This is a genomic window from Ruminococcus sp. (assembly GCF_016283395.1).
Window position 1 is genome coordinate 52,681 of sequence record NZ_JAEEMU010000039.1, and the last position, 57,671, is coordinate 110,351.

General features: G+C 45.1%; 53 protein-coding genes, 1 pseudogene and 1 riboswitch (2 of these 55 only partly in view). Of the genes and pseudogenes, 37 read left to right on the forward strand and 17 right to left on the reverse strand.

The features are described 5' to 3' along the window. From infC to QZZ41_RS07920, 30 genes and pseudogenes are all read left to right on the forward strand, one after another. Positions 1–411 carry the 3' portion of a translation initiation factor IF-3 gene (gene infC, locus QZZ41_RS07775; protein ID WP_295070102.1) on the forward strand. The gene continues 114 nt to the left of window position 1, outside the view, so the window shows 411 of its 525 coding nt (coding positions 115–525); its start codon lies beyond the left edge, outside the window; its stop codon occupies positions 409–411. Between the two features lie 13 nt (positions 412–424). After that, entirely contained in the window at positions 425–628 is a 204-nt protein-coding gene (gene rpmI / locus QZZ41_RS07780; protein ID WP_019678115.1) for a 50S ribosomal protein L35, read from the forward strand. Between the two features lie 70 nt (positions 629–698). Beyond that, positions 699–1,052, forward strand: coding sequence for a 50S ribosomal protein L20 (rplT, locus tag QZZ41_RS07785; RefSeq protein WP_019678114.1), 354 nt, complete (start codon positions 699–701; stop codon positions 1,050–1,052). Between the two features lie 141 nt (positions 1,053–1,193). Continuing rightward, a complete protein-coding gene (locus QZZ41_RS07790; protein ID WP_295070104.1) occupies positions 1,194–1,976 on the forward strand; it encodes an RNA methyltransferase in 783 nt (260 codons plus the stop codon). A 38-nt stretch (positions 1,977–2,014) separates the two neighbouring features. Next, a complete protein-coding gene (dprA, locus tag QZZ41_RS07795) occupies positions 2,015–3,235 on the forward strand; it encodes a DNA-processing protein DprA (RefSeq protein WP_295070106.1) in 1,221 nt (406 codons plus the stop codon). A gap of 12 nt (positions 3,236–3,247) precedes the next feature. Further along, positions 3,248–5,329 carry a type I DNA topoisomerase gene (gene topA, locus QZZ41_RS07800; RefSeq protein ID WP_295070108.1) on the forward strand — a complete coding sequence of 694 codons (2,082 nt, stop codon included), beginning with the start codon at positions 3,248–3,250 and terminating at the stop codon, positions 5,327–5,329. Further along, positions 5,326–6,654: a methylenetetrahydrofolate--tRNA-(uracil(54)-C(5))-methyltransferase (FADH(2)-oxidizing) TrmFO gene (trmFO, locus tag QZZ41_RS07805; RefSeq protein ID WP_295070110.1), complete on the forward strand. Its 1,329-nt coding sequence runs from the start codon at positions 5,326–5,328 to the stop codon at positions 6,652–6,654. The genes topA and trmFO overlap by 4 nt, the downstream gene beginning before the upstream one ends. Next, positions 6,632–7,639, forward strand: a complete 1,008-nt coding sequence (gene plsX / locus QZZ41_RS07810) for a phosphate acyltransferase PlsX (protein WP_295070111.1) — start codon at positions 6,632–6,634, stop codon at positions 7,637–7,639. The genes trmFO and plsX overlap by 23 nt, the downstream gene beginning before the upstream one ends. A 4-nt stretch (positions 7,640–7,643) precedes the next feature. Continuing rightward, positions 7,644–8,333, forward strand: a complete 690-nt coding sequence (gene rnc / locus QZZ41_RS07815; protein ID WP_295070113.1) for a ribonuclease III — start codon at positions 7,644–7,646, stop codon at positions 8,331–8,333. Further along, positions 8,287–9,303, forward strand: coding sequence for an elongator complex protein 3 (locus tag QZZ41_RS07820; RefSeq protein ID WP_295070115.1), 1,017 nt, complete (start codon positions 8,287–8,289; stop codon positions 9,301–9,303). Before rnc ends, QZZ41_RS07820 begins: the two co-directional genes overlap by 47 nt. Positions 9,304–9,307: 4 nt before the next feature. Continuing rightward, entirely contained in the window at positions 9,308–12,880 is a 3,573-nt protein-coding gene (gene smc, locus QZZ41_RS07825) for a chromosome segregation protein SMC (protein WP_295070117.1), read from the forward strand. A 59-nt stretch (positions 12,881–12,939) separates the two neighbouring features. Beyond that, positions 12,940–13,839: pseudogene (gene ftsY / locus QZZ41_RS07830) on the forward strand (signal recognition particle-docking protein FtsY); the annotation flags it as partial. A gap of 454 nt (positions 13,840–14,293) precedes the next feature. Beyond that, a complete protein-coding gene (gene rdgB / locus QZZ41_RS07835) occupies positions 14,294–14,875 on the forward strand; it encodes an RdgB/HAM1 family non-canonical purine NTP pyrophosphatase (RefSeq protein ID WP_295070119.1) in 582 nt (193 codons plus the stop codon). Then, a complete protein-coding gene (yhbY, locus tag QZZ41_RS07840; RefSeq protein WP_028518740.1) occupies positions 14,876–15,178 on the forward strand; it encodes a ribosome assembly RNA-binding protein YhbY in 303 nt (100 codons plus the stop codon). It begins immediately after the preceding gene. A 3-nt stretch (positions 15,179–15,181) separates the two neighbouring features. Continuing rightward, positions 15,182–15,877 (forward strand): NAD(P)H-dependent oxidoreductase, encoded by a 696-nt coding sequence (locus tag QZZ41_RS07845; protein ID WP_295070121.1) that lies wholly within the window; start codon positions 15,182–15,184, stop codon positions 15,875–15,877. A 13-nt stretch (positions 15,878–15,890) separates the two neighbouring features. After that, positions 15,891–16,235, forward strand: coding sequence for a hypothetical protein (locus QZZ41_RS07850; RefSeq protein WP_295070123.1), 345 nt, complete (start codon positions 15,891–15,893; stop codon positions 16,233–16,235). A gap of 26 nt (positions 16,236–16,261) precedes the next feature. Further along, positions 16,262–17,482, forward strand: a complete 1,221-nt coding sequence (locus tag QZZ41_RS07855) for a nicotinate-nucleotide adenylyltransferase (protein ID WP_295070125.1) — start codon at positions 16,262–16,264, stop codon at positions 17,480–17,482. Continuing rightward, positions 17,479–18,984, forward strand: coding sequence for an LCP family protein (locus QZZ41_RS07860; RefSeq protein ID WP_295070127.1), 1,506 nt, complete (start codon positions 17,479–17,481; stop codon positions 18,982–18,984). The genes QZZ41_RS07855 and QZZ41_RS07860 overlap by 4 nt, the downstream gene beginning before the upstream one ends. 3 nt (positions 18,985–18,987) lie before the next feature. After that, positions 18,988–19,347: a ribosome silencing factor gene (gene rsfS, locus QZZ41_RS07865; protein WP_072952373.1), complete on the forward strand. Its 360-nt coding sequence runs from the start codon at positions 18,988–18,990 to the stop codon at positions 19,345–19,347. A 4-nt stretch (positions 19,348–19,351) separates the two neighbouring features. Then, positions 19,352–19,702 carry a hypothetical protein gene (locus QZZ41_RS07870; RefSeq protein WP_295070130.1) on the forward strand — a complete coding sequence of 117 codons (351 nt, stop codon included), beginning with the start codon at positions 19,352–19,354 and terminating at the stop codon, positions 19,700–19,702. A gap of 19 nt (positions 19,703–19,721) precedes the next feature. After that, positions 19,722–22,154: a leucine--tRNA ligase gene (gene leuS, locus QZZ41_RS07875; RefSeq protein WP_295070132.1), complete on the forward strand. Its 2,433-nt coding sequence runs from the start codon at positions 19,722–19,724 to the stop codon at positions 22,152–22,154. Between the two features lie 195 nt (positions 22,155–22,349). Further along, positions 22,350–22,523, forward strand: a complete 174-nt coding sequence (rpsU, locus tag QZZ41_RS07880; protein ID WP_009984057.1) for a 30S ribosomal protein S21 — start codon at positions 22,350–22,352, stop codon at positions 22,521–22,523. Positions 22,524–22,601: 78 nt separating this feature from the next. Then, positions 22,602–23,129, forward strand: a complete 528-nt coding sequence (locus tag QZZ41_RS07885) for a YqeG family HAD IIIA-type phosphatase (protein ID WP_295070134.1) — start codon at positions 22,602–22,604, stop codon at positions 23,127–23,129. A 2-nt stretch (positions 23,130–23,131) separates the two neighbouring features. Next, entirely contained in the window at positions 23,132–23,563 is a 432-nt protein-coding gene (gene aroQ, locus QZZ41_RS07890) for a type II 3-dehydroquinate dehydratase (RefSeq protein ID WP_037272550.1), read from the forward strand. A 10-nt stretch (positions 23,564–23,573) separates the two neighbouring features. Next, complete coding sequence (locus tag QZZ41_RS07895; protein WP_295070137.1) at positions 23,574–24,638, forward strand: aminopeptidase P family protein; 1,065 nt, start codon at positions 23,574–23,576, stop codon at positions 24,636–24,638. 87 nt (positions 24,639–24,725) lie between these two features. Further along, positions 24,726–25,283, forward strand: coding sequence for an elongation factor P (gene efp / locus QZZ41_RS07900; protein WP_072952370.1), 558 nt, complete (start codon positions 24,726–24,728; stop codon positions 25,281–25,283). 45 nt (positions 25,284–25,328) lie between these two features. Next, entirely contained in the window at positions 25,329–25,799 is a 471-nt protein-coding gene (locus QZZ41_RS07905; RefSeq protein WP_295070141.1) for a CD1247 N-terminal domain-containing protein, read from the forward strand. Positions 25,800–25,927: 128 nt separating this feature from the next. After that, the gene (locus QZZ41_RS07910) at positions 25,928–26,416 is read left to right on the forward strand and encodes a sigma-70 family RNA polymerase sigma factor (RefSeq protein WP_074714190.1); all 489 of its coding nucleotides are present in this window, start codon (positions 25,928–25,930) and stop codon (positions 26,414–26,416) included. Further along, positions 26,413–27,069 (forward strand): anti-sigma factor, encoded by a 657-nt coding sequence (locus QZZ41_RS07915; RefSeq protein ID WP_295070144.1) that lies wholly within the window; start codon positions 26,413–26,415, stop codon positions 27,067–27,069. The genes QZZ41_RS07910 and QZZ41_RS07915 overlap by 4 nt, the downstream gene beginning before the upstream one ends. Further along, positions 27,062–27,343, forward strand: a complete 282-nt coding sequence (locus tag QZZ41_RS07920) for a hypothetical protein (RefSeq protein WP_295070146.1) — start codon at positions 27,062–27,064, stop codon at positions 27,341–27,343. The genes QZZ41_RS07915 and QZZ41_RS07920 overlap by 8 nt, the downstream gene beginning before the upstream one ends. Positions 27,344–27,702: 359 nt before the next feature. On the opposite strand, the gene QZZ41_RS07925 is transcribed toward QZZ41_RS07920, so the two are convergent. From QZZ41_RS07925 to QZZ41_RS07990, 14 genes are all read right to left on the reverse strand, one after another. Next, a complete protein-coding gene (locus QZZ41_RS07925; protein ID WP_295070148.1) occupies positions 27,703–28,272 on the reverse strand; it encodes an ANTAR domain-containing response regulator in 570 nt (189 codons plus the stop codon). 8 nt (positions 28,273–28,280) lie between these two features. Continuing rightward, a complete protein-coding gene (locus QZZ41_RS07930; protein ID WP_295070150.1) occupies positions 28,281–29,573 on the reverse strand; it encodes a glutamine synthetase family protein in 1,293 nt (430 codons plus the stop codon). A 101-nt stretch (positions 29,574–29,674) separates the two neighbouring features. Further along, on the reverse strand, positions 29,675–30,133 hold the full coding sequence (locus tag QZZ41_RS07935) for a GNAT family N-acetyltransferase (protein WP_295070152.1): 459 nt from the start codon (positions 30,131–30,133) through the stop codon (positions 29,675–29,677). 80 nt (positions 30,134–30,213) lie between these two features. Then, positions 30,214–30,741 (reverse strand): GNAT family N-acetyltransferase, encoded by a 528-nt coding sequence (locus tag QZZ41_RS07940; RefSeq protein ID WP_295070153.1) that lies wholly within the window; start codon positions 30,739–30,741, stop codon positions 30,214–30,216. Positions 30,742–30,783: 42 nt separating this feature from the next. Then, positions 30,784–31,878 (reverse strand): redox-regulated ATPase YchF, encoded by a 1,095-nt coding sequence (gene ychF / locus QZZ41_RS07945; protein ID WP_074714184.1) that lies wholly within the window; start codon positions 31,876–31,878, stop codon positions 30,784–30,786. Positions 31,879–31,939: 61 nt separating this feature from the next. After that, positions 31,940–34,678, reverse strand: coding sequence for an EAL domain-containing protein (locus QZZ41_RS07950; protein ID WP_295070155.1), 2,739 nt, complete (start codon positions 34,676–34,678; stop codon positions 31,940–31,942). A 189-nt stretch (positions 34,679–34,867) separates the two neighbouring features. Then, positions 34,868–35,947, reverse strand: a complete 1,080-nt coding sequence (gene rpoD, locus QZZ41_RS07955) for an RNA polymerase sigma factor RpoD (RefSeq protein WP_074714182.1) — start codon at positions 35,945–35,947, stop codon at positions 34,868–34,870. Positions 35,948–35,960: 13 nt separating this feature from the next. Then, positions 35,961–37,697, reverse strand: a complete 1,737-nt coding sequence (dnaG, locus tag QZZ41_RS07960) for a DNA primase (protein ID WP_295070158.1) — start codon at positions 37,695–37,697, stop codon at positions 35,961–35,963. A gap of 8 nt (positions 37,698–37,705) precedes the next feature. Beyond that, on the reverse strand, positions 37,706–38,701 hold the full coding sequence (locus QZZ41_RS07965) for a deoxyguanosinetriphosphate triphosphohydrolase (RefSeq protein WP_295070160.1): 996 nt from the start codon (positions 38,699–38,701) through the stop codon (positions 37,706–37,708). A gap of 159 nt (positions 38,702–38,860) precedes the next feature. Beyond that, entirely contained in the window at positions 38,861–39,499 is a 639-nt protein-coding gene (locus tag QZZ41_RS07970; protein WP_295070162.1) for a YigZ family protein, read from the reverse strand. A gap of 51 nt (positions 39,500–39,550) precedes the next feature. Next, on the reverse strand, positions 39,551–39,754 hold the full coding sequence (gene rpmE / locus QZZ41_RS07975) for a 50S ribosomal protein L31 (RefSeq protein WP_019678077.1): 204 nt from the start codon (positions 39,752–39,754) through the stop codon (positions 39,551–39,553). 251 nt (positions 39,755–40,005) lie between these two features. Next, positions 40,006–41,721 carry a phospho-sugar mutase gene (locus tag QZZ41_RS07980; RefSeq protein WP_295070164.1) on the reverse strand — a complete coding sequence of 572 codons (1,716 nt, stop codon included), beginning with the start codon at positions 41,719–41,721 and terminating at the stop codon, positions 40,006–40,008. A gap of 247 nt (positions 41,722–41,968) precedes the next feature. After that, on the reverse strand, positions 41,969–43,051 hold the full coding sequence (locus tag QZZ41_RS07985) for a 6-phosphofructokinase (RefSeq protein ID WP_074714176.1): 1,083 nt from the start codon (positions 43,049–43,051) through the stop codon (positions 41,969–41,971). A 62-nt stretch (positions 43,052–43,113) separates the two neighbouring features. Further along, the gene (locus tag QZZ41_RS07990) at positions 43,114–45,375 is read right to left on the reverse strand and encodes a bifunctional diguanylate cyclase/phosphodiesterase (RefSeq protein ID WP_295070167.1); all 2,262 of its coding nucleotides are present in this window, start codon (positions 45,373–45,375) and stop codon (positions 43,114–43,116) included. 238 nt (positions 45,376–45,613) lie between these two features. On the opposite strand from QZZ41_RS07990, the gene QZZ41_RS07995 reads away from it, so the two are divergent. From QZZ41_RS07995 to QZZ41_RS08015, 5 genes are all read left to right on the forward strand, one after another. Continuing rightward, positions 45,614–46,291 carry a response regulator transcription factor gene (locus tag QZZ41_RS07995; RefSeq protein WP_295070169.1) on the forward strand — a complete coding sequence of 226 codons (678 nt, stop codon included), beginning with the start codon at positions 45,614–45,616 and terminating at the stop codon, positions 46,289–46,291. Next, on the forward strand, positions 46,278–47,711 hold the full coding sequence (locus QZZ41_RS08000) for a cell wall metabolism sensor histidine kinase WalK (protein ID WP_295070170.1): 1,434 nt from the start codon (positions 46,278–46,280) through the stop codon (positions 47,709–47,711). The genes QZZ41_RS07995 and QZZ41_RS08000 overlap by 14 nt, the downstream gene beginning before the upstream one ends. 655 nt (positions 47,712–48,366) lie before the next feature. After that, positions 48,367–48,470, forward strand: a riboswitch (SAM riboswitch). Between the two features lie 63 nt (positions 48,471–48,533). Further along, positions 48,534–49,718 carry a methionine adenosyltransferase gene (gene metK, locus QZZ41_RS08005; RefSeq protein WP_295070173.1) on the forward strand — a complete coding sequence of 395 codons (1,185 nt, stop codon included), beginning with the start codon at positions 48,534–48,536 and terminating at the stop codon, positions 49,716–49,718. 11 nt (positions 49,719–49,729) lie between these two features. Further along, entirely contained in the window at positions 49,730–50,164 is a 435-nt protein-coding gene (locus QZZ41_RS08010; protein ID WP_295070176.1) for a hypothetical protein, read from the forward strand. A gap of 212 nt (positions 50,165–50,376) precedes the next feature. After that, positions 50,377–53,562: a GDSL-type esterase/lipase family protein gene (locus tag QZZ41_RS08015; protein ID WP_295070179.1), complete on the forward strand. Its 3,186-nt coding sequence runs from the start codon at positions 50,377–50,379 to the stop codon at positions 53,560–53,562. Positions 53,563–53,678: 116 nt separating this feature from the next. On the opposite strand, the gene QZZ41_RS08020 is transcribed toward QZZ41_RS08015, so the two are convergent. The 3 genes from QZZ41_RS08020 to QZZ41_RS08030 form a co-directional block, all read right to left on the reverse strand. Further along, a complete protein-coding gene (locus tag QZZ41_RS08020; protein ID WP_072949511.1) occupies positions 53,679–54,149 on the reverse strand; it encodes a peptidylprolyl isomerase in 471 nt (156 codons plus the stop codon). 25 nt (positions 54,150–54,174) lie between these two features. After that, entirely contained in the window at positions 54,175–54,606 is a 432-nt protein-coding gene (locus QZZ41_RS08025) for a hypothetical protein (protein WP_295070184.1), read from the reverse strand. 162 nt (positions 54,607–54,768) lie between these two features. After that, complete coding sequence (locus tag QZZ41_RS08030; RefSeq protein WP_295070187.1) at positions 54,769–56,394, reverse strand: spermidine synthase; 1,626 nt, start codon at positions 56,392–56,394, stop codon at positions 54,769–54,771. Between the two features lie 142 nt (positions 56,395–56,536). Here QZZ41_RS08030 and QZZ41_RS08035 point away from each other — a divergent pair, with 142 nt between their 5' ends. Next, the gene (locus QZZ41_RS08035) at positions 56,537–57,268 is read left to right on the forward strand and encodes a carboxypeptidase regulatory-like domain-containing protein (protein ID WP_295070190.1); all 732 of its coding nucleotides are present in this window, start codon (positions 56,537–56,539) and stop codon (positions 57,266–57,268) included. Positions 57,269–57,271: 3 nt separating this feature from the next. After that, positions 57,272–57,671, forward strand: the 5' portion of a protein-coding gene (locus tag QZZ41_RS08040) for a peptidoglycan-binding protein (protein WP_295070193.1). It continues 992 nt past the right edge of the window; the window shows 400 of its 1,392 coding nt (coding positions 1–400); it begins with the start codon at positions 57,272–57,274; its stop codon lies beyond the right edge, outside the window.

Below are 57,671 nucleotides of genomic sequence, written 5' to 3' on the forward strand. Positions count from 1 at the left end.
CAGATGGCTTTCGAACAGGATCTTGATCTCGTAAAGATCGCTCCGCAGGCAACACCGCCCGTATGCCGTATCATGGATTACGGAAAGTATTGCTTCGAGCAGGCTAAACGTGAGAAGGAAGCAAGAAAAAATCAGAAGGTAGTTTCTATCAAGGAGATCAGAATGTTCTCTACAATAGATACCCATGACTTTGAAACGAAGGTAAATCAGGCTGTCAAATTTTTAGAGGGCGGCGACAAGCTCAAGGTATCAGTAAGATTCCGTAAAAGAGCTATTGCACATCCCGAACTTGGAAACGAACTGCTTGATCGTTTCAAGGAAGCAGTTTCTGCGGCAGGCACTGTGGATAAGCCGGCTAAAATGGAGGGACGCAGCATAGTAATGTTCGTTTCCCCAAAGGCCGCTAAGTAAGGAGGATCATATAATGGCAAAGGTAAAGGTTAAAACTCACTCGGGCGCAAAGAAGCGTTTTAAGATTACAGGAAGCGGTAAGGTAAAGTACCAGCACACAAACAAGAGACACAGACTTACTCAGAAGGATACTAAGCGCAAGAGAATCGCTCGTAACGCAGGTGTAGCTGACTGCACAAATGCACCTACAATTAAGAAGCTCGTTCCTTATATGTAATTGGAAGCGGATATCGTATCCGCATGGTACTGGGCTATTCCCGTAATTTTAATTTTGGAGGTAAAAGACTATGGCACGTATTAAAGGTGCAATGATGACTCGTAAGAGAAGAAACAAGACTTTAAAGCTTGCTAAGGGCTACTGGGGTTCTAAGAGCAAGCACTTCAAGATGGCTAAGCAGGCCGTAATGAAGTCAGGCAACTATGCATACATCGGAAGAAAGCAGAAGAAGAGACAGTTCAGACAGCTCTGGATCACAAGAATTTCAGCTGCTGCTAAGCTCAACGGCATGAACTACTCTACATTCATGAACGGCTGCAAGAAGGCTGGTATCTCTCTTAACAGAAAGATGCTCTCTGAGATCGCTATCAACGATGCAGCTGGTTTCACAGCAATTGCTGACAAGGCAAAGGCTGCTCTTTAATTGATATAATAAACACGCTTCTTAATTAATTTAAGAGCGTGTTTTTGTTAATAAAGAATCCATTGTACACAGTGCATGACGGTGGCTGAGATACAGTCCGTCATGCCGTGTATATGAGTTCTGTAAGGCGGTGTTGTACTATTGGAAAACATCATCACTTCAAAAGATAATCCTACTGTCAAGCTGTATCAGAAGCTTTCTTCCTCAAAAAAAGAAAGACTTCAGTACGGCTTATTCGTGTTGGAGGGGCAAAGGATAGTTGAGGACGCTCTCAAAGAGGAAAGCGGCATAACTCAGCTAATACTCACTCAAAAGGCGTATGAACGCTTCGGTGAAGAACTTTTACAGGCTGATTTGAGAAACACAAGGACAATTGTCATTTCAAATGAGCTTGGAAACAGGATAGCTTCTACCGACAGTACACAGGGCGTTTTTGCAATGTGCAGGATACCTGTGCAGCGCAGCGTCAGCAGCATTATCACCGAAAACGGCAAGTATCTCGTGCTCTTCGGATTACAGGATCCCGGAAACGTTGGTATGATGATCAGAACTGCCGATGCACTTGGTATCAGCGGTGTTATAATGTCGGGAAGCTGTGACCTTTACAGCCCGAAGGTGATACGTTCAACTATGGGTTCGGTGTTCAGAATGAAGATAGCCATAGAAAATGATGCGGATAAGCTTTTTGAGGAACTTGCGGGCATTACGACTTCTGCCGCTGTCATAGACAAGGACGCTCAGCCTGTGACAGAGTGTAAATTTGAGGGCGCACATGCCGTGTTCATCGGCAATGAGGGGAACGGACTTCCTGCTGATATCGCACAGCGTTGCAGCAGAAAAGTAATTATCCCTATGCACGGAAATATCAATTCACTTAATGCTGCAATGGCAGCAGGAATACTTATGTGGGAGCTCAGCAGGTAACACTGCTCGGCTCGGACTGATACATTAATAAAGGAGGCATGACTGTGGACGATACAAAATACTGGCTTTGGCTCAATATGGTATTCGGTACTGGAAATCACCGTATATGGGAGATAATGAGCTTCTTCCAGACAGCTGAGGAAGCATATGCTTCACTCACTTCTGATGAGAACATAGTCAGCCTTAACGAAAAGGAACTGAAAAATTCTGCGGAGATACCTCTTTCAAATGCCGAGAGCTTTATTGCAAACTGCAATAGGCGCGGTATAGGAGTTATCGCCTGCACAAGTCCCGAATATCCCAAACAGCTTGAGCATATATATAATCCGCCGTCTGTACTTTATTATAAGGGCAATATATCATGCCTAAAGACCGAGCTTACGGTCACGGCTGTAGGTACGCGAAAAGCTACAGCTTACAGCCTTAAAGCCGCAAAGGAGATATGCTCTGAGCTTTCAGCCCGCGGAGCTGTTATAATCAGCGGCTTTGCAATGGGCATAGACCTTGCCTGCAGTATGGCTGCGGCTGAGATAGGCAGACCAACGGTATGCGTAATGGGCTGCGGAGTAGATGTGGATTATCCAAAGCAGAATTTTGCTTACAGAGATCCCATACTTGCGGCAGGCGGTGTATTCGTGTCGGAATTCCCACCAGGGACACCTCCGATCTCGCCTAATTTTCCAAAGAGAAACAGGATACTTGCTGCGCTCGGAAGAGCAGTGGTAGTCTTTGAAGCAGGAACAAGGAGCGGTTCACTTATTACAGCAAACCTTGCAGCAGGACAGGGACGGGAAGTTCTGTGTCTGCCGCCTGCTGATATATTCAGCGAAGCCTTTGTGGGCAACATAAAGCTGCTGCGGGACGGTGCGATACCAATGTACAGTGCTTCCGACGTTATCGACTGTATAACATTCAGGAAAAAGCAATATACTGCTGAGGCAATGCCGAAAAGAGCTGCGGAGAATTACGCGGCAAAAACGCTGACGAACGAAGAGATGACCGAGATGATGAAAGTCCTCAACGGTATCTCTGACGAGCAGCAGACAAAGCGTGAAATTAGTAAAGCTCAGCTGCCTGACGATCTTTCGGAGCAGCAGAGGAGAATAGCAGAAGCCCTTGAAAACGGACCGCTCCATGCGGACGAACTGGCTTCATTACTTGAAATAGATACAGGCGAGCTGATGACTGAGCTCACCGAACTGGAAATATTCGGAACAGTACGTTCGCTTCCGGGAAAAATGTATGAACTTATAAGATAAGGGGAAAGATCAATGTCAGATTTAGTCATCGTTGAGTCGCCTGCAAAGGCGAAAACCATTCAGAAATATCTCGGACCGGGCTATGAGGTAATTGCCTCAATGGGTCATGTCCGTGACCTTCCCAAGTCAAAAATGGGTGTTGACAAGGATAACGACTTCAAGCCTCAGTATACCGATATGAAGGGCAAGGAGGACGTTATCAAGGAGCTTAAAAAGCGCGCAAAGAAGTGCGATAAAGTTTATCTCGCAACCGACCCTGACCGCGAGGGAGAAGCCATATCATGGCATATAGCGCAGATGCTCAAGCTGGATATGAACGCAGATAACCGTGTGGCTTTCAATGAGATCACCAAGACAGGCGTTAAAAACGGTATGAGCAATCCGCATAAGATAGATGTAGACCTTGTAAACGCTCAGCAGGCAAGACGTATACTCGACCGTCTTGTGGGCTATGAGCTCAGTCCGTTCCTGTGGAAAAAGGTAAAAAGAGGACTTTCGGCAGGCAGAGTTCAGTCTGTAGCTGTACGTCTTGTAGTTGACCGCGAAAACGAGATACGCGCTTTCGTGCCTAAGGAATACTGGTCTATAGACGCAAAATTCACAGCACCTTCATCAAGAAAGGTATTCGATGCTGCTCTTGTAGCAGTTGACGGCGAAAAGCTTGAGATACCAAATCAAGCAGAGGCTGACAACCTTCTTGCAAGACTTGAAAATGCAGAGTACACAGTCACATCTGTAAAGAAGCGTGTCACAAAGAAACAGCCTGCACCGCCTTTCATCACATCTACCTTACAGCAGGAAGCCTCACGTAAGCTCAGCTTCAGTGCAAAGCGTACCATGAAGGCTGCGCAGGAGCTTTACGAAGGTGTTGACGTAGAGGGCGTAGGTGCAGTAGGTCTTATCACTTACATGAGAACCGACAGCCTGCGTATATCAGACGAGGCAAAGGCAGCTGCTGCCGAGTACATCGGAGTAGTTTACGGCAAAGACTATCTGCCCCCCGAGCCAAGAAACTTCAAGACCAAGAACAACGCTCAGGACGCCCACGAAGCAATACGTCCTTCAACTCCAGAGCTTACTCCCGAAAGAGTAAAGAGTAGCCTCAGCTCCGACCAGTATAAGCTCTACAAGCTCATATGGGAGCGTTTCATCGCAAGTCAGATGGCAAATGCTCTCCTTGATACGGTATCTGCCGATATCGAAGCAAACGGCTGTACTTTCAGAGCATCGGGCTATTCAGTAAAGTTTGACGGATTTATGGCACTTTACGTAGAGTCGAACGATTCCGAAGAGGGCAGCAAGAAGATGCTTCCCGAACTTAAAGCAGAGGATAAGCTGAAACTGAAATCCATAGCAGGAAATCAGCATTTCACTCAGCCGCCTCCGCGCTTTACGGAAGCTTCGCTTATCAAGGCACTTGAAGAAAACGGCATAGGCAGACCAAGTACCTATGCTCCTACTATAACCACTATAACTTCACGCCGCTATGTCGAGCATGAGGGCAAGGCTCTGAAACCTACAAACTTAGGTGAAGTTATCACAGAGCTTATGAAGGATCACTTCAAGAAGATAGTTGACGCTAAATTCACAGCGGAAATGGAAAACAACCTCGATGAAGTCGAGCACGGCTCAAAGAACTGGGTAAGCACCCTCCATGAGTTTTACGATGATTTTTCCAAAACTTTGAAAAAGGCTGAAGAAGCTATGGACGGCAAGCGTGTGAAAGTTCCCGATGAAGAGACCGACGTTGTCTGCGAGCTTTGCGGCAGGAACATGGTCATCAAGTACAGTAAGTACGGTAAATTCCTTGCCTGTCCGGGATTCCCCGAGTGCAAGAACACAAAGAAGATTGTTACAGAGGCTGACGGAACTTGTCCGAGATGTGGAAAGAAGATGCTGCTGAAAAAGTCAAAGAAGGGCAGAAGCTTCTATGGCTGCGAGGGATTCCCTGATTGTAGCTTTATGACATGGAACGTGCCTACTAAGGAGATATGTCCTCAGTGCGGCAAGACTCTGTTTATGAAGGGCGGCAAGTCGGGCAAGCTGGTATGCGAGAATGACGGCTGCGGCTATGAAAGAGAGCTTAAGAAATGAACGATATCGTTAACGTTATAGGTGCAGGACTTGCAGGCTGTGAAGCGGCATGGGCTGTGGCAGAAGCAGGCATAAGGGTGCGTCTTTATGAGATGAAACCCGAAAAGTATTCTCCTGCTCATAAGTACAGCGGCTTTGCGGAGCTTGTATGCTCGAATTCCCTTAAAGCTGCAAGGCTTGAATCGGCTGCGGGACTGCTCAAATACGAAATGGAGCTTCTCGGTTCGCTGACAGTGCCATGCGCAAAGGAGAATTCCGTAGAAGCAGGCGGCGCACTGGCTGTAGACCGTGAGAAGTTCTCGGACGCAGTTACGGCAAAGATAAAGTCCCACCCTCTTATCGAGGTCATAGGCGGCGAGGTCACAGAGCTTCCCGAGGGAACGACTATCATTGCTACAGGACCTCTTACACAGGGAGCTATGGCTGATATTATCCGCGGACTCTGCGGCGAGGGACTTAGCTTTTATGACGCAGCAGCTCCTATCGTTACGGCTGAAACCATAAATATGGAAAGTGCATTTTACGCTTCACGCTATGACAGAGGCGATGCGGACTATGCTAACTGTCCCATGAACAAGGAAGAATACCTTGCTTTCCACGAAGCTCTTATAAATGCGGAAAAGGTACAGCTCAAGGACTTTGAGACACACCCGTTCAGTGTATACGAGGGCTGTATGCCTATTGAGGAGCTTGCTTCCCGAGGTGTTGACACTATGCGCTTCGGACCTATGAAGCCTGTGGGCATAGATGATCCGCGTACAGGCAGGAGACCTTACGCTGTTGTACAGCTGAGAAAAGAGAACCGTGAGGGAACACTTTTCAACCTTGTGGGATTTCAGACAAACCTAAAATTCGGTGAGCAGAAGAGAGTATTCTCAATGATACCCGGGCTTGAAAATGCCGAGTTCATGCGCTATGGCGTAATGCACAGGAACACATTCATAAACAGTCCCGAGCTTCTTAACTCTGATTTCTCAATGAGAAACCGTCCCGAGATATTCTTTGCAGGACAGATAACAGGAGTTGAGGGCTATATGGAAAGTGCAGCCAGCGGACTTATAGCAGGTATCGCTGCATCACGCAGGCTGAAAGGACTTGAGCCTGTAAAGCTTCCGCTCGATACCATGACAGGAGCACTTTCTCATTATGTCAGTGATCCTTTCAACAGCGGAAATTTCCAGCCAATGGGAGCTAATATGGGGATACTTCCCGATATCGGCGTAAGGATAAAGGATAAAAAGGAACGCTACGGTGCATACGCACAGCGCGCTGTAAATTCGCTGAGAGGAGAGCTTGAAAGAATTGGCGGTAAATGTAATAGTTGATGCATTCGGAGGAGACAACGCTCCTCTTGAAGTAATAAAGGGCTGCGAAAGAGCAGTCCGCGAGCTTGGAGTTAAGATAACACTTACAGGACGCGAAAAGGAAATAAGGGCTTGTGCCGAGAAAAACGGCATAAGTCTCAACGGAATAGAAATAGTTCATACCGATGATGTTTTTGATATACATGAAGAACCGAAGGAGATAATCAAATCAGGAAAAAACTCCTCAATGGCAGTTGGTCTGAGCTTACTTGCAGAGGGAAAGGGCGATGCCTTTGTATCCGCAGGAAGCACAGGAGCACTTGTAATGGGAGCGACCTTCATCGTCAAGCGTATCAAAGGCATTAAGCGGATAGCACCTTCACCTGTACTTCCAGGAGATAAGGGCAATTTCGTACTTATCGACGCAGGAGCAAATACCGAATGTCGCCCCGAGATGCTGGTACAGTTTGCAGTAATGGGCAGCGCGTACATGGAAAAGGTAATGGGCATAAAGAACCCGAAGGTAGGACTGCTTAACATAGGCTCTGAGGAGACAAAGGGCAGAGACCTTGAAATAGAAGCGTATAAGCTGCTTGAAAAAAGCGGTCTTAACTTTGCAGGAAATATCGAGGCAAGAGAGATGCCGCAGGGAAATGTGCAGGTCGTAGTTACTGACGGCTTTACGGGAAATATCGCGCTCAAGCTCTATGAGGGCATGGGCAGCTTCTTTGCTAAGAAGATGAAGTGGATATTCTCGGGCGCAGGAAAAATCGGTGCAATACTTTCAATTGGTAAAATAAAGACATTCCGCAAGCAGATGGATTACAAGGAAGTCGGCGGCTCCGCACTTTTAGGTGTGAAGAAGCCCGTAATAAAAGCACACGGAAGCTCTGACGGTACAGCGTTCTTCAATGCGGTAAGACAGGCAAAACGTTGTGTCGAGGGCGATGTCGCAGGAGTCATAGAGAGCTATGTAGCTCGTACAGCTTCTGCGGACAAGGAGTGATAAAATGGAAAATTTAGAAAGATTTGAGGAAATAATAGGCTATAAATTCAAAAACATACAGCTGCTGAAACAGGCACTGTCTCACTCATCATACGCAAACGAAAAGAAGATGCCCAGCGGCAGCAATGAGAGACTGGAATTTCTCGGTGACAGCGTACTTTCTATCGTTGTATCGGATTTTCTTTATAAGAACCTCAACGTTGCAGAGGGCGAGCTTACAAAAATGAGAGCTTCTCTTGTATGCGAGAAGTCTCTCCATATATTTGCACAGCAGATAGAACTCGGCACTTTCCTCCGCCTTGGAAAGGGCGAGGAGAATACAGGCGGCAGAGAGCGTCCTTCCATACTTGCAGACGCTTTTGAAGCAGTTATCGCTGCTATATACCTTGACGGCGGTATGGAGCCTGCGGCAAAGCACATACTCCGCTTCATGCCAAAGGACATACGCCATGCAAAGAAGCCTGTTTTCAACGATTTCAAAACAGTTTTGCAGGAAATAGTCCAGAAGAACCCCGAGGAAAAGGTGGAATACGTACTTATCGGTGAGGAAGGTCCCGACCACAACAAGCGTTTTGTAGTTGAGGTGTGCCTTAACGATCAGGTCATAGGCAAGGGAAAGGGCAAGAGCAAAAAGGAAGCCGAGCAGCTTGCAGCAAAGGAAGCTCTCGAACTTATGGGCTATGAAGCACAGTAACATATCTGTTTTTATACCCCATATCGGCTGTCCTCATCAGTGCAGCTTCTGCGATCAGCGCACCATAAGCGGCGCACAGCACGCTCCCGACGGAAATGAAGTCAGGGAGATATGCTCAAAGGCATTAAGTGAAGTCAGAGAGCCGCAGAATACCGAGATAGCCTTTTTCGGCGGCAGCTTTACGGCTGTTCCAAGTGATTATATGATCGAGCTTCTCACAGCAGCATCTGAGTTCGTTGGTGAGGGAAAATTCAGCGGCATACGCTGTTCTACACGTCCCGACTGTATCAGTGAAGATGTACTTGAGATATTGAAAAAGTACGGTGTTACAGCTATAGAGCTTGGTGCGCAGTCAATGGACGATACAGTTCTTGAAGCAAACGAGCGCGGACACAGTGTACAGGACGTTGTTGAAGCAAGCAGGCTTATAAAGTCCTACGGCTTTGAGCTGGGCTTGCAGATGATGACGGGACTTTATAAAAGCTCCCGTGAAAGCGATATCGCCACAGCAGATGCCATAATCAGCATTTGTCCCGATACTGTAAGGATATATCCTGTTGTAGTCATTGACGGCACAAAGCTTGCTGAGTATTACCGCAGGGGCGAATACAGAATGATGCCTCTTGATGATATGGTGGGGCTGTGTGCGGAATTGCTCGAAAAGTTTGAGAAAAAAGGAATAAGGGTAATAAAATGCGGACTTCATGCATCGGAATTTGTGGAGCATGATATGGTGGCAGGCTATTATCACCCTGCTTTCCGCGAACTGTGCGAGAGCAGGATATACCTTAAAAAGATAGAAGCATTCGCAGAGAACTGCGGATATATCCGTATCGCCGTACCCCCAGGGGATATAAGCAAGGCGGTAGGACATAAAAAAAGCAATATTGCATATATGAAGTCAAAAGGCGTGGAGGTGAAGATAGTTCCCTCAGCCGATGACAAAACAGAAATTATCGAACGGCGGTGAATGAATGTACCTGAAATCACTTGAAATACAGGGCTTTAAGTCCTTTCCAGACAAGATAAGCCTTACCTTTGACAAGGGACTTACCGCAGTTGTCGGACCTAACGGAAGCGGCAAGAGCAATATCGGTGACTCTGTTCGCTGGGTACTTGGTGAACAGTCAACAAAGACTCTCCGCGGAAACAAAATGGAAGATGTAATCTTTTCGGGTACTGTTGCGCGAAAGCCTATGGGATTTGCCGCAGTTACGCTGAATATAGACAATTCCGACAATACTCTCCCCGATATCGGTGATGAAGTTGCGGTTACACGTAAGCTTTACAGAAGCGGCGAGAGCGAGTACCTTATCAACGGAAAGTCCTGCCGATTGAAGGACATAAACGAGCTTTTCATGGACACAGGTCTGGGACGCGACGGCTACTCTATAATCGGACAGGGACGAATTGCCGAGATAGTAGGTGCAAAAAGCTCTGAACGCCGTGATATTTTTGAAGAAGCGGCAGGTATCTCAAAGTTCAGATACAAAAAGCTGGAAGCAGAGAGAAAGCTTACAGCCGCACAGGAAAACCTGCTTCGTCTGACGGATATACTCACCGAGCTTGAAGGCAGAGTCGAGCCCCTGCGTATACAGTCGCAGAAGGCGGAGAAGTTCATAAAGCTTGCAGAAGAGCGTAAAAAGCTGGAAATATCCGTCTGGGTGACAAAGCTGGACGAGATGAAGGTAAAGCTTGACGAATTGGAAAGCAAGATACTTGTCAGTAAGAACGAGTACGAGAACGTTGAAAACGACATTCAGCGTGAGGAGCAGAAAATAGCCGACGGCATACGCAAGATGCAGGAAAGCACCATGCGAGCCGACGAGCTCCGCCGCAAAATGCTTGAAGAGGAGCAGACGGCTTCGGAAATGAAGTCGGGCATAGCCGTTCTCGAAAATGATATAAAGCACTGTAATGAAGCAGTTGAAGCTGCTCAGAAGAATATAGACAATGCCGAGGAAGCTAAGAAAGCTCTTGAAAATGAGCGTAAGGCAGCTGCCGATAAGCTTGCTGAGCTTGAAGCTCAGAAAAAGGCAATGGAAGAGGAGATAAAGGAAGCCGAGGAAAGCTTCCGCAGAGCTGAGAGCGAAAGCTCTAAGCTTGGCGATTCCGTTGACAAGGCAGGCAGCGAGATAAACGGACTTTACATCAAGCAGAGCGAGTACCGTTTTGCGATAGAGTCCTCAAAGCAGACCATAGCCGAGCAGACTGCAAGGCTTGCCGAGCTTCGTGAAAGCAGCGGCGACCTTGGTCAGAAGCTGAAAGAGTACGAAGCGCAGACCGAGAGCGTAAAGGCAGAAGCCGAAAAGAACAAGGCAAAAGCCGAGGAGATACGCAACAGGCTCAGCGGACTTGAAAGGCTTTTCAAGTCGCGCAGAGAGGGCTTCGAGCAGGCGAAAAACGACTTTGAACGCGCACTTTATGAACTGAAAGACAAGCAGCAGAGACGCAAGATACTTACCGATCTTGAAAACAACATGGAGGGCTTTGCAGGAAGCGTCAAGCAGGTGCTGAAAGCTTCAAAGCAGGGACGTATCGGCGGTATCTTCGGAACTGTGGCACAGAATATAAGCGTTGAGCCCGAGTACGCTGTGGCTGTTGAAACAGCACTGGGCGGTGCTATGCAGAATATCATCGTTGAAAACGAAGATATCGCAAAACGCTGCATACGCTTCCTTAAAGAGCAGAAAGCAGGCCGTGCAACATTCCTGCCCATAACCTCTGTAAAGGGCTATGAGCTCAAAGAGCAGGGACTTGAAAACTGCGAGGGCTTTGTTGCCAATGCCAACAAGATAGTAAAGTACGATCCGAAATTCAGCGGCATCATAGCTTCCCTGCTGGGACGTATAGTCATTGCCGAGGACATCGACACAGCTACCCTTATCGCCAAGAAGTACGGATACAAGTTCAGGATAGTAACTCTTGACGGTCAAGTCATAAACGCAGGCGGTTCGTTCACAGGTGGTTCTGCACAGCGTTCGGGCGGTATAATAACCCGTAAGAACGAGATAGATACCCTTGATGCAGAGATAGCAAAGCTTGCTGACGAGCGTGATACTCTCCGTGAAAAGGCTGAGAAGCTCCGTGCGGAGTCCGAAAAGCTCAGATTTGACACAGAGGCTGCAAAGGAAGATCAGACAAAGTGCGAGGCAGAGAGAGTTCGCCTTGAAGCAGAGCTGAACAGCCTTGCTTCACTTGCAGAGCAGTTCCGCGCACAGTCTGAAAACTCCGAGAAGCTCAAAGCTGAAACAGAGCAGAAGATAGAAGCTGCAAAGCAGAACATCGAGGACTCTGAAAAGGCACTTGCCGACACCGATGAGGAGATACGCGTTGCCGAGGAAAAGCTTGCTCAGGGACAGGATATCCGCGAAAAGCTGAGATTGCAGAGAGCAGAGCTTTCCGACAAGCTCTCACAGCTCAAGATCAGAGGCATGGAGCTTGCAAAGGACGTTCAGGCTCAGGAGCTTGAGATAACTCGTATCGACAGACGTGCCGAGGAGCTGAAATACGGTACTCATCAGTATGAAGAGGAGATATTCAGACAGCAGGAGCTTATCGGTCAGAAGAATAACGAGATAGAAGATCTGAAACAGAAGCTTGCCGATTTCAAGGACAATACAGCATCTTACAATGCAGAGATACAACGTTGCCATGCAACTCATACCGAGCAGAACAGACTCGTCAACGAGATGCAGAATGGTCTGAAAGCCATAAACGACTCCAAGGAAAAGCTTTCGGCAGAGGTCACAAGGCTTGAAGAACGCCGCGAGACTGTGTGCCGTGATACGGATAATATCATAAGGCAGCTCATGGAAGTTTACGAGCTCACACGTTCCGAGGCTGTTGCTATGGCTGAGAAAATTGATGACATGATAGCTGCACAGGCAGAGCTTACTACAATAAAGAACAAGATACGCGCTCTCGGAAGTGTCAACGTAGACGCTATCGAGGAGTATAAGGAAGTATCCGAGCGTTACCGTTTTATGTCGGAGCAGATAGCAGATGTTCAGAGATCTAAAGCAGAGCTTGAAAAGATAATCACCGACCTTACTGCCGAGATGTGCAGGATATTCTCGGAGAGCTTTGCAATAATCAATTCAAACTTCAAGAGCATATTCGTAGAGCTTTTCGGCGGCGGAAAGGCAGAGCTCATACTTACCGATCCCGAAAACGTACTTGAATCGGGCATAGAGATAAGCGTTGCACCTCCGGGAAAGGTCATCAAGAACCTTATCTCGCTTTCGGGTGGAGAGCAGTCCTTTGTTGCCATAGCTATTTACTTTGCTATTCTGAAACTCAGACCTGCGCCTTTCTGTATACTTGATGAGATCGACGCGGCTCTCGATGAAGTAAACGTAAGGAAGTATGCACAGTATCTGAAAAAATTCACGGATACAACGCAGTTCGTCCTCGTAACTCACAGAAGAAGTGCGATGGAAGAAGCAAATGTGCTTTACGGTGTTACCATGCAGGAGGACGGAATATCCAAGCTCCTTAAAATGGAACAGGTGGATTTCCAGGAGGACGTTGCTGATATTCAGTAAGGTGTCACATTTTGATATTTTGATATGTTATATAATATAGACCACGTTTGGAGGATATAATGGGACTTTTTTCTAAAATTGCCAGCGGTCTGAGAAAGACCAAGGATTTCCTTTTCGGAGGTATCCAGAGAGTACTCAACTCGTTTACCGTAATTGACGAGGACCTTTTCGACCAGCTCGAAGAGCAGATGATAATGAGCGATATCGGCGTTGAGACCTCTGAGGAGATATGCGACAGACTTCGCAAGAAGATAAAGGAGCGCGGTATAACCGATCCAAAGGAGATAATGGGACTTATCCACGAGGTCATCTCCGAGATAATGGGCGATGATACAGGACTTGACCTTTCCGTATCACCTGCTGTTATTATGGTCATCGGTGTAAACGGAGCAGGCAAGACTACAACTATCGGCAAGCTCTGTCACCAGTTCAAGCAGGAGGGCAAGAAGGTCCTCGTTGCTGCTGCCGATACCTTCCGTGCAGCTGCTATTGACCAGCTTGAGGTATGGACTCAGCGAGCAGGAGTAGATATCGTAAAACACGCAGAGGGCTCTGACCCCGGAGCTGTAGTATACGATGCTCTTGAAGCTGCAAAGGCAAGAGAGTGCGATGTAGTTGTTATCGACACCGCAGGACGCCTCCACAACAAGAAGAACCTCATGGAGGAGCTTAAAAAGATAAACCGTATCATCGACAACAAGGCAGGAGAGTGCTCACGTGAGATACTCCTTGTGCTCGATGCCACAACAGGACAGAATGCGGTAAATCAGGCTAAGCTTTTCAGCGAGACAGCACCTATCACAGGTATCGTGCTCACAAAGCTTGACGGTACGGCAAAAGGCGGTATCGTTATCTCCATAAAGAATGAGCTTGGAATACCAGTAAAGCTCATAGGTGTGGGCGAAAAGATAGACGACTTACAGCCATTTGACAGCAATATGTTCGTTGATGCTCTCTTTGCTTCACCCGAACAGCTCGAAGAGCTTGCAGAAGAGGAAGAAGCTGCTGAGGCATACGATGAAGATGAATACGAGGAAGAGACAGAGGACGACAACACTGTTGAAGTTGACGGCGTAAAGGGCTATTACAACGAATACGGCGCATTTATTCCTTATGCAGAGGACGAAGAAGATGAAGAAGAGTCCTATGACGAGGAATACGAAGAGGAAGAGACTGAGGAAGAATACGAAGAAGAGTTGGAAGATGAGTCCGAATATGAGTATGAGGAAGAGTCTGACGATGATGCTGATGATGATACAGACGAGGCTGACGACAGCGAGCTGACCGAAGATGAAGAAGAGTCAGACGAAGAGGACGAAGCTGAGGACGAGGCAGAAGAAAGCGAAGCTCCTGCTGAGCCTGAGAAGAAGAAAAAGCGCGGATTCTTCAGCAGACTGTTCGGAGGTAAGGACGATGATTAAGCAGCTGGTAATGGCTACGAACAACGCTAACAAGCTCCGTGAGGCAAGAGAGATACTTGCTCCCCTCGGTATAGAGGTGCTCTCTCAGCGTGAAGCAGGTGCAAACTGCGACCCTGAAGAAAACGGCACTACCTTTGCGGAAAATGCACTTATAAAGGCAAAGGCTGTATATGAAGCCGTTGGACTTCCGACTATTGCTGATGACAGTGGTCTCTGTGTTGTTGCCCTTGACGGCAGACCAGGGGTGTATTCCGCAAGATATGCTCCTGAGGGACAGCACTGCGCAAAACTCCTTGAGGAGATGAAGGACGTCCCTGAGGATAAGAGAACGGCTTCATTCAATTGCAGTATCGCCTATATTGACGCTGATGAGATCAAAGTAGTAGGCGGCGGCTGTATAGGACGTATCGGTTATGAGCAGTGCGGAACAAATGGTTTCGGCTATGATCCTGTTTTCATGGTAGGAGATAAAAGCATGGCTGAACTTACTGCGGAGGAAAAGAACGCTATAAGTCACAGAGGTGCAGCTTTAAGAGAGTTGTACAAGTATCTTAAAGAAAGATTTGGTGATTGAATGTTAACAAGCAAACAGAGAGCGTACCTGCGCGGTATCGCTTCAACATATGAGACCATATATCAGGTTGGCAAGGGCGGAGTCACAGAGGCTATGTGCAAGGATATTGCAGAGGCACTCCGCAAGAGAGAGCTTATAAAGCTGAGAGTCCTTGATAATTCGGGTTGGACTGCTAGAGAAGCGGCCGATGCTATCGCAGAGCAGACAGACTCCGATGTAGTACAGGTCATAGGCAATAAATTCGTGCTTTTCAAGCGCAACGAGAAAGACCCTGTTATCGAAAATATCCCCAAGGCAAAGTAAGTCATGAAGGTACTGATAATAAGCGGTACGAACCACAAGGGCTCGACCTACAGTATCGGACGGTTGGTTGCTGAAAAGCTGACTAAAGCAGAAAATATCAGCGAGGTATTCCTGCCACGTGATTTTGATGAGTTCTGCTGCGGCTGTACCAATTGCTTCACAAAGTCAGCCGATAAATGTCCTCACTATGCAAAGCTGCGCCCCATAACGGAGCTTATAGACGCTGCCGATGTGCTGATACTTACATCTCCCGTGTACGTATATCACTGCACAGGTCAGATGAAGGCTCTCCTCGACCACTACGGCTGGCGTTGGATGTCGCACCGTCCTGACGAGAGAATGTTCAGCAAGCAGGCTGTAGTTGTGGCAACAGCTGCGGGTGCAGGTATGAAGTCAACAATGAAGGATATGGCTGACAGCTGTTTCTTCTGGGGAATACCTCAGACCTACAAGCTTGGAAAGGCTGTAAGAGCAGTTGACTGGAACAGCGTTTCTCCCAAGATGAAAGACAGCATTAACGCAAAAGCCGACAGTATCGCCAAAAAGATAATGAAAAGGCAGGGAAAAGTACCTGTCGGCATAAAAACAAGGGCGTTTTTCAAGATAATGAGCCTTATACAGCGTAACGGTTGGTGTAAGGCTGATATGGACTACTGGAAGGAAAAGGGCTGGACAGGCAGCAAACGCCCGTGGAAATGAAAGAAGTGATCTTATGATACTTTACAGACCTGTTGGATATGCTGAGCTAAAGCTTATCGCGGACAGCGGTTACAGTGAGTTTCCGCCGAGACTTCCCGAACAGCCTATTTTTTATCCTGTTCTCAATGAGAAATATGCTGCGGAGATAGCTCTTAAATGGAATGTAAGGGATACTTCTGAGCATAAGGGATATATAACACGCTTTGAAGTCGATGATGATTATTGCCGCAGATTTGAGGTACAGACTGTAGGCAAAAGCTATCATCAGGAGCTGTGGGTGCCTGCTGAGGAGCTTGCGGAGTTCAACAGCCATATTATCGGTAAAATAGAAGTGATAAAAGAATTCGGAAATGAATGAGTATATAACGGCATAGGAGGTGCAGAATGAAGATAGGAATATACGGTGGAAGCTTCAATCCCGTTCACAACGGACATATTCATCTTGCCAATACGGCTGTTGAGGAGTTCGGACTGGACAGGCTGTATCTTCTTCCGTCAAAGAAATCTCCGCACCGTTCCAGTGCTGAATATGCTCCCGATGAGGACAGGCTTGAAATGCTGCGGCTCGCGGCTAAAGCCAATGATAAGCTGTTTGTAAGCGATTACGAGATAAAGAGTGACCGAGTGAGCTACACTATTTACACAGTGGAGCATTTCCGCAGCGTATTTCCCGATGATGAGCTGTTTCTCCTTGTGGGAAGCGATATGCTCCTCAGCTTTGATACATGGTACCGCTTTGAAGAGATACTTGCAAATGTAACACTTTGTGTAGTTTCACGGGAAAGCGGTGATATGGCAGAACTGAAAAAAAAAGCAGAGGAACTTGGAAAATTTGGCAAAATACAGGTATCTGAGGCTGCTCCGACAGTGATATCCAGCACTGAGGTCAGAAAAAAAATTGCTAAAAACAAGGATTTCTCTTGCTATCTTGACGAAAATGTAGTACAATATATAAGATTGAAGGGATTATATTCGGTACGAGGTGAAGAAAAATTGCTGTATAACCCCGATGAAAAAAAGAAATACCTTAAAAATTGTCTTTCTGCGAAAAGATTCACACATTCGATGAATGTTGCAGCAGAGTGCAGAAAGCTTGCTGAAAAATACGGTGAAGACCCCGATAAGGCTTATTTTGCGGGACTTCTTCATGATATATGTAAGGAAATGCCCGATGATGTGCAGAAAGAACTGGTCATGAGCAGCGGATATACTGTATGCCGTGAAGAGCTTGAGACACGTTCGCTGTGGCACGGAATCGCAGGAGCATATTTTATCAAAAAAGAATTCGGTGTTGAGGACATAGATATACTCAATTCCATAAGATTTCATACAGTTGGCAGAGCAGGTATGTCACGCCTTGAAGAGATAGTATATATGGGCGACCTGATATCTGCCGAGAGAGATTATAAAGATGTAGACAAGATGCGTAAGCTGGCATATGCTGACCTTAATGCAGCTATGAGGGAAGCATTCGCATTTTCTATGAAGTCTGTAATTAAAAAAGGCGGAGTTATACCGATTTGTACCGCTGAGGGATATAATTTTTATACAAGACTTTTGAAAGAAGAGAAAATTGATAGCAATTTGAAAAGAGGACTCAAATGAACAGAGAAGAACTTAATGAGGAGTTTAATAAAAACGCAAATACTGCTCCGAGACAGCCAAAGCCGTTAAGGAAGCTTAAAAGGATAGATAGTTCAAGACCGGCTCAGCCTGTGTATCACGCACTGCACGAAGCTCCGTCAATAGATATAAGCATAGAAGAGGAAAAGCCGAAAAGACGCGCTCCCGAACCTAAGCAGACATATCACGGACTCCATGAAAAAGGCAGAGCAGGTGATATAGTTGAAAGTGACGATTTTGACGATTTCGATGATTATGATTACGACGAAGAAAAAGACGGCAAAAAGAGCAAAAAAGATGCAATAATCAAGACTGTTTCTATTCTTCTGAGTATTGTTACAATAATCCTGCTTTTCCTTAATATGCCTATCCTATGGTATAAAAAGAAAGGACAGCCCGACCAGAAAGTATCCATAATAAAGTATTTCAAGCTTTGGCAGCCACTTGTAGATATCGAAGGTGAACTTGAAAAATCCCAGGTCAACCTTAACGTTGATACAAATGTTGTAACGGATGAATTTACAGACGGTCTTGACCTTCCTCAGCTCGTTGAAGGTCAGTATACAGTTCTCTTCCTCGGATTTGACGAGGACCAGGAGCTTACCGACGTTATATGGATATGCCAGTTCGATATCGCAGCTGCCAAGCTCCATATATTGCAGGTGCCTCGTGACTGTGCTGTTCCGAACTATACAAGCAATCCTACAACAAAGATAAACAGCGTTTACTATGAAGGCTATGACCAGAGCGTAAGCAAGATACAGCGTGTTGTAAACTGCATACAGGACAATTTCCGTATACCGATAGATGCTTATATCACCACAGCCTGCTTTGATATCGTTGATATCGTTGACCTTGTAGGCGGTATACCGATGCACCTTGACAATGAGATCATTTACGAGGCAGATAAGATAATCCCTGCCGGTGATGTCGTGCTTACAGGTGCTCAGTCAGAGTGGTTCGTTCGTTTCCGTCACGAGTGGCTCCAGGGCGATATCGGACGAGTTCAGAACCAGCGTCGTTTCATGGCAGCAGCTATGCAGAAGATCCTCAACATAGTCAAGGACGAAGGTAAAATGAAGCTTTACAGCTATCTGAATACAATTTACCAGAATAAGTGGATAGCTACGGATATGAGTGTTGATGACCTGAGCAAGCTTGCGGATTTCGGTTCTACACTTAAAATGGAAAATGTAAGCGTAAACATGGTACCGGGTGAGGACGCTATATACTACGCGGCTGACGGAGTAGAGTACAGTATCTACTCTATCCACAAGAGAGCAACTATAGATATGCTCAACGAGTCATTCAGACCATATCAGCTTCCGCTGCTTATGTCTGAGAGCAATATTATCGAATATGTACAGGAATACGAATATCAGTACGATCTTTACGACGATACAGGCGCAACATTCGAGGAACTCGAAACAGCTACAGAGCCTTTGAGAAATCCCGATATGAAACCATGGTGGAAGGAAGATTAATAAATGACCGAACAGGAAAAACTTGAACTTATCATAAAAACTCTCGACAGCAAGAGAGGTGAGGATATACAGGCTATAAAAATATCAGACCTTACTATCCTTGCAGACTATTTCGTTATCGTAAACGGTACAAGTAATACCCACGCAAGAACACTTGCAGACGAAGTTGAGTTCGTGCTCTCACAGAAGGGCATCGAGCCTGAAAGAAGAGAAGCTGATACGGGCAATACATGGATAATCCTTGATTATGCAGATATCATCGTTCATGTATTCTATAAGGATACAAGAAACTTCTATAAGCTGGAAGGTCTGTGGGCAGACGGCGAGCAGATAGATATAAGCGGACTTCTTGTGAAGGAGTGAGCTTATGAAAACAAATAACGAAAAAGGGCGTATGCTATGCATCATAATAGGAGCTTACCTTATTGCCAAGGCAGTTCTCAATATGGTCATAGGCGGCGGATTCAGTCTAAGCGATATGCTTATCGCCGTAGGACTTACCTGTGCTATGCTTACAGGCATCAAATTCGTGAACTATGGTGTGGCAGCAGTACTTGTGCTGATCGCTGCGATACATCTCCCTGCAAATATATCCAATATCAGTTCAAACTGGCTGTATCTCGTTGAGGGTATAGTAGATATTGGCTGCGCAGTGCTCCTTTGCGTACACAGCGACATAAAGGAACACTTTACAAACTCGATAAATATTAATAATTAAATAAAGGAATGATATTACAATGAGCAGATATGATTTCACATCTGTTGAAGCCAAATGGCAGAAATACTGGGAAGAACATGAGACATTCAAGACTGATGTCTGGGACTTCAGCAAGCCTAAGTTCTATGCACTGGATATGTTCCCGTATCCGTCGGGAGTAGGTCTCCACGCAGGTCACCCCGAGGGCTATACAGCTACAGACATCGTTTCACGTATGAAGCGTATGCAGGGCTATAATGTCCTTCACCCTATGGGATATGACTCTTTCGGACTTCCTGCCGAGCAGTATGCGGTAAATACAGGTAATCACCCCAACGGCTTTACTCAGGAAAATATCAAGACCTTTTCAAAGCAGCTCAAGGAGCTTGGATTTGATTATGACTGGTCAAAAATGGTAGCTACTTCCGATCCTGAGTTCTACAAGTGGACTCAGTGGATATTTAAGCAGCTCTATCTTGACGGCTATGCAAAGTATATAGATATGCCTGTAAACTGGTGCGAAGAGCTGGGAACAGTTCTTTCAAACGATGAAGTTATCGACGGCAAGTCAGAGCGCGGCGGCTTCCCTGTAGTTCGTAAGAACATGAAGCAGTGGGTCATCGACCAGCCTGCATTTGCAGAAAAGCTCCTTGAAGGACTTGACGAGATCGACTGGCCTGAGTCCACAAAGGCTATGCAGCGCAACTGGATAGGCAAGTCTACAGGTGTAGAGGTTGAATTCGACATCGTCGGCGGTGGAAAGTTCTCTATCTTCACAACTTGTATCGAGACTATCTACGGTATCACATTCATGGTACTTGCTCCTGACGGAGCTATCACAGAGAGCCTCCTTGACCGTGTTCAGAACAGGGAAGAAGTTGAGGCATACATCGCTGAGACTAAGAAGAAGAACGACATGGACCGTACAGAGCTCAACAAGACAAAGTCAGGCTGCGAGCTCAAGGGCGTTACTTGTATCAACCCTGTAAACGGCAAGGAAGTTCGTATGTTCATCGGCGATTTCGTACTTGCAAGCTACGGTACAGGTGCAGTTATGGCTGTACCGAGCCACGATCAGCGTGACTTTGAGTATGCAATTGCTCATAATATAGACATGATACAGGTAATCGACGGTAAGGACGGTCACATCGACGTTTCCGAAGCCGCAATGGAAAAGACAGAGTACCTCGGCAAGGGCTATAAGCTCATCAATTCCGAGGAATTCACAGGTCTTACTGTTGAGGAAGCAAAGGAAGCTATCACACAGAAGCTTGAAAAAATGGGCAGAGCTAAGCGCACTGTAAACTACCACTTCCGTGAATGGATATTCGCACGTCAGCGTTACTGGGGCGAACCTGTTCCTGTAGTTCACGGCGAGGACGGTCAGATACACGTTCTTGACGATGAAGAGCTCCCGCTTGTTCTCCCTGAGCTTGATGACTACAAGGGCAAGAACGGAAAAGCTCCTCTCGAAAATGCAACAGAGTGGAAAAAGTACGACCACAACGGCATAAAGGGCACTCGTGAGACTTCTACAATGCCCGGAAGTGCAGGTTCAAGCTGGTACTACTTCAGATATATCGACCCACACAACGATAAGGAATTCGCAAATCAGGAGCTCCTCAAACACTGGATGCCTGTTGACCTTTACATCGGCGGTCCAGAGCACGCTGTAGGACACCTTATGTATTCACGTATCTGGAACAGATACCTCTACGATAAGGGTCTTGCACCTACAAAGGAACCTTTTAAGAAGCTTGTTCATCAGGGAATGATCCTCGGTGAGAACGGTATCAAAATGGGTAAGCGTTTCCCTGAATTTGTTGTAAATCCTTCCGATATCGTAAGAGACTACGGTGCAGATACGCTCCGTCTTTACGAGATGTTCATGGGACCTCTCGAAGTCAGCAAACCGTGGAGCAAGAGCGGTGTTGAGGGTGCAAAGAGATTTGTACAGAGAGTATGGAACTTCTTCATTGAAGCCGAGAACCTTACCGACGACAACGATGGCGCACTCACAAAGGTATATCACCAGACAGTCAAGAAGGTAACTGACGACTTCGAGAAGCTTGCTTTCAATACAGCTATCAGCCAGATGATGATATTTGTGAATGCTGTTTACAAAAACGGCAAGTGCCCGAGAGAGTACGCTGAGGGACTTATAAAGATGCTGTCCTGTATCACACCTCATATGGGTGAAGAGATATGGAGCATCATGGGACATAATGATACTATCGCTTACGAGAGCTGGCCTGTATACGATGAGGAACTCTGCAAGGAGGATACTATCGAGATCGTTGTACAGGTAAACGGAAAGCTCAAGGCTAAGCTGAATATCGAAATGGACGCTGACAAGGATTCCGTAATGGAAATGGCTATGTCAGATGAAAAGGTAAAGGAAGCTGTTGAGGGTAAAAACATACTCAAACAGATATATGTACCAAATAAACTTGTTAATATTGTAGCAAAATAACGAAATTTTAAGACGCACAAAAAATGCTTGACAACGAGCAGAAAATGTGGTAAACTATTAATATATTCTTTATAACTATTTATATGTAATCTGCTATATAGTGGGGGACGCGATGTCTACCGCTCGACAGGGTGGTTAGCATAGATGCTTCGGAGCAAAGCTCCGTGCAACCTCTGAACAAGGGAGGGAAATTTAGTGGCAGAAGTTCGTGTTGGCAAAAACGAGTCTTTAGACACAGCTCTTAAGAGATTTAAGAGATCATGTGCAAAGGATGGCGTAATTGCTGAGGTTCGTAAGAGAGAGCACTACGAAAAGCCTTCAGTTAAGCGTAAGAAGAAGTCTGAGGCAGCTCGTAAGCGTAAGTATTGATCTTACGGAATTATTAATGTTGATAAAAGCGGGCTGCGGCTCGCTTTTTCATTTGTTTGAACGGAGTTGACAAATAGCTTGGGTTTAAAACATAAGATAACAAAAACTGACGTGGATTTTGCTTTCAGAAAAACTGTTGATATCACACCTGCATTTCTGAAAAAGCACGGTATCAAGGGGCTTATCCTTGATGTTGACAATACTCTTACTACACATGATAATCCCGTTCCTGCCGATGGGATAACCGAGTGGCTGGAGAATATGAAAAAGAACGGGATAAAGCTTATAATCGTATCGAATAACCATGCAGAGCGTGTGAGAACATTTGCTGATCCGCTTGGACTTGATTTCGTCAGTGACAGCGGCAAACCGCTGAAAAGGGGATATACAGCAGCTATGAAAAAAATGGGGCTCTCTCCTGAGGAGACTGCTGCCGTGGGCGATCAGCTGTTTACAGATGTATGGGGAGCAAATTTAGCAAAGGTCAGAATGTTATATGTTGAACCTATGGAGCTTGAACCAAAGTCGAAAAGGTTCATAAGATTTAAAAGAGTTCTTGAAAAGCCTTTTCTTCCAAAGAAATTTGTCGATGACAAGAAGGAGTAAATATGATAAAGAAAATACTTGTTATACACGGTCCTAATCTCAATCTCTTAGGAGAGCGCGAACCCGGAGTTTACGGAAATTCTTCCATTGATACACTTAACAGCAATATAATCGACCGTGCAAAGGAACAGGGACTTGAATGCGAGATATTCCAGTCAAATCATGAGGGAGCTATCATTGATAAGCTTCACGCTGCAAGAACTGCATTTGACGGAGTTATCCTCAATGCAGGTGCGTATACACATTACAGCTATGCTATACGCGACGCTATTGCAGCTATAAAGATACCTGTTATCGAAGTACACATCAGCAATGTTTTTGCGCGTGATGAGTTCCGCTCAAATTCAGTTATCGCACCCGTATGCAAGGGCAGCATAAGCGGCTTCGGCTTCGGCAGCTATTATCTTGCAGTACAGGCACTTGCTGAGCTTTGAGAGGTGCATAATGTCGAGATTTGACAAACTTTTCGAGGAGTTTGACGGGGCGGACTGCGCCCTTATCACCTCGGACATAAACAGAAGATATTTTACGGGTATGAAGTCATCAGCAGGAGTAGTTCTTGCGTTTCCCGATAAGGCGTATTTGCTTATAGATTTCCGCTATATCGAAAAGGCAAGAGCAACGGTAAAGGACGCTGAGGTAATTGAGGCTAAAAAGCTCTATCCTCAGATAATGGACCTCCTGACAAAGCACGGTGCAAAGTCAATGGCTATAGAGTCGGAGACAATGACCGTCAAGGAGCTCAATGCCTATGAGCATTTCTATACCACTATTGAAATCATACATAACGATAGTCTGAGCAATGCTATATCCAACCTGAGAATGGTCAAGGACGAAAGCGAGATAGAGTGTATACAGAAGGCCCAGGAAATAGCTGAAAAAGCACTTGAAGACGTCAAGAAGTTCATAAAAGTCGGCGTTACAGAGCGTGAGATCGCACTTGAACTCAACCGACTCATGTTCGCTTACGGAGCTGAGGACTTATCTTTCGACACTATCGTGCTTTCTGGCGCAAATACTTCAATGCCTCACGGAGTTCCCTCAGATAAAAAGGTGGAGAATGGCGAATTCGTGCTTATCGACTTTGGTGCGGTTTATAACGGCTATCACAGTGATATGACACGTACCCTCTGCGTTGGAGAGCCAAGCGAGGAAATGAAGAAGGTGTACGATATCGTCCTGAATGCACAGCTTGCAGGTATAGAAGCAGCAAAGGCGGGGATAATCGGATGTGACCTTGATAAGATATCCCGTGATGTTATTGAGCAGGCAGGATATGGCAGCTGCTTTGGACATTCTCTCGGTCACGGAGTAGGTATGGAGATACACGAAAAGCCCAATGCTTCGCCGAATTATAAAGCTCCGCTGAGCTGTGGTGCAGTCGTTACCATAGAGCCTGGTATCTATATAGAAGGTAAATTCGGAGTGCGTATAGAGGATTTTGTCATTTTAACTGAAAATGGCTGCAAAAACTTGACAAAAAGTGCAAAAAATCTCATATCTTTATAATAATATCACTTTAGGTATTGCAAAAATTCCCGAAATGTGATAAAATAAAGTATCATGTTAATTTGAAAAATACGGAGGTTATTTATAATGATTTCAGCAGGAGATTTCAGAAACGGCGTTACTTTTGAGCTCGACGGACAGGTAGTTCAGGTAATTGAATTCCAGCACGTTAAGCCAGGTAAGGGTGCCGCTTTTGTAAGAACTAAATACAAGAACGTAATCACAGGTTCAGTTGTTGAAACTTCTTTCAACCCAACTGCTAAGTTCCCAACAGCATTCGTTGAGAGAAAGGATATGCAGTACAGCTACAACGACGGCGAGCTTTACTACTTCATGGATCTTGAGACATATGAGCAGGTTCCGATCAGTGCATCTACACTCGGCGACAACTTCAAGTTCGTTAAGGAAGAGATGATCTGTAAGATCCTTTCATACAAGGGCAACGTTTTCGGCGTTGAGCCACCTAACTTCGTTGAACTCAAGGTTACACAGACTGACCCAGGTTTCAAGGGTGATACAGCTACAAACGCTACAAAGCCTGCTACACTTGAGACAGGTGCAGAGATCAAGGTTCCGCTCTTCATCGATGAAGGCGAGATCATTCAGGTCGACACAAGAACAGGCGAGTATATGTCAAGAGCATAAGCTCACCATTTTATAAAGACTTTATTTTGAGAGGAGGAGCTTGTTATGAAGCTTACCGAGAAAATGTCATATTTACAGGGACTTATCGACGGTCTTGAGATCGATTCTTCCACTAAGGAGGGAAAGGCTCTCATTCAGATGTCAGAGGTAATGTCCGAAATGGTAATGTATGTTGAGGATCTTCAGTCACAGGTCGATGAGCTCACAGAGCTTTGCGATATCCTTGATGAGGATCTCGGAGCTGTTGAAGATGATTTCTATGAAGATCTTGACAGCGATGAGGACGACGATGATGAAGATTGGGACGATGATGACGAGTTCGATTTCGATGATGACGATGATGAGCTTTACGAGATCACTTGCCCTACCTGCGGAGATACTATCCTTCTTGATGAGGGGATGATTGAAGAGGGTTCTATGAAATGTCCTAATTGTGATGAGCTCCTTGAATTTGATTACGATGACCTCACTATTGAGGATTTCGAGGACAAGGCTGAAGAGCCTGAAAAGAAGTAATCAGCTTTATAAAAAACAGGCTGCGGATAGAGTTATCTTCCGCAGCTTTAATTTTTTTCGGAATTTTTTATTTTTTTCTGTAACGAAAGTTTTGTATCGTAGTCTTATAGTTGAAGGCGGTGAGAAGTATGAGTCAGGTCGAAGAGCTCTACAAAGACTATTTTCATGATGTATTCCTGTATATACGGTCGTTGTCTGCTGATGAAGCACTTGCTGAGGATATTACTCAGGAGACATTTTTCAAGGCTATAAAGTCTGTTGACAAATTCCGCGGTGACTGTGATATAAGAGTATGGCTGTGTCAGATAGCAAAAAATCTGCTGTATACACACAACAAGAAGCAAAAACGCTATACGGGAGAGGAAGTTCCCGAGACAGTTGCCGATACTTCCGTGACTATGGAGGAACTTCTTGAAAACAGCCAGCAGTCAATGGAAATACACCGTGTACTTCATACTCTTGTCGAACCTTACAAAGAAGTATTTACCCTGAGAGTGTTCGGAGAACTGAGTTTCCGACAAATTGGTGATATCTTTGGAAAGACTGAAAGCTGGGCGCGAGTGACATTCCACCGTGCAAAGCTGAAAATAATAGATGAACTGGAGGTACAGAAATGAAAAACTGCGATATGATAAAGGATCTGCTTCCGCTGTATGCTGACGATGTTTGCAGTGAGGAGAGCAGAAAGGCAGTTGAGGAGCATATAAACAACTGCCCCGACTGTAAAGCGGAGCTTGAAAAGCTCGGTAAAAACGTCACTGTGAGCCATCAGAAGGACGCTGAGGTACTCAAACGTATAAAGAGGCGTCTGCGCATTGAGAAGCTTGTGGTGAGCCTTATAAGCGTTCTGGCTATATGCGGAATTCTGCTTTACGGACTTGTATATTGCATAAATGATTACAAGTCAATGGATATGGAGAAGTACAAGATACTTGAAAATGTAAGCGTCAGCGAGCATGATAATGCCGTATGGCTCGATATAAAAGGGTATGCTGCATCATTTGATATAGATGTACCGACTTTAAGCGATACAAACGGTAAACATCTTGGAATTGACGATGATTTTGACAGTGAAAAGAAGAACGGATACGGTATTACTCTCAAACAGCGCAGGATAGATGATTTTACGTTCAATCCCACAGGAAGTCTGAAAAGCTTTGAGATGAAGATCTTTGACCTTGATGAAAAGAAAGATATGATGAAGGTCTTTTACTACGATGATGTAAACAACAAAGAGTATATTTTATGGGAGCGTGATCAAAATGACTGAGAGAAGGTTTAGTATACCGCTGATACTGCTTGCTGTGGTGTCATTTGGCATAGGCTTTTTTGGATTTGCAGTGGAAAGCATCGTATTTGCTGTGGGAGTTATAATAGCTTCGATGAAACTTCGTGAGAAATACCTTATAAAGATTCCCATAGCCATATGCATAGTATCTATCGTATTTTCGGCTGCATTCATTGCCTTTATGGTATATACGGGAATGAAAGGCGGTTATAACGATTACTGGCTCATGAAGCTAATATTCGGTGAACCTAAATAATATGCTTGCCCCCCTCGGTGAAAGCCGAGGGGGCAATGTTGAAATATGGAATTAAATCATTAAAGCTTAACCACGGTGCTTATTATCTGTTAAATAAGGGACGCCCTCTCTTGCAGGGCGTCCCTCTTCCGAAAACAATTCACTGGATTGTTTTCGGAATTCACTCTTGCGGAGCGCCTTCGTATTATTTCGCTGTTATTTGAAAGCTGTGAACAGCGACCAAAGGCTCTGCCTCTGGACTCTGCCAAAGGAACACAGTCCCTTTGGAATCCCTTTCATACGTTCAGCAACTTTTTACGTAAAATTAATTAAAAAGCCCCGATGTAATAATTCGGGGCAAATTTTATAATATTATGTTTTTATTCATACTGTGCAAGAATTTTCAGAGCAGTTTCCAGTCTGGTCTGACGATTATTCATTGCTTGTTTTTCGATGTATTTATGAGCCTGGGGCTCTGTGAATTTGAGATACTTCATAAGCGTGGTCTTGGCACGGTTTATGGTGCGCATTTCCTCGATACGGTTCATTATATCTGCGTTTTCCTTTTTAACACCTGCCATGCGGACTCTTGCGGCGATAATAAGCCGTATTGTACGCTGAAGTTCCTCTCTGGTGACAGGTCTTGACAGTACGTTTACGCCGCTGTCTGAGACTCTGTCAGCGATATCTTCCGAAACATCGCTGCCGCAAATGAGTATCATACCTGCGGAGGTGGACTCCGCTATCATTTCTGCAAGCTCCTGACCGAATTCATCGGGCAGGGGCGTATTTATTATAACAAGCTCGGGTTCAGTCTCGTTTTTTACAAGTCGGCGGGCTTCACTGCCGCTGACAGCAACAGCTGTCCTTCCGCAGCCTTCTATGCGCAGGAGCTGCTCGCAAAGTTCGGAAACTTCACTGTTTGAAGATACGATAATAGCTCTGTTCATAGTTTACCTCACACGAACTTGAAGTATGACTCTTCTTCAAACTTGTCCTTATCCGAAGCAGAGGAATAGTCCTGTATCTGTTTGTCAAGCTGTGCGAATATATTACTGCGTATTTCCTGAGATAGAGTATTTTTTACGAATATGCTTTCCTTAGCGATAGCTGCTGCCTCATCAAGTGAAGAGGGCAGCGGCTGAAGAAGTGAATTGTCAGAGCCGTTGTGCATAGCACTTTCAAAGAGAGAGCAGTCCTGAGACTGTATTCCCTCGATACCAGCTGCAAGGATAAGCTTGAATGTGATATAAGGGTTGCAGCAAGCGTCTGCGGAGCGTATCTCAATACGGGGAGAGATACCCACAGGATTTGGAACACGTATAAGCTGAGCGCAGTTTTCCGACGACCAGTTGATATACTTAGGAGCATAGCCCATACCCAAACGCTTGTAGGAATTCGTTGTGCAATTAAGGAATGCGGTTATCTCACGCATTTTGCTGAGAACTCCCGATATGAAGCATTTACCCTCGAATGTCATATCATTCTGAGTATCAAAGATGTTTTCTCCGCCTTTTTTGAGACTGATGGATATGCTGAGTGCGCTGCCGTGCTCATCGGGCAGCGGCTTAGGCATAAATGAAGCGAAAAGACCGTTTTGAGCTGCTATGGATTTAACTACGGTCTTGTAGTGTACCATATTATCGGCAGCAGTTATAGGCTCACTTTCGCGAAATTCGATCTCATTCTGTGCAGGACCGTGTTTATGGCAGGAGCTTTTCGGACTCATGCCCATTTCTTCCAATGAGAGACAGATCTCACGTCTTGCGTTTTCGCACTTATCCAGCGGAGCAACATCCAGATAGCCGCCCTTGTCGTGAGGTATCTTTGTAGGCTCGCCGCGTTCGTCAAGTTCAAAGAGATAGAACTCGCACTTTGTACCCATTTCGCAGGAATATCCGTCAAGTCTGAGCTGATTGATATAGTTGGTCAGCTCTGTACGCATATCGCCTACATAGTCGCTTCCGTCCATGTTTTTGAGAGCGCAGAAGAAGCGGACAACTCGTCCCGACTTAGGTCTCCACGGGAGAACGGAAAGTGTGGATATGTCGGGCACGAGAAGCAGGTCGGAACAGCCCTCGGCGATACATGAAGCATCGAAAGGTATTCCGTACTCAAATGCTCTCGGCAGTTCATTAGGCATGATAGCCACGTTTTTGAGATTGCCGAACATATCACAGAAAGTAAGTCTTATAAATTTTACGTCGTTCTCTTCAACGAATTTCAGTATCTCTTTAGGAGAAAAGCTCATTGAAAGACCTCCATTTTCAGCCGTTAGCCGTTAGTATTAGGGGACGGCGTTTTCAACGTCCCAATGTAGGGCGCACATTATGCGCTCGTTAATTTTTCTTTTTATTTCAATGCCATAACATATATCTGGCACGGGTTATCTTCGTCCCAGTAAGTGGGGAATACCTCGAACTCCTTGAAACCGCAGCTGAGATAGAACAGATTGGTCCTGTCATAGTCCTCGTACTTTCCCATTTGTACTGTTTTCACCTGCATAAAGGAATAGCCGTTTTCGGTAGCGATAGCTTTTGCTTTATCAAAAAGCTGCCGTCCTATGCCGCTGCGGTGATACTCTTTAAGCACACCCATAACAGCCAGTTCAGCGGTATCCTTACCTGTTTCTTTCAGACAAAGGAAACCTACATATTCATCGTTTTCTTTAGCTGCTATAAAAATCCAGTCGGCACTGTCTCTTATGTACTGTTCGCGGCTCTCGTCCACCTCGAACCATTCTCTCAGCGATTCAAGGACTTTACGTGCAATTTTACTTTTTTCGTCTTTATCAAAGATCTGTTCGATCATATATTTTTACTCCAAAATATATTTGTAGGGGACCCATTTCGGTGTTCCGCAAGTTGAGAGTTATGAACTGCTTAGATATATCAGGATTTCTTAAGTGCTTCCCACTCCCTGCGTGTTATAGCATAGGCATAAGAAACAGTATTCTTTTCGTCAGGATATTCTTTGACTTTTTTCATTCCATTGGCAATAGCAGTAGAATATGAGGCAATATTGGTATATTTCATATAAGAGTACAAACAATCGTATTTGGTATTTTCAAATGCCCAATCTCTGACTGCTCTTGCAGCTTCACTTCCTAAGCCCTTTCTCCAATACTTCTTATGAATGTGATATCCTATTTCAGGCAGTAACTCTCCGTCAATATTCTGGATAGTGATTCCGCAGTCACCTATCATTTCACCGGTTTCCTTCAGAACTACCGCCCAGAGTCCGAATCCGTATTTAGCATAATTTTCAATATTCCATTGTATCCACCATCTGACTTTTTCTTCGTCAAATGGTTTGGGATAATGCTTCATAGTTTCTTCATCGGAAAGAATTTCATATAAAGGATCAAAATCGTCAAAAGTATATTCTCTCAATTTTAATCTCTCTGTTTCAATTATCATTATTTACACCTAAAAATCCCGATCTCACTTATGAATAGGGGATCAGACATTAAATCTGAACAGAACTATATCTCCGTCCTGCATAACATACTCCTTGCCCTCAAGGCGTACAAGTCCCTTTTCCTTAGCGGCAGCCATGCTTCCGCAAGCCATAAGGTCGTCATAGGAGATAACTTCCGCACGGATAAAGCCCTTTTCAAAGTCGGTATGTATCTTACCTGCTGCCTGAGGAGCCTTAGTGCCCTTTGTGATAGTCCATGCGCGGACTTCCTGCTTTCCTGCTGTAAGGTATGAGATAAGTCCGAGGAGTGAATAGCCCTCCTTGATGATACGGTTGAGACCTGATACTTCGAGACCAAGCTCGCTGAGGAACATAGCCTTGTCCTCGTCGCCCATATCTGATATCTCAGCTTCTATCTGCGCACAGATAGGAAGTACAGCTGAGTGCTCCTCAGCTGCAAGTGCGCATACAGCTTTGTAATTCTCGTTTGTTTCGATATTGTTTGTGAAGTCTTCTTCACTGAGGTTAGCAGCATAGATAACAGGCTTTGCGGAGAGAAGAGGAGTTGACTTTATAAGCTCTCTTTCCTCGTCAGTGAAATCGAAGCCTCTTGCAGACTTGCCGTTCTCAAGGTGAGCCTTTAATCTTTCAAGGAACTCAGCCTCTGCAAGGTACTTCTTGTCGCCCTTAGCAGCCTTTTTAGCACGGTCGATACGTCTGTCCACCATTTCGATATCTGAGAAAATAAGCTCCAGATTGATAGTTTCGATGTCGCGGAGAGGGTTTATACTTCCGTCAACGTGAATGATATTGGGGTCCTCAAAGCATCTTACAACGTGAACGATAGCATCGACTTCACGTATATCGGCAAGGAACTTGTTTCCGAGACCTTCGCCCTTTGAAGCTCCCTTTACGAGACCTGCGATATCAACGAATTCGAGAGTTGCGGGAGTGAACTTATCAGGCTCATACATCTCAGCAAGCTTGTCCAGTCTCTCATCGGGAACAGAAACGATACCAACGTTCTTCTCGATAGTGCAGAACGGATAGTTTGCTGATTCAGCACCTGCGTTCGTAAGTGCGTTGAAAAGTGTGCTTTTGCCAACATTAGGCAGACCAACCATACCAAGTTTCATATTTATTTCTTACCTTTCTTATCATATGTTTCCCCGCCTGTAAGGCGGGGAACTGAATACTTTAATTGTTTGCGTAAGTTGTGCGCTTGTTGTTTACCAGCGAGCTTACATTTGAGTTCTGTATCTGTACGTCGCCGCTTTCCGTACCTATATCCTTAGGATTGCCGGCATTAACGATCATTGATACCTGTGAATCTATAATAGTAACATTTCCTGTGCCAAGAGCGTCACCGATACCTGTTACCTCATCGCCTTCAGAGTCGATAGTAATATCGGCATTTTTTATCTTTGTATTGATGCTGCCCTTGATAGCACCGATACACGAGTTCTTGCCTGAGCGCATCTTCATATTGATCTTGCCCTGCTTGATGTAGATGCTGCCCTCGCCGTCCTCAAGAACGCCTATTCCGACAGCCTGCGCACCTGTGCATGACATATTTATATTTGCAGATGAGCTGATAGTTGAAATGCCCTTACAGCTACCTATACCTGCTATCTTAATGCCTGATATATTCATATCAAGGTCGCAGTTCTCGCCGATATCGATATTTGCATCACCGTTGAAGCTTCCGATGCCGAGACCGTTATGAGAATACATGAACAGCTTTAACTTGCCCGAAACGAGGTTTATATCGGAGTCGTCATCATTATATCCGCCGCCGATGCAAAGCGATTCAACGCTGTTTGAGACAATTTCAAGAGTACCGCCGAAGTCGATAGTGATATCGCCGTAGCCGTGATCGTAATCGTTTCCGATACCGATACCCTCAGAAGCGTAGCAGTCGATAGAAAGATTGCCCTTGCCGTTGAGCACGAACTGTGAACCCATAGGCACATAGATACCTGAGTAGCTGAGCTTGTTGTTCTTGACAACATTGAGCACCAGTCTTGCGTACTCGCCAACAGCGATAGTAGGCTTGCTGTTGCCGCTTATCATATTGACGTTTTTGAGTGTGAGCTCACAGCTGTGATTATCCATTATGGAAATATTCATCTTCACAGGCTTATCGGGATCGCCGACGATAGTGAGCTTGCTCTGGTAAACGTGTATATCTGTATATTTTTCAAGAGCCAGTTTGAGAAGATCTATCTCAGTATCATTCTGAGCGGCAAAGATCTTCTTCACGCCGTCAGGACGGCTTTCAAGATTTGTCTTGATTATCTCGTCCTTGATGTCAGCTGAAATGCTGTTTAGGAAGAGAGGCTTTGGCTTTGAGGTATAATAACCCTGAACAAGATCAACACCAAGGCGTATCACTGTTTTTAGCTCCTGAACTGTTTCAACGCCTTCAGCCAGTGATTGCAGCTGGTTTTCATGGCAGAACTCGATAACGGAAGTTACAAGCTGCTGTTTTTTGAGGTCGTTGTGTATATCGCTTATGAGCGAACGGTCTATCTTTATGTAATCGGGGGAGTAATGCAGCAGATTTGACGAATTGGAGTAGCCTGTGCCATAGTCATCTATAGCAAGCTTTGTATGCGCAAATCCGCAGCGTTTTTTCAGTGTTTCGATGCCCTTTGCAGTAGCCGCCGACTCCTCGACTATTTCGATAACAGTCTTTTCAAGGAGCTCACCGTATGTAAGGTAAAGCTCATTGAAGTCCTCATCTGTGAGGAGATGATTTGGAAGGCAGTTGATGAACAGCTTGCGCTTTTCAAATATCTGCTGGTTATCGCTGAGAAGCTTCATGGTATTGAAGAAGGTTAGCTTTTCGATAGCGTATAGATTATTCTGAGCTTCACCTATTTTCAGTATCTGCTTCGGAGCCATTTTTATATCGCCCACAGTACGCATAAGGGCTTCGTAAGCGACTATCTCACCTGTCTGAGTCTCAACGATAGGCTGGAGATAGTAGGTGAGGAGATTTTCCTGAACGATACGCGAGAATGTCTGAGCATTGCGGTAAGAGTCCTTTTCGCGTATGTAGTTTTCCTCAGAGAACCAGTTTATAACAGAGCGTTTATCGGTTCTTGCCTCGAAGAGAGCGAATTCGGAGAAATTCACCAGCATATTGAAGTCAGAAGCTTCCTCAGGGTAAGATGCACAGCCGATAGAAAGGCTTATATGGCTCTTATCGGAAATATCTATTATCTCGCCGAAATCATCTGTGAGTATGCAGTTCTGAACAGCCTCGTCCATACTGTTGAGGATATTGTAAATGCTCATCTTGTCGTATTCGCGGAAGAATACGCATATCTCATAGTTGGATTTTGAGCCGATTATGAGGGTATCGCTGGCAAAGCTTTTCAGAGCTTCCGCAACAGAAGTGATACAGCTGTTGGTATTGTCAACAGTGAGATACGAACCCAGCTTGTCTATGCCGTTTATGTAGATAGTGGCAAGGCAGGCGTGCTGTACATCGGGAAGTATCTTCTTTATCTTCTGTGAAAATGACGGATAAGACGGCAGACGTGTAATAGGATCGTACTCTACAAAAGCCTGTCGGTCGTTGAATTCCGATATCTGACGGGTGAAGTCCTGAACGAAGCCCAGCCACTCGTCACTGCTTTCGTAGATGTTCATTTTTATGTAGCGTGTTACGTTTCCGTCTGTGTATTTATAGATATGTTTCTGTCCTTCAACGGGATTTTTGGAGATCATTTCAAGGAGATTGAAGAATTCAAACTCGTTGATCTTTTCACTCGGGCAGCCAAGCATATGACAGGCAGCCGTATCAAGGTAAGCAGCTTTCTCTTTTGCAATATACGTGAACGCACCTATATTGCCGACAAACTGCTGGAATACTTTCCAGTCACGGCTCAGCGCGGGAGGAGTTTGGGTAAAATCGAAAATACTCATAGTTACTCCGTATACCGCATGACTGGCGCAGAATAGCCTATTGCGCCTCATGTTGGCACCTGCATTTTACGGTCAGCAGGTGACCGTGATAACGTACGATTTATACACTTTAATTATACAGCAAAAACCGCATTTTGTCAATAAAAAAGCCGCCCATTTAAGGCGGCTTCGGAAATAACTATGTAGCTATCAGTCAAGGAAATCCTTGACCTTTTTGCTTCTGCTGGGATGACGGAGTTTTCTGAGTGCTTTAGCCTCTATCTGGCGTATACGCTCACGGGTAACGTCAAAACGCTGACCAACTTCTTCGAGGGTGCGTGACTTGCCGTCCTCAAGACCGAAACGGAGCTTGAGCACCTTTGCTTCACGGTCTGTAAGTGTTGAAAGTACCTCATTGAGCTGCTCTTTTAGGAGAGTATGTGAAGCTGCTTCAGCAGGAGCAGGAGCATCATCATCAGGGATAAAGTCGCCAAGGTGGCTGTCCTCCTCCTCACCGATAGGAGTTTCGAGAGATACAGGATCCTGAGCCACACGCATGATCTCACGAACCTTGTCCACAGGCATATTGAGCTTGTCTGCTATTTCCTCGGGGCTTGGATCGTGACCGTTCTCGTGGAGGAGCTGGCTTGAAACCTTCTTTACCTTTGTGATAGTTTCCACCATATGAACGGGGATACGGATAGTTCTTGCCTGATCGGCAATTGCACGGGTAATAGCCTGTCTTATCCACCATGTAGCGTAAGTGGAGAACTTGAAGCCCTTAGTGTAATCGAACTTTTCAACAGCCTTGATAAGACCGAGGTTGCCTTCCTGTATAAGGTCAAGGAACTGCATACCTCTGCCTACATACTTCTTAGCGATAGAAACAACAAGACGGAGGTTAGCTTCAGAAAGACGCTTTTTAGCGTAAGGATCGCCCTTAGCCATTCTCTGAGCAAGCTCTATTTCCTCCTCGGTAGTAAGAAGCGGAACACGTCCGATCTCCTTGAGGTAGATCTTTACAGGGTCATCGATAGCGATTCCCTCTGTAGAAAGGGCCATTTCAAGGTCATCTGTCATATTTGAGTCGAGACCGATCCTCAGGTCAGCATCGAGGTTCATATCCTCGACGATCTCGATATTGAGATTTTCACAATTGTCATAGAAGGTATTGATCTGATCAACGTCGAAATCAAGCTCCTCCAGAGCATCAGTTATCTCCTTGGTAGTGAGCTTGCCGTTGGTCTTGCCCTGTTCCATCAAGGCTTCGATGGTATTTTTCTTTTCCATTTTAATATTCCTCCTATTTATTCTTTGAACGGAAGAGTTCAAGCAGTTCATCATTGCTCATATCTCCGTTAGAAGCGGGTCTTGTGTTTTTCAGTACCTGAGCGCAGTCAGCCACAACGTCACGGGTAATGTCAACATTGCGTTTTTTTGCTGCTATTCCGCTTATTCTTCCCATTTCGTCCGTGGAAAATTCATCGGACAGCAGTGAGATTGAGAATTTGTCGGAATTTTTCAGCCTGTCCAGCAGTGCAGTGTAAACTTTCTTGTTGAAAGCAGTTACGAATGACTGCGGCGGAGCCAGCTTTTCGATGTCCTCATATTCCTGAGGACGATTTAGCAGGTAGCTGATTATAGTCTCCTCGGCACGGGCTTCCTTTTTATTGGAAACTGCGTCGGGATTGATATCGTCGCGTATGTATGAAGTTTTAGCCTTTATATTGCGCCATTCTGTCTTTTTGGCGTTTCGGCTGTTCTTTTGGAGCATGGAGTCGATGTGGGTTTTCAGAACCTGTACAGGTATGTCACACTTCTTAGACGTACGGGAGATGTAAACCTCTCGCTCTAAAGGTGATTCTATACCTGCAAGCACCTTTGCGGTACGTTTCAGCAGCTCTACTCTGCCTATCTCGGTTGAAAGATCAAGTCCGACCTCACACTTGTCAAGCATGAAGTCGTTAGCATCGTTAGAGCCGTCGAGTAACATTCTGAATCGGTCGCGTCCGAATTTTTTTATGAATTCGTCAGGGTCCTTTGCGCCTTCCATGTGTATTATCTTAGTCCGCAGACCAACGTCCGCGAAATGGTTGATAGCTTTCTGAGTAGCTTTCTGACCTGCACCGTCACTGTCGTAGGCAACTATCACTTCCTCGGCATAATGGCTTATGAGCCGCGCCTGATCGGGAGTTATAGCAGTTCCGAGTGTGGCGACCACGTTCTCGAAGCCTGCCTGATTTACGGCGATAACGTCCATATATCCCTCACAGAGTATCAGACGCTTTGCGTTTGAATTCTTTGCAAAGTTCATGGAGAACAGGTTAGAGCCCTTGTCAAATACGGGAGTTTTTCCCGTGTTGAGATATTTCGGCTGTGAGTCGTCAAGGACTCGTCCGCCGAAGCCGATTATATTACCGCGGAGATCAACTATAGGGAACATGACTCTTTTGCGGAACATATCAAAGGTACGTCCGTTTTTCATGCCTGCAAGCCATGCATCAGCCATTTCCTCATCGGAATAGCCTTTCGACTTCAGAAGATCTGTGAGTGCGTTCCATGAATCGGAAGCGTATCCGAGACCGTATTTTTTTATGGCCTGAGGAGTAAGCTTGCGGTTTGCGAAATATTGCAGCCCTGTCTTGTCCGAGCCTTTTATAAGGTTGGTATAGAAGTAATTAGCAGCGATTCGGTTCATCTCGTAGATACGAGTTTTACGCTTTGCGTAGCCGCTGTCCTTGTTACCAAAAGCAGGAACTTCCATTCCCGAACGCTGTGCAAGGAGCTTTACAGCCTCGGAAAAGGTAAGATTTTCTATCTTCATGGTAAATGTGATGACATCGCCGCCTGCTCCGCAGCCGAAGCAGTAAAAGTTCTGCGTATCTGTAAAAATAGTACAGGAAGGCGTCTTTTCCGAGTGGAAAGGACATGAGCAGACATAATTTCGGCCTCGTCTTATGAGGTTCACATAGCTGCCCATTACTGTTTCAATAGGATTGGCATTTCGCAGATTGTAGAGAAATTCATCGTTAACGGGCATTTTCTACCTCACTTCCAGAATTTCGGTACGAACAGTTCGGTATAAAGATCAACGGCATATTCGTCGCTCATACCCGAAATGTAATCGCATACAGCGCGGTCTGCATCGGAATTTTTCATTATATTTTTATACTCATCGGGCAGCTTGTCGCTGTGTTCGATGAAGTAGGAATAAAGCTTCTGCACAAGGAGTACAGCCTTTCCTTCCTCCTGTTTTGCAGCAGGATTGGTGTACACCTTTTCAAACATGAACTTTTTCAGTTCGTCGTGAGCCTTTCGTATATCGGGAGCAAAGTCGATATCAACTGCTCCGTGGCCGATAACGGAGGCTATCAGCGTGGTTATACGCTGAGTTTTTGTCCTGCCGAGAGCTCTTACGCAATCGCGTGGCAGTTCGTTCGGATCGAGTATGCCTGCGCGGATAGAGTCCTCAATATCATGGTTTATGTATGCGATAGTATCGGCAAGTCGGACTATATTGCCCTCTTTTGTATCAGCCACCATATTTGTATGGCAGTGTATACCGTTTCTGACAGCGTGTGTGAGATTGAGTCCCTTGCCCTTTTTTTCAAGAACTTCCACAACTCTCACGCTTTGTTCGTAGTGCTTGAAGCCGTGTGGACATATCTCATTCAGCGTTTTTTCACCGCAGTGACCGAAAGGGGAGTGACCCAGATCGTGACCGAGAGCAATTGCTTCGGTAAGATCCTCATTCAGTCTCATGCCGCGGGAAATAGTCCTTGCTATCTGCGATACTTCGAGAGTATGAGTAAGGCGTGTCCTGTAGTGGTCTCCCACGGGAGACAGGAACACCTGAGTTTTACGTTTTAAGCGGCGGAAGGAGTTACAGTGGAGTATGCGGTCGCGGTCACGCTGAAATTCAGTGCGGAAAGGGCATTTTTCCTCATAGCGGTCGCGTTTTGTGCCGACTTCGTCAATGCTGGCACAGGCGTATTTGCTGAGTATGCCTGCTTCACTGATCTCGATCTGTTCGCGTACAGTCATTTGTATCTCCCCCTGACGTGATGAAATGGTAAAACTGTATATGTGCATATACAGTCAAAAAAATGCGCACAGTATAAAGCTGCGCACAGCACAAATTTACTTTAAATTTTGCTTCTATTATACTTATACTATTTTGAAACAAAAAACCCTTTATTTTTTTTATGGATTTTTTTGTACGGAAGAGAAATCTTCAAAAAGCTCCTCGCAGTCCTCTATATTTACAGAACCGTTTGTGACTTCCACAAGCTCTTTTTTCAATGCATCGAGCTTTTCTGACATAACGAGTATCTCAAGGGTAACATCGCTGCCAAAATCCGAATTGACCGTAATGGTATCATAATTTGGCAGAAGATAGGATATCTTGCCGTACATACCGTAATCCGCAGTTATTTTCAAGCGGTGACACATACACATATTCATGATATGAGCAGCATCACAGGCAAGAGAAGCCGCATGAGAGTAGGCTCTGACAAGTCCGCCGCCGCCCAGGAGTATACCGCCGAAATAGCGTGTAACTACCACACATACGTCTGTGAGCTCTCGCTTTTTCAGTACATCAAGTACGGGTACGCCTGCAGTTCCCTGAGGTTCGCCGTCGTCGGAATATCTGGAAATATTATCCTCACGGAGTATATATGCATAAACATTGTGCTTGGCCTTGCGGTGCTCGGCTTTTATGGAATTTATAAAGGCTACAGCCTCGTCATTAGTCCTGACAGGGGCGATATATCCGATAAACTCGGAGCGTTTTTCTATAAAAGAAGCCTTAGCGTTTGCGGAAATAGTGAAATAGTTCATAATAAATTAACCTTATTGACGAAAAGCCCCGTCAATGACGGGGCTTGTGACTTACTTGTCCATATTGAAACGCTTCTTGAATCTGTCAACACGTCCGCCTGTATCAACAAGCTTCTGCTTACCAGTATAGAACGGATGGCACTTTGAGCAGATTTCAACCTTGATGTTTTCCTTTGTAGACATAGTCTCGATCACATTACCGCAGTGGCAAGTAATTGTGGTCTTTTTGAACTCAGGATGGATTCCCTCTTTCACGATTGTCACCTCTTTCGATTTATTATTGTAAATCGAGCAGCCCATCAGTTCCGTTAGACAGTAGTGCCGAATATACATTACAGTTATATATTATATCACACAGCCCCGTGTGTGTCAAGGTGTTTCTGATTTATTTTTATTTTTTAACTCTTACGCTTTTTGCTATTTGCTGACTTCTGTGTTTGGGTACAGATATTTCGGTCATATACAGTCCTGAATAAAAGGGGCAGACAAAATGTCTGCCCACCTTTTTATTTCATGCTCTGTGTAAAATCAGCGTAGATCTTCTGCTCGATGACCTCTGCTTCTTCGCGTGTAGGAGCTTTTGCAGTGATATATGTCTTGATCTTCGGTTCTGTACCTGATGGACGAACTATAGCCTTGCAGCCGCCCTCAAGATAGAATGCGAGAACATTTGACTTAGGAAGTGTAAGCTCCTTGATCTCGCCTGTAGCGATATTCTTTGAAGTGCTTGCCTTATAGTCCTCAAATCTCTCGACCTTGAGACCGCCGATAGTGGTAGGATGATCGTTTCTGAGGCCTGTCATGATCTCTTCCATATGCTTCATACCGCTTGCGCCTTCAAACTCAAAGCTGTAGAGAGTCTGGAGGAACATACCGTACTTCTTGTACATATTTTCACGAGCCTGCATGAGAGTTATGCCCTGTGTGCGGTAGTAAGCAGCCATTTCGCAGATAAGCATTGAAGCGTCAACTGCGTCCTTGTCTCTTACATAGCCGCCCGAAAGGTAGCCGTAGCTCTCTTCAAAGCCGAAGATATAACGTTTTTCTTCGCCCTTTGCTTCGAGGAAACCGATCTGCTCACCGATGAACTTGAAGCCTGTGAGAACGTCGATGACTTCAACACCGTACTCCTTACCGATGAGGTTTACGATATCAGTAGTAACGATAGTCTTGACAGCGATAGGATTTGCAGGCATTGTACCCTTTCTGATACGCTGCTGGCAGATGTATTCAAGAAGCATAGCACCGACTTCATTGCCTGAGAACAGTGCATAGCCGCCCTTGCCGTCAGGAACTGCGATACCTACACGGTCACAGTCTGGATCTGTTGCAAGAAGGAGATCAGGCTTTACCTTGTCGCAGTAGCTGAGACCTACCTGAAGTGCTTCACGTATCTCAGGGTTCGGATAAGGACAGGTTGAGAAAGTTCCGTCAGGATTTTCCTGTTCCTTTACAACAGTAACATCTGTGATGCCGATACGCTTGAGTATCTCGCGGACAGGCTTGTTACCTGTACCATTGAGAGGAGTGTATACGACTTTGAGTCCGCTGCTTGCGCAAAGGTCAGTGTTGATGCCCTCTGCAAGAACGTGTTTATAGAAATCCTCGATAACATCATTTCCGATGTATGAGATATTGCCTTTAGCTAATTCTGCTTCAAAGTCAGAGGACTTTACATCATTGAAAATGTCCAGTGAATTGATCTTTTCGAGTATTATCTCTGCACCTCTGAGTGTGATCTGGCAGCCGTCCTCGCCGTAAACCTTGTAGCCGTTGTACTTTGCAGGGTTGTGGCTTGCTGTTACCATGATACCGCCCTGGCACTTGAGTGCGCGTACTGCCCATGAAAGGCATGGTGTAGGCATAAGCTCAGTATATATATGTACCTTTATTCCATTTGCTGCAAGTACCTCAGCAGCAGCCTTTGAGAAAACATCGCTCTTTATACGGCTGTCGTAAGAGATAGCAACACTTGGGTTCTTGTATTCCTGATTGAGATAATCTGCAAATCCCTGAGTAGCGCGTCTTACAGTGTAAATGTTCATACGGTTGGTACCTGCACCGATAACACCTCTGAGACCGCCTGTTCCGAATTCAAGGTCACGGTAAAATCTATCAACTATTGCGTCATTATTGCCCTTGACCTCGGCAAGCTCTGCCTGAAGATCGGGATCCTCCTTGGCGTTTTCACACCAAAGGCTGTAAAGTTCCATTTCTGACATTTATAATACCTCCTGAACAGATATATAAACATTATACCACATATTGCTCTTTTTGGGAATAGCTTTTTTCATTTTGTGCTATTTTTTTCTTATTTACTCAGTTAATAAACGCCTTTGACTTCGATTTTTAGATGAAATTACTATATCATATCTTTTTCTGATAGATGTATCTGAAAATGTATATACTTTTACTCCGATAAGACGCTATACCGCAAAAAGGGCAGACATTAAGTCTGCCCTTATATGATCAGTCGCCGAAGGATACTCCGATATCACGGGCTGCGATAACGAGATGATTATCCGTATCGACGAATTTAGTCTTTCCCGCGATATCTTCAAGCTTGTTCGATGTGATCTTATTGCCTATCTTTGCAACTGTTCTGCCGTAGCGTTCCTTAGCTATGAGGTATGCAGCGTGTACGCCGAACTGAGTTGAAAGAACTCTGTCATACGCGCTCGGAGCACCGCCTCTGAGCATATGTCCCGGTACGCATACTCTTGCTTCAAGTCCTGTATTGGACTGTATCTGTGCTGCGATACGGCTCGTTGCGGTAAGTATACCTGCTTCTGCACGCTTTTTTGCACGTTCCTTCTTCTTCATCTGTGCTTCGTTTATATCGAAAGCACCCTCAGCTACAGCAACTATGGAGAAAGTCTTACCTGATGCGCTTCTTGCCATTACTGCATCGCATATCTTGTCGATATCATATGGTATCTCGGGGATAATGATAACATCAGCACCGCCTGCGATACCTGCGTTGAGAGTGAGCCAGCCAGCCTTATTTCCCATTATCTCGCAGAGAAGTACACGGGAATGGCTTGCAGCTGTTGTATGAAGTCTGTCAAGAACATCTGTGGCTATATCTACAGCCGTATGGAAGCCGAATGTAACATCAGTGCCATAGATATCGTTGTCGATAGTTTTTGGAAGTCCGATAACGTTAAGTCCCTCATCGGAAAGCAGCTTGGAGGTCTTGTGAGTACCGTTTCCGCCGAGAGTGAGGAGACAGTCAAGTTTCTGCTTTTTATAAGTCTCCTTCATATTTTTTACCTTGTCGATGTTGTCCTCACCTATGACCTGCATCATCTTGAATGGCTGACGCTTTGTGCCGAATATAGTTCCGCCCTGAGTGAGTATGCCTGAGAATGCGGAAGGAGACATCTCCTTGCAGAGATTATTGATAAGTCCGTAATAACCGTTTGATATGCCGACTATTTCCACATTGTCCTCGCCGAAACGCTCGTAGCAAGCCTTTGCTACACCTCTTATAGTTGCGTTAAGACCGGGACAGTCGCCCCCGCTTGTCAGAATACCTATTCTTCTTTTCATAATAGAAGACCTCCGTTTGCTTTATATTTTTGATACAGCTTTCAATATCCCCTTAAAAGCTGTTATTTCTTCTTATTGCCGTGACTGCGTTTTTCGTTGATCTCACGGCTTTTCTTTTCATTTGTTTCAAAGAATTCCTGTATCTTTTCGGGCGGCATGGGCTTTCCGTAGAGATAGCCCTGTGCATAGTCACACCCTGCCATTCTCAGGATAGACTCCTGAACCGTATTTTCGATACCTTCTGCGATAGTTTCGATCTTCTTTGATTTTGCTATACGGATTACTGCCGAGACTATCTCATAAGCGATATTGTCATGCTCGATATCGGTTATGAAAGAGCGGTCTAGCTTCAAAAGCGTGATAGGCAGTATCTGCAGATAACTCAGTGAAGAGTAGCCTGTGCCGAAGTCGTCCATTGCAAGCTTTACGCCAAGATCGCGGAGCTTGTTCATCTGGTTTACTGCGAAATCTATATCGCTGAGTGCGAGAGTCTCTGTAAGCTCGACTTCCAGCCACTTAGGATCAAGTCCTGATCTTGCAAGAGCGTCAAATACCTTTTCGCGGAGATCGTTCTGATAGAAGTCAGATGAAGCGAAGTTTATTGACATAACTATGCTTGGATAACCCATTTTCTGCCAGAGTTTGTTCTGACGGCAGCCCTCGTTAAGTACGAATTCGCTTATTTTGCTTATGAGATGTGAGCTTTCAGCGATAGGAACGAAAGCATCGGGAGTGATTATAGTGCCGTCGGGCTTTATCCAGCGTATAAGTGCTTCAACGCCCATGATCTTGCCTGTAGAAAGGTCGATCTTAGGCTGATAGAAGAGCTGGAGCTCGTTATTGTCGATAGCAAGGGCAAGAGATTTTTCAAGCTCGGTGTTGCCGATGATCGAATCGTGCATACTCGGCTCGTATCCGCAGATGCTGCCCTGAGTGTTGTCGTCAGATTTGAGGGCAAATTCGGCGTGTTCCATAACATCAAGGAAGGAACTGCCGTCTTCGGGCATTTTTGAATAGCCGGCTGAGCAGGTAAGGCTTATGGATGCAAGCTCGTCAACGGCAAGCTTTGCAAATTCTTCCTGAATTGATTTTACTGTACGTGTCGGCATTTCGTCATCGCCGTAATCTCTCAGCAGGAGAGCGAAGTTGTCGCCGCTTATTCTTGCTGCAAGACCGCCCGGAGTAACGAATTTATAAAGTATATGTGCGAAATTTTTCAGCACGTAATTACCGTTTGAATAGCCGATAGTATCGTTTATGATATGAAATCTGTCAATATCGAGGACTATCATCCAGAATGAGTAATTGAGTATCTTACAGGAATCGTATATTTCCTGTCCCATGCTCACAAGTCTGTTGCGGTTAGCTATCTCAGTAACTTCGTCAATGTACGCAAGACGTTCGATGAGCATATCCTTTTCGTGTTCTTGAGTTACATCGATGACAGCTCCGCCGAAGAGAGGCAGAGTATTGCCCGTGCCGGGGATAGACTTGAAACGATAGGAATACCAGCGGTAAGAGCCGTCGGCACTTCTGAGACGTATCTCGATATTCTTTATCTCCGACATATCCCTGTTTTTGATAGCTCCGTCGAACTGTATCCTGTCATTTGGGTGTACCAGTGCGCGGAACTCATTTACATTTATAGTGCTGTTGCGCAGACCGAGCATACGCACAAGCTCAGGCGATGCACGATATATCCTTCTGTCGGTACTCATTATAAGACCGATCTCGGCAAGCTCCATTGATGAGTTGAAGAAGTCGTTGGCACTTGCCAGATTTACACGCATTTTTTTCAGCTCGGTAAGGTTGAAGCCTGTGCTGAGGTGTACCCACTGCTTTTTAAATCTCTTGACAGGAGAGGTGCTCCATGCGATAGAGACAAGGTTTCCCTGAGGGTTTCTGAAGCTCGATTCATATGAGTAGCTTCCTGCTATTTTTCCCAGTGCGCTGGCATCGGGAGTATTTATTCCGAAGGCAGTCCATACAGCTTCTTTTTTGTCTGATTTTTCCGAGCTTATGCCAAGAAGGTCACGGAGCTTTTTATTGATATAGACGTAGGAGAAATTATCTGACCAGATTATCATTTCTGTGTTAAGGTTCTCAATGACTTTGGTGATCTCTTTTTCGTCTATAGATGTTTTCTTATTTTTATAGATCCAGCCTGATATTGCGAGAATAAGGGTAGCGCAGACCATAGTACAGACATATATTATGAGCGTATCCTTCGCATACTCAGGGTTAAGAATGCAGTATCCTATAACAAGAGCACTGGCTGCGACTATTATGACTGATGCTGCGAGCGGATTGAAAGTTCTTCTCATAGATACCGCCTCCCTTCATACACAAATATTCATATATATTATAGCAAAAATTACTGAAAAAGTCAATCAAAAATTTAAACTGGTCTACTATTTTTGATAAAATTGACGGAAATGTACAAGAAAATTTCACCGAATATACACTTTTATCTGATATAATGCTATAATATAAATATAGTATGGCTTAGGCTGTGCTTTATGCGTAATAATAACGAAAGCTGTATACACGGAGGTAAAAAATATGGCTCATATCCTGATCGTTGACGATGAAATGAATATTAGAAAGGTCGTACGAGAGTACGCTGAATTTGAAGGCTATGAGGTCACAGAAGCCGAAAACGGCATGGAAGCTGTCAATCTTTGCCATGATAATGACTATGATCTTATTATAATGGACGTTATGATGCCGCGCCTTGACGGTTATTCTGCCTGCAAAGAGATACACAAGACAAAGAATATACCTGTCATCATGCTTTCTGCAAGAGGTGAGGAGTACGATAAGCTCTTCGGATTTGAGATAGGCATTGACGATTATGTAGTAAAGCCTTTTTCACCAAAGGAGCTTATGGCAAGAGTAAAGGTAGTTCTGAAACGCAATACCCGTCAGGAAGAAACTGTTACACAGGACAAGTTTGCGTTTGAAGGACTTGAGGTGGATATAGCAGGAAGAGAAGTATATGTAAACGGCGAAAAGGCTTCCATGACTCCAAAGGAATACGATCTTCTCTTTTATCTTGTTAAAAACAAGAATATCGCTCTTTCAAGAGACAAGCTCCTTGAAGAAGTATGGGGCTATGACTTCTTTGGTGATGACAGAACAGTTGATACACATATTAAAATGCTCAGAAACAGTCTTGGTGAGTATCGTAAATTCATCGTTACACTGAGAGGAATGGGATACAAGTTTGAGGCAGATTAAGTTTTTTAAACACGCAGGCTCACGCATACCTCTTAAGTTCAAGGTGTGGCTGTATTTTGTACTGTTTACTATCGTAGTATTCGCACTTCTGTGGCTGTTTCAGATATTATTCCTTGAAGAATTCTATGAGAGAATGAGGATAAGTACAGCTTCAAAGTGCATGGAATCCATTGCCGACTCATATAACAGTGGAAATGAAGAGGAATTCTACAGGAAGATAAACACCATGTCCGTAGATAATGACTTCTGTGTTGAAGTCCTTGACAAATATGGCAATCAGGCTAAAAAAAATCATGTTATCGGTGACTGTATAATCCATGAGAAATTTACAAATCTGCGTAATTTTAAAGATAAAATAGACGAATCTAACAACGGTATAATAAAGCTCAGACTGAAAAATCCAAGAAGCGGATATGATATGTTGTTGTATGGCTGTACTATAGGAATAAAAGAATGTGACGGCTATCTTCTTATAAATGCAGTTCTTGAACCTGTAGGAGCTGCTATCAGCATAATAAAAGGTCAGCTCATGCTGATAACAGTTATTCTGATCGTTTTTGCGTTTGTGATATCCCTGTATCTTTCAAAAAGGATAGCTGATCCTATTCACAGGATAACTACTTCCGCAGAACAGCTTGCAAAGGGCGATTTCAATACAAAATTCGACGGAAGAGGATATCTCGAAGCTAAAAAGCTTGCTGATACGCTTACATATGCGGAAAAGGAGCTTTCAAAAGTGGATACCATGCAGAGAGACCTTATCGCAAACGTTTCTCACGATCTCAGGACTCCTCTTACCATGCTGAAGGCATATGCTGAGATGATACGCGATCTCTCGGGCGATAATCCCGTGAAGAGAAATGAACATCTTGAAATAATCATAAGTGAGACCGATCGTCTCGCACTCCTTGTAAATGATATGCTCGATCTTTCAAAGCTTGAAAGCGGAAAGCAGAAGCTTACACCTTCCGAATTCGATATAAGAGGCAAGCTCAACGAGATAATTGACCGTTTTGAGGGACTTTCCGAGAAAAACGGCTATCAGATACACTTTACTCCCGATGAGGAGAAAACAGTATGCTGTGATCCTGTAAAGATAGAGCAGGTAATATACAACCTCATAAACAATGCCATAAACTATACTGGCAAGGATAAACAGGTCTTTGTAAGACAGATAAATCAGCCTGACGGTGTTGTGGTTGAAGTCGAGGACACGGGCGACGGTATCGAAGAGGAGAAGATAAAGCTAATTTTTGATAAGTACTATCGCTCCGAGAATCACAAGCGTGAAGTCGTCGGCACAGGTCTGGGACTATCTATCGTAAAGGCTGTGCTGAAAATGCATAACTATGATTACGGTGTCCGCAGTACGATAGGAAAGGGCTCTACATTCTGGTTCAAGATAAGTGATGTAAAATAAGTATGGTCTGAAAGAAAATGTATGAAAGTACCTGACGGTGTGAACTTGGTATCCGTTCTTACAGAAATATTTCAGTTCTTATGACCTCTGAAAGCGGTATTTCAAAACTAAAAAGCACTGTTTACAGGCGATAATTCGTTGTGCGTTTTTTACGGCAAGTATAGGAAATGTATGCGAAAAAAGCTATATTTGTGCAGAATTAATACAAAAACGAGTATTATGTTGATAATTTTGTTTGCTGCCCATTTAGATTTTTCACACAAAATACATAATCCTGTGCTATAATATACTTGCTGAGGGAGAAATCCCGAAGCTGATTTTCATGGTAGTTTAATGTTTACCCCAACATTAAATTATTAAATCCCCAATAATCCCTATATCATGGCAGATGAGCTTCCTATTACGGAAGCTCGTTTGTTTTATACATAGGGCATCTCTAAAAAACTCTTCCGATAAAAATCAACTACGCACGGCATCTGCTTCGTCAACCTCCCTCGCAGTGCGACAGCACGCCTTCGGGAGCTTTACTTGCATCTACCGCACCTATTTGATTTTTCTTACCGAAATGGGTTTTTAGAGATGCCCTATATTTTTTTCTTATAATTTGTGGTTTGCTATTGACAAATGTCGGATCATGGTGTATAATGTATCAGTAACCTTATCAAGAGCGACGGAGGTAACAGGACCTGTGAAGTCGCAGCAACCCGAACGTAATGAGTCGAAGGTGCTAATTCCTGCGGTTTTTCCGGAAGATGAGGACATTGGGTAACTGTGACTTCTCTTTTCGGAAAGAGAAGTTTTTTATTTTTCAGGAGGTTTTTTATGAGTAAATGCTTTTTCACTTCGGAATCTGTTACAGAAGGACATCCCGATAAGATCTGTGACCAGATCTCGGACGCAGTGCTTGACGCTATACTTGAACAGGACAAGACAGGAAGAGTTGCCTGCGAGACTTGTGTTACAACAGGTATGATCCTTTGCATGGGCGAGATCACAACATCTGCTGATGTTGATATTCCTAAGATCGCTCGTCAGGTAGTATGTGATATCGGTTACGACAGAGCTAAGTACGGTTTTGACGGACACACCTGCGCAGTTCTTACATCTATTGATGAACAGTCACCTGATATTGCTATGGGTGTTAATGAAGCTTTTGAATACAGAGAAGAAAACAATGAGTCTGACGGACTTTCAAACGGTGCAGGAGACCAGGGTATCATGTTCGGTTACGCTTGTAACGAGACTCCTGAGCTTATGCCGCTTCCTATCTCACTTGCGCACAAGCTTTCACTGAAGCTTACTGAGGTACGTAAGAATGGTACACTTCGTTATCTCCGTCCTGACGGAAAGTCACAGGTAACTGTTGAATATGATAACGGCAAGCCTGTAAGAGTTGACGCTGTTGTAGTATCATCTCAGCATTCAGCTGACGTATCACTCAAGCAGCTCCGCAAGGATATCGAGGAGTATGTTATCAAGGCAGTTATCCCTGCTGAGCTTATGGACAAAAATACAAAGCTCTTCATCAATCCTACAGGACGTTTTGTAGTAGGCGGTCCTCAGGGTGACAGTGGTCTTACAGGCCGTAAGATCATCGTTGATACATACGGCGGATACTCACGTCACGGCGGCGGAGCATTCAGCGGTAAGGATCCGACAAAGGTTGACAGAAGTGCTGCTTACGCTTCAAGATATATCGCAAAGAATATCGTTGCAGCAGGACTTGCTGACAAGTGCGAGGTTCAGCTTTCATACGCTATCGGTGTTGCTACACCAATCTCTATCCTTGTTGATACATTCGGTACAGGCAAGGTAGACGAGGAGAAGCTCTCAGAAGCAGTTTCAAAGGTATTCGATCTTCGTCCTACAGCTATAATCAAGATGCTTGACCTCAGAAAGCCACAGTACAGACAGCTTGCTGCTTACGGTCATATGGGACGTGAGGATCTGGGCGTAGCTTGGGAAAAGACTGACAGAGTTGACGCACTCAAGGCTGCTCTTTCATAAGGAGTGATAATATGGCAGAGCTTGAAAATTATGCTGAACTTAAATTCACAAATGCAGTTCTGATAGATATTTTCAGCAGATATGCCAGCAATTCCGAAATGGCTGAGTTTGTAGCGTTGGACGGTTCGATCGACATGAAGTTCAAAATGATAAACGGAGTCATGGAAACGCCTAAATGCTGCGAGCAGGTTCTGAGTCTTATGTATGCACTTTTTGAATGTAATCCTCAGTCGACTATCGGACGTATATACTGCGATCATCAGGTGGATATACTTCGTGAGACTGTTTACAGGCTTTCAAAGGTCCTTGATGCATTCAGCGATATAAAGCTTATAATACATTCGACAACACCTGATAAGAATGATCCCGAGAAGAACGTTTCGACTCATACCGAGTTTACGCTTAAAAAGTCAAAAACTTCCGAGACAAAAGTTATAGAATCATAAATATTAAGTTTATAGTAAACCGCCTGTCATATGACAGGCGGTTTCTTTTCTCAACTCCGATATTTTTATATGTAGAATAGTTGTTAAAAAGCAACAAAAAATAGTAAAGATAATTCAAAAATGCATATATAATATGTTGACTTATGAAATTTTCGGTGATATAATTAAAATAGAGAAATTGTACATATTTTGTACGGAATTGGAGGAGTTTTATGAAAGCAAAAAAACTGCTCAGCGGTCTTACCTCTCTTGCTCTGTCACTTTCTGCATTTGCAGGACTTGGTGTTACAGACTCTTTCAGACCGACAGGAGCAAAGGCAGCTTCGAACTGGAAGTTTGATTTCGGCGGCAGCGGCGCGGCAAGCGGCTATACGGGAGTTTCCGCTACTGACGGCTATAATGCAGGCAGGGGTTACGGTTTCGCTCAGACAGGCAATGTTTCAAATGTATCCGCAGGAGGCAGCGGAGTTCTTGCAGACGCGGTAAAATTCAATAACTACGGTTCGGGAAATACATTCAATGTTGACCTTCCAAAGGGTTTGTATGAAGTTAAGGTGACTATAGGCAATGCACCTCGTACTACAATCAAGCTTGAGGGTATGGTCCAGATGATGAATCTGACAGGCAGAGGAGCGACCGAGACAGTGAAGCTCCCTGTAACCGACGGACAGCTCAATATACAGGCTGTCGAAGGTATGAGCGGCAGAGAGCAGTCTATCTCTGCGGTTGAGATTACTCAGATAAACACCACAGGCGAAATGCCGCCTATGGTATGGATATGCGGCGACTCTACCGTTGCCAATTACTATAACAGTGCTGATACCTCACAGCATGGCTGGGGACAGTTTTTCAACGGAAAGACCTTCGGCAGCAATTACGAAGTCCGCAATATGGCTACCAGCGGACAGTATGCAAAGGGATTCGTTGACGCAGGCCAGTTCGCTCCTATCGAGACCTACGGCAAGGCAGGAGATTACTACATAATCTCCATTGGTATCAATGATTCCAACTACTCCAACGAGACGGAGTACTACAATACAGTTACCGATATGACCAAACGCGCCAAGGCAAAGGGCATGGAAGTAATTCTTGTAAAGCAGCAGGGCAGACGCGGCGACTTGCAGCGCAGTCCGAGACTTACAGGACGCTGGTACGGCGGTTCGCTTGACAAGATAGGCAGCGAGCAGAACGTAAGAGTAGTTGACCTGTTCACCAAATGGCAGAACTTCGGCCTTTCGGTTGGCTATGACGGTATGGCGTCATACTACGCTATACAGGCAAACGGATCAAACGATGATCTGCACCAGAGCAAGAAAGGTGCTCAGAAGATAGCCGAGATAATGGCTGAGGAGTTAGGTGCTCCGCCGAGAGAGCCTATCCACCCGAAGTCTGATGTAAGCTATATGTTCAAGAACGTCAACAGCGGACTTTATATGGAAGTTGCTGACGGCAGCACAGCAAGCGGCGCAAATGTTCAGCAGTGGGGCGCAAGCTCGTCACAGCCACATAATACATGGAAGTGCGTGCAGGCTACAGGCGATTATTTCTACATAAAGCCAAGCAATGCGGATCTTTACCTCTATGTTGACAACGGAAGCCGTGATAACGGTGCAAATATGGTAGTTGCCGACAAGAACGGCTACAGTGACCAGTTCTTTAAGTTCCAGGACAACGGTGACGGCACAGTTACTATCCTCACAAGAGCTTCAAGAGATGCTTCTGCTGTTGAGGTAGGAAGTGCAGCTACAAATAACGGCGCAAATATCCAGCAGTGGGAAGTAAATGGTCATAACTGCCAGAAATGGGAAATGATAGAGGTGGCTGATGCAGTGGTTACAACTACCACAACAACATCAACTACTACCACAACTACTGTGACTACAACTACCGAGGAAGTAAAGCCTACTACAACATCTTTCAACTTCTCGAATATCCCCGATTTCTTCATAGAGTATGGCGATGCCAACTGCGACGGCACAGTCGATATGTCGGATATAGTTCTTATAATGCAGGCACTTGCAAACCCGAACAAGTACGATATAGGCGGTTCTGACAGCCATGCTATCACCAACTTCGGACGTCTGAATGCGGACGTTACAGGCAACGGTGACGGTATGACAGTCAACGATGCTATGTTTATACAGAGATGTCTGCTTGGACTTGATACTCTTCCCGAACCTATCAGTGTAGTAGTTGCTACAACCACAGCAGAACCAACTACTACGACCACAACAGCTGTTGCGACTACGACTACAACAGCACCTGTTCCCGTGAAGTATTTTGCAGTGGATCAGGTGTGGACAAACGGTGTTACCGAGACTGTCAACAGCGGCTATACAAGGTCGGACGGTTACGTAAATCTTGATAATACTACCGACAGCAATATCACATTCACAGTTAACGTTCCTCAGGACGGAAACTACATGACACATATACGCTTCGCAAACGGTTCCACAAGCGACCGCAAAATGAAGCTGTTTGTCAATAATAATATGGACAGCTGCTGGATGCAGTCCTTCCCCGGTACAGGTTCATGGACTGACTGGAATGAGTTCGGCATAGTTCTTCCACTCAAGGCAGGAAAGAACACTATCCTTTTTCAGTCTGCAATGTCAGAGGGCGGACCTAACCTTGACTACATAGAGCTTATCCTTACAGATGAGCCATATGCCGAGGTATATGATCCCTCACAGGAGCAGCAGAACACAGGCAGCGGTCAGCATACACTCTATATCGCAGGCGACTCAACTGTACAGAGCTACCGTGAGTCATATGCTCCGCAGCAAGGCTGGGGCTACTATATGCAGAGCTACTTCAACAGCGATATCACTGTTGCAAACCACTCCATAGCAGGAAGAAGCTCCAAGAAGTTCTATGATGAGGGCAGGTGGCAGACCATTGCCGACAGCCTTAAAACAGGCGATTTCGTTATGATACAGTTTGCTATCAATGATGCAGGTCAGTCAAATGCTGACAGATACGCTCCTACCTGCGGCAATGTTGATAATCCGTCATCGGGCTCATATGAGTGGTATATGACACAGTTCATCAAGTCCGCAAAGGACAAGGGAGCAACTCCAATACTTGTAACTACTACTATCGGCATGAAAGCTTACTCAAACGGCAGATTTGTCAACAGCTACACCAACTACAATGAGGCTTGCTACAATCTTGCAAAGAAGTACAGCATACCATGCATCGACCTCAATACTCTCATGGTGAACCATTACAACTCAGTTGGCTATGATACAGCCAAGAGCTATCACCTTATGGGCGCAGTTTCAGGTTCTACAGACGGTACTCACTTCTGTGAAAAGGGTGCAAATATCGTTGCAGGACTTGTTGCAGGCGAGATAAGAAAGCAGAACATAAGCGGACTTGCTTCATATCTGAAGTAAGAGCTAAGAGCTTAGAAGGGGCGGAATTATCCGCCCCTTTTGCTGTGCAAACAAAAGAAAGGGACGCCGACTGGCGTCCCTTTAATAATCACTAATCACTATGCACTTACAAGTTATCACTCGATAGTAACTTTCTTCATTACCTGTGGAGTTGTTGGCTTGTCGTTGTAGTCTGTAGCGCACTCTGCTATCTCGTCAACCACTTCCATGCCCTCGATGACCTTGCCGAATGCAGCATAGTTGCCGTCAAGGTGAGGAGCGTCCTCGTGCATGATGAAGAACTGTGAGCCTGCTGAGTTTGGCATCATTGAACGAGCCATTGAGAGTACACCTCTTGTGTGCTTGAGGTCGTTCTTAACGCCGTTTGCAGCAAATTCGCCCTTGATCTGCCAGCCGGGACCGCCTGTGCCTGTGCCGTTAGGACAGCCGCCCTGTATCATAAATCCCGGGATAACTCTGTGGAATGTGAGTCCGTCATAAAAGCCCTGTTTTACAAGCTTTTCAAAGTTTTCACATGAGATAGGAGCAATATCGGGATAAAGCTCTATTTTGATCTTCTTGCCGTTTTCCATTTCGATAACTACCATTGTTATTTCCTCCGTAAAAAAATTATCAGTCCATTTCGATAACGATCTTATCAGCAGGCTTGATATAGGTCGTAGCATTTTCAGCTTGCTCTCTGCCCTGATTATACTCATCGAGTATAGAAAGGGTAGTAGTCGGCATATTGGCTTCTTCGGGACTTGTTACAGGGATAGTTTCGACTACCTCGCCGAAAAGATTTGTAACAGTAACGTATTCTCTTGTGTCCTCTTCCTGCGCGGGCAGGGAAGTATCTGACTGGGCATATGAAGAGAACTGATCGAGCGTAGGAGTTATCACATTATCCTCTGTGATAAGATGCGGTTCTTTCGATGTTGTATTCTTTGCACGGCTTTCTTTATTGGCTTTGATTATGTCCTCTGTACAGGATTTGCCTGCGAGAACAACGAGTCCTGCTGCAATAAAAGCCAGAAATAAAGAGATTATCCTGTTTCTTTCCACATTTTCCTCCGTCCCTCAGCCTTAGCTGAAAAAAGTTTATATAATATTATAAACCAATATTGGCGTATTGTCAAGAGTTTCATGCCGTCGTGGTATGAAACTCAGGTTGGTTTAGAAAAACATTCAAAAAAGGCGGACGCTTTGAAACGTCCGTCTTTGATGCTATTCGAGAAGTCCCTTGATACCTTTTTCCGCAAAGGCTTCTTTGTAGTAAACGAGCTCCTCCTGTATGATATCGTCAATTACCTTCATGCCGAGAAGCTCCACAGGAGCTTTATCATCGGTGAGAATGTGTTTTCCTGCGTTGTAGCGCACAAGAGTGCCTTTTACGCTTGTCATGAGCCTGTGTAGCTCGGCGTTTTTCAGTGAGTCGATATTTTCGGCGAAGATATCGGTCATGCTGCCGTTATCGGAAGCAAAAAGCTCGCGGTTTGTAGAGCCTTCAACGTCAACAGTGTATACATTTCCGAATACGGAAGCAATTGTGTCCGAAAGCCAGTCGTTTATGCCGTCAGAGCTCTCCGAGCGCATATTCATATTTACCACCATTACACCGTTTTCGTTGAGGTGCTCCTTTACGAGCGTGAAAAACTCCCTTGACGACATCTGGAATGGGATAGTTATATCCTGATAAGCGTCCACCATGATGATATCGTACTTCTTGTCACAGCCCCCGAGAAAGGCTCTGCCGTCATAGGTGGTGACTTTGATATTTTCGGGCAGCTCGAAGTAGCTGTGAGCGAGATCTGTTATCTTGTCATCTATTTCTACACCCTCGGCGGTGATATTGCTGAAATAGGTGGAGCATTGCTTAGCGTAAGTGCCCGTGCCCATGCCGAGGATAAGCATATCCGCGTTATCGGGAGAAGTTGTCATAAGTGGAGCAGCCATAGCGTAATCGTAGTACATACCTGTCAGCTCGCCTGATTTCATGTATACGGACTGAACTCCGAAAAGCACATTTGTGGAAAGCTCGGTGCGCTCGGGGTAGTCCTTTACCTGCAGGTAGTTGTAGACGGATTCGCCCTCATAGGCAAGGTCCTTTTCCCAGAATGCAAAGCCCATTATAGGCGAAGTGAAGCAGCAGACGATGAAAAGTGCAGCCGCAATGCCTGTCTTTACAGCTCCGCGTTTTGAGCTTATGAAATATATGAGCCCTATGACGAGCATTATACCTGCGAATATAAGGAAAGTAACGGCAGTTCCCACCGCAGGTATGGAAATGAACGTGGGAACGAAAGTGCCGATGATAGAGCCGATAGTGTTTGCAGCACCGAGAGTACCAACAGTCTTGCCGCTGTCGTCCAGTGAGTCAACGGTGTATTTTACAAGTGAGGGAGTTACCGTACCAAGCAGGAACAGAGGATAGACGAATACCACCATACAGGTCAGGAAAGCCGCCCATATGAGGAAGTTGGTGTTTATCGTGATAACAAGCAGTCCTGCAATTCCTGCGATAGCAAGCTTGCCTATGAACGGCACAGCGGCTATCCATATTGAAGCGATAAGTATGCGTCCGTAGAGCTTATCGGGATTGGGGTTCTTGTCGGCACTTCTGCCGCCGTAGATATTTCCGAGAGCCATAGCTATCATTATTGTACCGATTATAATAGTCCAGACTATCTGCGATGAACTGAAATAAGGTGCAAGGAGTCTGCTTGCGCCAAGTTCTACAGCCATAACGGACATACCTGCAAAGAATTCAGTGATGTATAAGTACCATTTGTTTTTGAGTATTTTGGGAAGCGGCTTTTTTTCAGCCGATGTGCTGACCGATCTTTTTTTCATAAAATTCTCCTGTATTACATTCAAAATTACTGCGTTTATTAGTATAACACATTTTTGCTGATAAATCAATGTTTTGAGTTATGGTATGGTTTGTGCATAAAAACGGTGATGTACTGCATATGTTTTAGCAGGAGGAGATAATATGAATAACGGTAATCTCGATATGGAAAAATACAAGCAGGAGATGATGAAGCTCTACAGCAGGAGCACTTCTCCAAACGATACGGCAGAGGAGCTTCCGAAAGCTGCTTCCGAATACGATACACAGCCTGAGGAGATAAACGAGGTAGATGAAGATGCTCCCGATGATACAGCTTATGCTGAATATACCGAAGAGGACTTAAGCGGCGCAGAGGAGGATTACAACAGCCGCTTTCCCGAGCCTGAGCTTTCGGAGCTTGATACTGACTTCGGTACAGATACAAACAATGACAGTGAACCGCCGGAATATGATGCGGAGGAGCTTCTCGGCACTGAAAAGGGGTACATACAGGTAAATGTTCGTACAGGTGACGATACCTCGGCGGTCGCAGGAGCTATGGTAGCGGTTACTGCGGTAGTTGACGGCAAAAGGCTCGTTCTTGCTTCGGGAGTGACTGACGAGAGCGGCACTGCTCCGAAATTTACTCTGCCTGTACCCGACCTTGTACATTCGCAGGAGCCTTCCCCAGATGAAAGACCTTATAATCTCTTTGATGTGAGCGTGACGGCGGAGGGATTTTTCAGAGCAAGGAGTGTAGATGTTCCTGTATTTTCGGGTATAACCTCTGTTCAGAACTTCAACCTTATACCTGTTCCGCTTATGATGAACAGCTCCGACGAGACTATGACATATTACAATGCAGAGCCAAATTTCGGCAGCGGAAAGGAGTGAGTGATGCTTACAGGCACTCCGTTCATACCTGAGACTATCACTGTGCATCTTGGGACTCCCGATTCAGATGCTCCCGATGTTACAGTGGGATTTGCTTCATATATCAAGAATGTTGCGTCCAGCGAGATATATCCCACATGGCCCGAGAACGCCCTCAGAGCCAATATTTATGCAATAGTATCCTTTGCACTCAACAGGATATATACCGAGTGGTATCGTTCGAGAGGGTATGATTTCGACATAACAGCCACAACGCAGTATGACCAGAAGTTCATAAACGGCAGGGAGTATTTTGAGAATATCAGCTACCTTGTAGATGAGCTTTTCAACGATTATGTCAGGCGGCAGGGGAGCGTTGAGCCTCTGTTTACTGCGTTCTGCAACGGTACAACGACTACCTGTG

Coding starts and splice junctions, on each gene's coding strand:
- leuS (WP_295070132.1), top strand. CDS start 19,722: ATGAGCAGATATGATTTCACATCTGTTGAAGCCAAATGGCAGAAATAC.
- QZZ41_RS07870 (WP_295070130.1), top strand. CDS start 19,352: ATGAAAACAAATAACGAAAAAGGGCGTATGCTATGCATCATAATAGGA.
- QZZ41_RS07930 (WP_295070150.1), bottom strand. CDS start 29,573: ATGAGCTTTTCTCCTAAAGAGATACTGAAATTCGTTGAAGAGAACGAC.
- QZZ41_RS08020 (WP_072949511.1), bottom strand. CDS start 54,149: ATGGTAGTTATCGAAATGGAAAACGGCAAGAAGATCAAAATAGAGCTT.
- QZZ41_RS07990 (WP_295070167.1), bottom strand. CDS start 45,375: ATGAGAAGAACTTTCAATCCGCTCGCAGCATCAGTCATAATAGTCGCA.
- yhbY (WP_028518740.1), top strand. CDS start 14,876: ATGTTAACAAGCAAACAGAGAGCGTACCTGCGCGGTATCGCTTCAACA.
- QZZ41_RS07950 (WP_295070155.1), bottom strand. CDS start 34,678: ATGAGTATTTTCGATTTTACCCAAACTCCTCCCGCGCTGAGCCGTGAC.
- QZZ41_RS07905 (WP_295070141.1), top strand. CDS start 25,329: ATGAAGCTTACCGAGAAAATGTCATATTTACAGGGACTTATCGACGGT.
- QZZ41_RS07920 (WP_295070146.1), top strand. CDS start 27,062: ATGACTGAGAGAAGGTTTAGTATACCGCTGATACTGCTTGCTGTGGTG.
- topA (WP_295070108.1), top strand. CDS start 3,248: ATGTCAGATTTAGTCATCGTTGAGTCGCCTGCAAAGGCGAAAACCATT.
- rpmI (WP_019678115.1), top strand. CDS start 425: ATGGCAAAGGTAAAGGTTAAAACTCACTCGGGCGCAAAGAAGCGTTTT.
- QZZ41_RS07860 (WP_295070127.1), top strand. CDS start 17,479: ATGAACAGAGAAGAACTTAATGAGGAGTTTAATAAAAACGCAAATACT.
- QZZ41_RS07845 (WP_295070121.1), top strand. CDS start 15,182: ATGAAGGTACTGATAATAAGCGGTACGAACCACAAGGGCTCGACCTAC.
- QZZ41_RS07940 (WP_295070153.1), bottom strand. CDS start 30,741: ATGATAATTGAAACAGAGAGATTAAAATTGAGAGAATATACTTTTGAC.
- QZZ41_RS07965 (WP_295070160.1), bottom strand. CDS start 38,701: ATGACTGTACGCGAACAGATCGAGATCAGTGAAGCAGGCATACTCAGC.
- rdgB (WP_295070119.1), top strand. CDS start 14,294: ATGATTAAGCAGCTGGTAATGGCTACGAACAACGCTAACAAGCTCCGT.
- rnc (WP_295070113.1), top strand. CDS start 7,644: ATGGAAAATTTAGAAAGATTTGAGGAAATAATAGGCTATAAATTCAAA.
- smc (WP_295070117.1), top strand. CDS start 9,308: ATGTACCTGAAATCACTTGAAATACAGGGCTTTAAGTCCTTTCCAGAC.
- aroQ (WP_037272550.1), top strand. CDS start 23,132: ATGATAAAGAAAATACTTGTTATACACGGTCCTAATCTCAATCTCTTA.
- QZZ41_RS07935 (WP_295070152.1), bottom strand. CDS start 30,133: ATGATCGAACAGATCTTTGATAAAGACGAAAAAAGTAAAATTGCACGT.
- efp (WP_072952370.1), top strand. CDS start 24,726: ATGATTTCAGCAGGAGATTTCAGAAACGGCGTTACTTTTGAGCTCGAC.
- QZZ41_RS08030 (WP_295070187.1), bottom strand. CDS start 56,394: ATGAAAAAAAGATCGGTCAGCACATCGGCTGAAAAAAAGCCGCTTCCC.
- ychF (WP_074714184.1), bottom strand. CDS start 31,878: ATGAAACTTGGTATGGTTGGTCTGCCTAATGTTGGCAAAAGCACACTT.
- metK (WP_295070173.1), top strand. CDS start 48,534: ATGAGTAAATGCTTTTTCACTTCGGAATCTGTTACAGAAGGACATCCC.
- dnaG (WP_295070158.1), bottom strand. CDS start 37,697: ATGCCCGTTAACGATGAATTTCTCTACAATCTGCGAAATGCCAATCCT.
- trmFO (WP_295070110.1), top strand. CDS start 5,326: ATGAACGATATCGTTAACGTTATAGGTGCAGGACTTGCAGGCTGTGAA.
- rsfS (WP_072952373.1), top strand. CDS start 18,988: ATGACCGAACAGGAAAAACTTGAACTTATCATAAAAACTCTCGACAGC.
- QZZ41_RS07855 (WP_295070125.1), top strand. CDS start 16,262: ATGAAGATAGGAATATACGGTGGAAGCTTCAATCCCGTTCACAACGGA.
- QZZ41_RS08015 (WP_295070179.1), top strand. CDS start 50,377: ATGAAAGCAAAAAAACTGCTCAGCGGTCTTACCTCTCTTGCTCTGTCA.
- QZZ41_RS07910 (WP_074714190.1), top strand. CDS start 25,928: ATGAGTCAGGTCGAAGAGCTCTACAAAGACTATTTTCATGATGTATTC.
- QZZ41_RS07970 (WP_295070162.1), bottom strand. CDS start 39,499: ATGAACTATTTCACTATTTCCGCAAACGCTAAGGCTTCTTTTATAGAA.
- QZZ41_RS08035 (WP_295070190.1), top strand. CDS start 56,537: ATGAATAACGGTAATCTCGATATGGAAAAATACAAGCAGGAGATGATG.
- QZZ41_RS07980 (WP_295070164.1), bottom strand. CDS start 41,721: ATGTCAGAAATGGAACTTTACAGCCTTTGGTGTGAAAACGCCAAGGAG.
- QZZ41_RS07925 (WP_295070148.1), bottom strand. CDS start 28,272: ATGAACAGAGCTATTATCGTATCTTCAAACAGTGAAGTTTCCGAACTT.
- rplT (WP_019678114.1), top strand. CDS start 699: ATGGCACGTATTAAAGGTGCAATGATGACTCGTAAGAGAAGAAACAAG.
- QZZ41_RS07995 (WP_295070169.1), top strand. CDS start 45,614: ATGGCTCATATCCTGATCGTTGACGATGAAATGAATATTAGAAAGGTC.
- QZZ41_RS07895 (WP_295070137.1), top strand. CDS start 23,574: ATGTCGAGATTTGACAAACTTTTCGAGGAGTTTGACGGGGCGGACTGC.
- QZZ41_RS07915 (WP_295070144.1), top strand. CDS start 26,413: ATGAAAAACTGCGATATGATAAAGGATCTGCTTCCGCTGTATGCTGAC.
- QZZ41_RS07850 (WP_295070123.1), top strand. CDS start 15,891: ATGATACTTTACAGACCTGTTGGATATGCTGAGCTAAAGCTTATCGCG.
- dprA (WP_295070106.1), top strand. CDS start 2,015: ATGACTGTGGACGATACAAAATACTGGCTTTGGCTCAATATGGTATTC.
- rpoD (WP_074714182.1), bottom strand. CDS start 35,947: ATGGAAAAGAAAAATACCATCGAAGCCTTGATGGAACAGGGCAAGACC.
- QZZ41_RS07985 (WP_074714176.1), bottom strand. CDS start 43,051: ATGAAAAGAAGAATAGGTATTCTGACAAGCGGGGGCGACTGTCCCGGT.
- QZZ41_RS08010 (WP_295070176.1), top strand. CDS start 49,730: ATGGCAGAGCTTGAAAATTATGCTGAACTTAAATTCACAAATGCAGTT.